Origin of the sequence: uncultured Tenacibaculum sp., from assembly GCF_947504135.1 — a bacterium.
In the GTDB taxonomy this organism is placed as follows: domain Bacteria; phylum Bacteroidota; class Bacteroidia; order Flavobacteriales; family Flavobacteriaceae; genus Polaribacter.
The window spans coordinates 57672-115342 of record NZ_CANNGG010000005.1 but is presented as its reverse complement, the minus strand read 5'-3'; the positions used below and the strand labels follow the sequence as shown (position 1 = coordinate 115342).

Sequence of the window (57671 nt, the reverse complement as noted above, 5' to 3'; positions counted from 1 at the left end):
GGAACAAGGGATTTAAGAGGTAGGATTTTACTAATTTCTTTTAAAAACTGTACAGTAACTCATGGAGACACGTTGTTGTTTCACCCAGATTGGGGAGTATACGATATGGCTGTGGGTGTAGAGGTGGTGTCTGCTTTTGCTGGTCCTGCTGATGTAACATCGTTTGGAGATGTAGGAAAAGTATCAGAAACCAAAACGCACAAAATTCAATATTCTGATTCAGATAGAAAGTTATATAGTTTATATGATAGAGTAAGAGAACTGAGGGAAGGTGGCACGGTTTCTGAGGAAGACATTGAGGAAATTTTTACAGAAGTAAAATCAAATTATAAAAATGATTGGTTGTTGTCGTTAGAGCTGTTAGAATTGGCAACACTAAACAATTGTTCAATAAAAGGAGCGTTACGTGAATATCTTGGAGAAATGAAAAGTAACAAGAGTTACACTACGTTAATAGAAAACGGTTTACTTTTGTTGGAAAATTACCAAGAAGTATAAAATGGGATTATTTAATTTATTTAGAAAGAAAAATATGAGTAACGAAATACAGGAATATTTAGCTAAAGGAGCAGTTGTTTTAGATGTAAGGACTTTAGCGGAATGGAATGAAGGGCATAGTGAAGGAGCTAAGCATATTGTGTTAGCTACGATTCCTACAAATGTAGAGGAAATTAAATCGTGGGATAAGCCAGTAATTGCAGTATGTAGAAGTGGTGGTAGAAGCGGACAAGCAACTCAGTTTTTACAAAACCATGGGATTGATGTAATTAACGGAGGACCTTGGCAAAATGTTGATCAATATTTAGTGAAATAAAATAAGAAGATTAAAAATTCATAAAAGGAAATGCTTGTAAAAGTGTTTCCTTTTTTTGTTGTAGTTTTTTCAAAAATAACTGATGAGCTTCAGATTCTGAGTTAAAAGGTTTGTGGTTTATTCCTCTTTGAATGGTTTCGACTTGCTTCATCGTTTTGCATGAATCTTCTGTAATCCAAACCTGTTTAAATTTTTCCCATATGTAATTCACAGCAGTTTTATTTGGGTGAATCATATCCTCATTATAAAAGCGATAATCACGTAATTCATCCATCATAATTTCATATGAAGGAAAATAGTAAATAGCATTTCTCGGTTCCACTACTTCATGGATAGCTGAAAGTAAGTGTGCTTTACTATGTTGGTTTTCTGTAAAACCATCTTTTAAATGTCGTACAGGAGATAACGTATAAATAACTGAAATGTTTTTATTTACTGACTTAACAAGAGAGTTAATAGCTTCTAAGCTTTCAGAAATTTCATGAACGCTTAATAATTCCTTTAAAAAAAATTTCTGAGGAACTTTGTGGCAATTGGCTACAAGACTATCCGAAGTAATTTCTCTATATACCCATGCTGTACCTAGTGTAATGATAAGATGTGTGGTGTTTTGTAGTTGCTCAAAAGTTTGTTGTATGGATAAATTTAAGCTGCTTAATAACTCATTTTTATTTATGGCGCTTAAACTTGAATGTGCTTCAAAAGAGTGCCATCGCTCATTGTAAAAAAAAACATTTTTGTCGGTATATTCTTCTTTGTTTAATGCTTTTGTAATTAAGTTTTCAATAGCCTTAGGGTGGAATAAAATACCAAAAGGGTTTTGTTTTGATTGAAACTTGTAGTAGTTCAGTTTGTCGCCAATATTTTCAGAAAAACAAGAACCAAGTAAAAGTAGTTTTGACTGATAATTAATTTGATTATGTTTTTGCTTCGTAAGTGGTATTCGCGTTTGAAGATTCATAAGTTTAAAGAAAAATAACAATCAAAAATAAGTATAAAATCTTCATAAGAAGTGGTGTAGGTTTGTAATTCGTTAAAATTTGTATCTTTGTTCAAAAGAATTAAGAATACATTGAACAATATAAAGTCTACATTCACGATTAAAGACCTCGAAAATATTTCAGGAATAAAAGCTCATACAATTAGAATTTGGGAAAAACGCTACAATCTGTTATCGCCAGAGAGAACGGATACCAATATTCGTTATTATTCTTCTGAGAATTTACAAAAGTTGCTGAATGTTGTTCTATTGAACAAAAACAATATCAAGATTTCTAAAATAGCAGAAATGTCTGATGATACTATTGTTTTAAAAGCAAGAGAGTTAGCTTTTAAAATGGCAGCAAACGATGAAGCTGTTAATTCTTTTAAGTTAGCAATGTTTCAATTCGATAAAATATTATTTAACAATGCTTACAACAGATTGTTGAAAACAAAGACTTTTAGAGAGGTTTTTAAAGATGTTTTTATTCCTTTTTTAAATCATGTAGGGTTATTATGGCAAACAGATACCTTATTGCCAGCACATGAACACTTCATATCTAATTTAATCATACAAAAAATTCAGATTAACATAGAGAAGTTTGAGTACGTTAGTAATAACTCAGATACAAGTTATGTGTTGTTTCTTCCAGAAAATGAAATTCATGAATTAGGGCTTATGTATTTAAATTATGAGCTCATATTAAGGGGGTATAATACTATTTATCTAGGGCAAAGTTTGCCCTTAGATAACTTAAACTACTTTTTTAAAAATGAAACAAAAATTTGTTTTATTACTTCCATGACTGTTCAGCCATATGAAGATAAAGTAGAAGAATATTTTTTTGAAATAGACAAAATGTTAGAAAATACTAATCATGAACTAATAGCAATAGGAAATAAAGCGATGACGGTTAGTCATATTGATTTTAAAGCGAAAATAACCATGTATCCTTCTTTGGTGGCGTTATTAGAGCAGTTTTAATATTATGTTTAACTTTTTTTTGTTTTTGTTAAACAAAATAAGTAACTTTGAAGTGTGTTTTAAATTAAAGCACATTTTTTTGGCAAAAACTATTTTTGTTTAATGTTTTTTGTTTTAAGATAAACAAAGTCTATCGAGGCTGAAAAATAGACTATAAAAATAAAAAGAGTAAGCATTAATTTTAAAGTGTAGAATTATGAAAGTAAAGAATTTAACCTCTGTGTTTTTTTTGGGGCTGTTTTTAAGTTTTGGTTTGTTAACATCGTGTAGCGATGATAATGATCCAGTGATAGAAAAGCCCAAAACTATAGTTGATGTAGCAGTTGCAGATTCTAATCTAAGTACTCTAGTATCTGCTTTACAAAAAGCTGATTTAGTATCGGCGTTACAAGCCGAAGGATCTTTTACGGTTTTTGCGCCTACAAACGCGGCATTTCAAGCGTTGTTAGATAGTAATGACTCATGGAACTCATTAGATGATATTCCGCTAGAAACATTAAAATCAGTATTATTGTTTCATGTAATAAGTGGAGAAGTAAAGGCAGCTGATTTATCCAATACCTACGTAAAAACATTGTCAACAGGTCCAAACGATGAAATGTTGTCATTGCAAGTGGAAGTTGATGGAGCAGTAGAGTTTAATGGAGATTCAAAGCCAATTGCTACAGATATTATGGCTTCAAATGGAGTTATACACACAATTGATAAGGTAATGTTGCCAGCTAATGTAGTAACCTTAGCGTTGAATAATAGTAGTTTTACCTCTTTGGTTGCAGCTTTAACAGATAGCCGTCATACTACTGATTTTGTTTCTTTGTTAAGTAAAGAAGGGCCTTATACAATATTCGCTCCAACAAATGATGCATTTCAAGCATTGTTAGATAGTAATGATTCTTGGAACTCGTTAGCAGATATTCCAATCGCAACATTAGAGGCGGTGTTAAAGTATCATGTATTTGCTGGAGGAAATGTGCAATCAGATGAATTAACCGATAATCAGGAAATCACAATGTTTGATGGAAACATAGTGACTGTTGATTTGACTAACGGAGCTAAGCTAGAAACAACTTCGGGGCAATCAGTAACAATATCTTTAACCGATGTGCAAGGAACAAATGGGGTGGTTCACGTAGTGAGCAGTGTTCTTTTACCATAATATTTAGGTTAAACAGTTGATCGTGAGCGAGATTAATTTCTCGCTTATGATTGTTTTAATTATCTTTATAAGGAATAATTTGAAAAAAAAAGTATACATAATAGGTTCAGGTTTCTCTTCTTTATCAGCTTCTTGCTATTTAGCAAAAGCTGGATATAAAGTGGTAATCTTGGAAAAAAATGCCACAATTGGTGGTAGAGCAAGGCAGTTATTAAGAGAAGGTTTTACTTTTGATATAGGGCCTACATGGTATTGGATGCCAGATGTTTTTGAAAAGTTTTTTGCAGACTTTGAAAAGAAACCTTCAGATTACTATGAGTTAGAAAGATTAAACCCTGCTTATGAAGTATACTTTGGAGAAAAAGATTCGATTATAATTCCAGGAACATTAGAGGAGATTTATGAGGTTTTTGAAAATGAAGAAAAAGGAAGTTCAAAACACCTGAAGTCTTTTTTAAAATCAGCAAAATATAATTACGATGTTTCTATAAACGACTTAGTTTATAAACCTGGTGTTTCTCCTTTAGAGCTGGTTACTCCCGTTACTATGGGAAAGATATTTCAGTTTTTCTCTACAATTAGACATGAAGTAAGAAAGAAAATTAAAAGTAAAAAACTAATTCAAATTTTAGAATTTCCAGTGTTGTTTCTGGGGGCAAAACCAAGTAACACCCCAGCGTTTTATAATTTTATGAATTATGCTGATTTTGGCTTGGGTACATGGCACCCAAAAGGAGGGATGTATAAAGTTATTGAGGCCATGACTACTTTAGCAACTAGCCTAGGTGTAGAGTTTCAAACTAATGCAAATGTTGAAGAAATTGTAGTAAATGACAAGGGAGAAACAATTGGTGTTTCGGTAGATGGAAAACTAATGGAATCTGATGTAGTGTTAAGTGGAGCAGACTATCATCATACTGAAACTTTACTGCCTAAATATCTAAGGCAATATTCAGAAAGTTATTGGGGTAAAAAAACATTTGCACCTTCATCATTACTCTTTTATGTAGGTTTTGATAAGAAATTAAAAAATGTATGTCATCACACATTATTTTTTGATACAGACTTCGATGTACATGCAAAAACAATATATGATGCTCCTAGTTGGCCTAAAGAACCTCTGTTTTATGCGAGCTTTCCCTCAATTACAGATGGTTCTTTTGCGCCTAATGGAAAAGAAGCTGCTACTTTTTTAATTCCATTGGCGCCTGGTATAGAAGATACTCCGGAGCTAAGAGAACGTTATTTTAATATTATAATAGAGAGGTTAGAAAGACTAACAAACCAATCAGTGAAAAAACATGTGTTGTTTAAAGAAAGCTTTTGTGTAAATGATTTTGTGAAAGAGTATAATTCGTACAAAGGAAATGCTTATGGTTTAGCTAATATTTTAACACAAACAGCATTTTTAAGACCCAAGATAAAAAGTAAAAAAGTAAAGAATTTATTTTTTACAGGACAATTAACGGTGCCAGGACCAGGAGTTCCTCCGTCTTTAATTTCAGGAAAAATAGCTTCAGATTTAATTTTAAAAACGTACAAAGATGAAACAATTGTTTGATGAGGTTTCTTACGCGTGTAGTAAGTTGGTAACTCAAAAATATAGTACCTCATTTTCGTTAGCTACGAAGATGTTATCACCAAAAATACGTACAGATATTTATAATATTTACGGTTTTGTACGCTTTGCAGATGAAATAGTAGATTCTTTCCATCAGTACGATAAGGAACAATTATTACTAAAATTTGAAAGAGATTATTACGAGTCTAAGAATAGAGGAATTAGCTTGAACCCTATTTTAAACTCTTTTATACACACTGTAAACAAGTATAAAATTTCTGATGATTTAGTACAGTCGTTTTTGAAAAGTATGAAAGCTGATTTGTACAAAACAGCATATACAACTACAGAAGAGTATAATGAATATATATATGGCTCTGCCGATGTTGTTGGGTTAATGTGTTTAAAGGTTTTTGTAAATGGAGATGAACAAAAATATGAGGAGCTAAAAGAGCCCGCAATGCGTTTAGGGTCTGCATTTCAAAAAGTAAACTTTTTAAGAGACTTAAAAGAAGATTTTAACGAATTGAATAGATCTTATTTTCCAAACATCAATTTTGGGGATTTAAGTGCGGAAGGAAAAAATACAATTATTAAAGAAATAGAAGACGATTTTGACTTTGCTTATAAAAACGGAATTTTAAAGTTACCAGTTGAAGCAAAATTTGGAGTGTATATGGCATACAGGTATTACAAAAAACTATTAAAAAAGCTAAAAAACACACCTTCAACAAAAATTATGGATACTAGAGTTCGAATTTCAAACCCTATGAAAATTAATCTTCTAGCAAGAAGTTATGTAAGGTATAAATTGAACTTAATATGATAAAAAGTGGTATCTTAGGAGTACTGTTCTTTATGTCGATTATAAGCTTCAATAATGCACCTAATTTTGTTATAGAATACCATGAATTAGCTACTAAAGAAGCTGAATTAGCTTACATAGCCAACTATAAAAACAGTAAAGAAGTAAGTATACAAGCCTATGTAGTTTCTTTACAAATGAAACAGGCAAAATATAAAACAATGCCTTGGAGTAAACTAAAAGTTTTTAACACGAACAAAAACAAATTAGAAGAGTTGATTTTAAAGAATCCTAACAATATCCATCTAAGGTATGTTAGGTTGGTAATACAAGAAAATACACCAAGTATTTTAGGATATACATCTTCTATTAAAAAAGACAAGCAGTTTTTAAAAGAGGTGCTTCAAAAAAAAGACAGTGTAAGTTATTTACATACATATATAATTAACAATACATCATTATGAATATAGCAATTTACATAGCAGTAACTACACTAACGTTTATTGTTATGGAAGGTGTTACTTGGTGCACACACAAGTATGTGATGCATGGGTTTGGCTGGTATTTACATGAAGATCACCATCAACCAGGATATCCACATGTTTTTGAAAAAAACGATGCTTTTTTCGTGGTTTTTGCAATTCCAAGCATTCTATTATTCTACTTCGGAATTCGACCAGAGTTAAATGTTTTGTTCTTCATAGGTCTAGGAATATTATTTTATGGTATTGCCTATTTCTTGGTACATGATGTGTTAATTCACAGAAGGTTTAAGTGGTTTGACAAAACAAATAATCAATACTTAAAAGGATTACGAAAAGCACATAAAATTCATCATAAGCATTTGGGAAAACACGACGGAGAATGTTTCGGAATGTTGTTTGTGCCCTTTAAATATTTTAATAAAAGACAATGAGTCAGTATTTATATTTAATATTAAATCTAGGAAGTTTAAGTATTCCATTACTGTATAGTATTTTTGAAAAAAAACTACACTTTATACAATATTTCAAACAAGCAGCTATTAGTATTTTATCAGTTGCTTTATTTTTTTTGATTTGGGACAGTTGGTTTACACAAATGGGAGTTTGGGGGTTTAATTCAGACTATCATTTATCGCTAAAACTGCTGAATATGCCAATAGAAGAATGGATGTTTTTCTTTTGTATTCCTTATGCATGTTTATTTACACATGAAGCATTAAAATTTTTATATCCAAAGTTTAAAATGTCAAAATCCGCGACAGTAATTGTAAGCTTTTTCCTCATTTTTTTAGTGAGTTTGTTGTTGATTTTTAACTTCGGAAAGTGGTATACCACAGTAAATTTTGTGCTGTTTTTACTATTGTTAGGCTATGCGTTAAAGAATCATTTAAACACATTGCAAGAATACTACCCTAGTTTCTTGGTAATATTAATTCCTTTTTTACTTGTCAACGGAATTTTAACAGGAAGCTTTATAGAAGAACCAGTTGTTTGGTATAACAATTCAGAAAACTTAGGATTTAGAATTTTTACCATACCTATTGAAGATGCTTTTTATGCATTTACAATGTTGTTTTCGGCACAGTTAATCTTCAACTATTTAAAAGGGAAAAAACTTGAAAGAAAATAAATACATACGTTTTTTAATATTCTTGATAGCTAACCTTTCAGCTTTAGCTATTGGTGCTTGGTTAATGAACGAAGGACCAAGAACAGATTGGTACTTGTCTTTAAACAAAGCTCCATGGACACCGGCAGGATGGGTTTTTGGAGTAGCTTGGACAATCATTATGGTATTGTTTTCTGTATATATGACAAAAGTGAGTTTTCAGCATGAATTTTTAAACAAAAAGGTACTCATTTTATATGTAGATCAGTGGATTTTAAACGTAAGCTGGAACTATATTTTCTTTAATCAACATTTAACAAAATTAGGCTTAGTTGTAATCGCTTTATTATGGCTACTTATTGGTTATTTCACTTTTGAGTATGTAAAAAAAGTAAGGTGGTATACGCTATTTATACTTCCATATTTAATATGGATGACGATTGCAACTAGTCTCAACGCATATATTGTATTAAATAATTAAACTATGGCAAAAAAAAAGAATATAACACAAGAGAAAATAATAGAATGGTATATGAATACGGTACTATCATCAGGTCAACCGAATTCAATATTTTCTTTTGCGAAAGAAAATAACTTTGAAGAAGCGGAATTTTATAAACACTTTTCAAGCTTTGAAAGCTTAGAAAAAGCTGTTTTTGGAATTTTCGCTAAAGAAACCATTCATTTACTACACAAAACAGAAGCTTATAAAGACTATTTGCCAAAAGATAAACTATTAAGTTTCTATTTTACCTTTTTTGAATTATTAACAATAAATAGGTCGTATGTATTGGCGCAGTTAAAAAGGATAAAAACAGATTTTTCGAAATTAAAAGTATTGCAAGAACTGCGTACTGAGTTTATTCATTTTGTAGATGAAATAAGCCTTGAAAAAATTGATTTTAAAAATGATAAAATCAACAAAATTCAAGATAAAACTATTGCAGAGGGGTATTGGATGCAGCTATTGCTTATTTTAAAGTTTTGGATAGAAGATGAGTCATCAAACTTTGAAAAAACAGATCTTTTTATAGAAAAATCAGTCAAAGCAAGTTTTGATATTCAACAAATAGCACCTGTAAAAAGTGTGATTGATTTAGCGAAATTTTTGTGGAAAGAAAAATCACCAATGAGATGAAAACCTTAAACAAAATACCTACGTCAAAAATAGAACGAGCTACTAAGTTAGTTTCAACAGGAGTGAAAGTTGGTGTAAATTATGCTAAATACTACGGAAATAAAATCACCAAATCAGAAGAAGAAGCAAGAAAACAGCTCAACGAAGATAATGCTACTGATATTTACGATGGATTAAAACAATTAAAAGGGTCAGCATTAAAAGTAGCACAAATGCTAAGCATGGAAAAAAATATTTTACCTAATGCTTATGTAGAAAAGTTTTCATTATCACAGTTTTCAGTTCCGCCATTGTCAGGACCTTTAGTGACAAAAACGTTTAAAAAATACTTCAACAAAACACCGAACGAAGTTTTTGATACGTTTACAGCAGAATCAGTAAATGCAGCAAGTATAGGACAAGTTCATAAAGCCACTAAAGATGGAAAAAAGTTAGCTGTAAAAATTCAATATCCTGGTGTAGCGGATAGTATTTCAACCGATTTAGCAATGGTGAAACCTATTGCGATGAAAATGTTTAACATTAAGGGAGAAGGCTCAGATGAATATTTTAAAGAAGTTGAAGAAAAGCTTCTGGAAGAAACTAATTACGAATTAGAACTTGCACAGAGTAATGAAATAGCTGATGCTTGTAAACATATTCCAAACTTAAAATTTCCAAAATACTATCCAGACTTGTCATCAGATAGAATTTTAACGATGGATTGGATGGATGGAGTTCACCTGTCAGAATTTACTAAAAATGAGCAGCCTGAAGATATTGCAAATAAACTAGGACAAGCTTTGTGGGACTTTTATATGTATCAAATGCACAAGCTAAAAAAAGTACATGCAGATCCGCATCCAGGGAATTTTTTAGTGTCCAAATCAAATGAATTGATTGTTATCGATTTTGGATGTATGAAAGAAGTTCCTGAAAGTTTTTATGTGCCTTATTTCGAACTAGCAAAAAGAGAAAATATAGATAACCCAGCTTTTTTTGAAAGTAAACTCTATGAGTTAGAAATCTTGAGAAAAGATGATACACCAGAAGAAATAACCTTTTTTAAAGCATTGTTTTATGAAATGTTATCACTCTTTACACAGCCTTTTCAGCAAGAAGAATTTGATTTTTCAGATGAGGAGTTCTTCGGGAAAATAGCAGATTTAGGTCAGAAATATGCCAAGAGTACCGAGCTTAAAAAGATGAACGGAAATAGAGGGTCAAAACACTTCATTTACATTAATCGAACATTTTTTGGTTTATATAACCTAATGCACGATTTAAAAGCAAACAAGGTAAAAATCAATAATTTTAATACGATATAATGCACATTACACGTCAACAAATAGACGAGTTTCCTCATCTGTATAAAATAAATTTGATGAATAGCATTTCTGGTTATAAACCAGCAAACCTTATTGCAACAAAATCAACTGATAACATAACCAATGTTGCAGTTTTCAGTTCGGTGGTGCATTATGGTTCAAGCCCAGCAATTTTAGGGTTTGTGTTACGTCCTACAACCGTTGTTAGAAATACGTATAACAATATAAAAGAAACAGGATATTATACAATCAATGCTATTAATGAAGCAATAATTGAGGAAGCGCATCATACCTCGGCTAAATATCCTTCGGAAATTTCAGAATTTGATAAAACAGCATTGTCAGAAGAATTTAAGAATGATTTTTATGCTCCTTTTGTAGCGGAATCACCTTTACAAATAGGAATGAAGTTTTTAGAAGAGCATCATATAAAAGCTAACGGAACTATTTTAGTGTTAGGTGAAGTTACTGATTTGTATTTTAAGGACTCTATGCTTTCAGAAGATGGTTTGTTAAACCTATCTACTGAAAAAATAGCAGCCATTAATGGTTTAGACACTTATATGGTTGCAGAAAATTATACAAGATTATCATATCAAAGACCAAAGGAATGAAAATCTTAGTTACAGGCACAACAGGTTATATAGGAAAACGATTAATTGTTAGGTTACTAGAAAGTAATCACAAGTTAGTTTGTTGTGTTCGTGATTTAGATAGAATACCAGATGAGTTTGAAAACAATCCGAATGTTACTTTTATAAAAGTTGATTTTTTAAATATAGAAAATACAAGTTTTCCTAAAGATATCGATGCTGCGTATTATTTAATACATTCGATGGCTACGACATCAGAAAACTTTGAAAACTTAGAGTTAACCTGTGCAGAAAACTTTAAAAGTTTGATAGAGCCTACCAACTGTAAACAAGTTGTATACTTAAGCGGAATTGTAAATGATAATTCATTATCTAAACATTTGCAGTCAAGATACGAAGTAGAAAAAAAGCTACAATCAAACAGTTATGCATTAACAACCTTTAGAGCAGGAATTATTGTAGGAAGTGGAAGTGCTTCTTTTGAAATTATAAGAGATATAGTAGAAAAGCTTCCAGTAATGGTAACACCAAAATGGTTAAAAACGAAAACACAGCCTATTGCGGTTAGAGACGTATTAGCTTTTTTAGAAAACAGTTTACAGGTTAAAGAAACCCACAATAAATCTTTTGATATCTGCGGTCCTGAAATATTAACCTATAAAGAAATGTTATTGCAGTTTGCTGAGGTAAGAGGTTTTAAAAGATATATTTACACACTCCCAGTTTTAACACCAAAGCTGTCTTCCTATTGGTTATATTTTGTAACATCAACCTCTTTTAATCTGGCGCAAGCTCTAGTGGATAGTATGAAGGTTGAAGTAATAGCAAAACCAAGTGCTATTAATATGTTACTTAATGTAGCGCCAATAACCTATAAAGAAGCGGTAGCATTAGCTTTTCAAAAAATAGAACAAAACGAAGTAATTTCTAGTTGGAAAGATGCTATGAGTAGTGGTGTTTTTCATGACCAACTAGCAAAACATATTCAAATACCTCAATACGGATGTTTTAAAGATATTAGAGTTAGAGAAGTGCAAAATGAAACAGAAACATTACATAAAATTTGGAGTATAGGAGGAGAAACAGGATGGTATAAGTTCAATTTTCTTTGGAAGATAAGAGGTTTTATAGATCAAGTTTTTGGAGGTGTTGGGCTGCGTAGAGGTAGAAGAGATCCGACTAAGTTAGAGCCAGGAGATGCGCTTGACTTTTGGCGTGTGTTATTAGCGGATAAAGATAATAAACGTTTATTGCTCTTTGCAGAAATGAAACTACCAGGAGAGGCATGGTTAGAGTATGTTATTAAAGACGGCTTACTTTATCAAAAAGCAGTATTCAGACCTAAAGGAATATGGGGTAGAGTTTATTGGTTTGCTGTTTTACCGTTTCATGGACTTATATTTAAGCAACTCATTAATTTTTTGTCAAAATAATTTGTTTAAAATTGAAAAAACAGCACTTACCAACCAAAATTTGTAAAGTTTGTGGGCTTTCTTTTTCATGGAGGAAGAAATGGGAAGCTAGTTGGAGTGAAGTAAAATACTGTAGTAAAAAATGCAGGAAAAACAAAAACAAGAATGCACCTTAATTTGGTTTAGAAACGATTTAAGAGTTCGTGATAACAAACTGTTAAAAGAAGCAATAGCGACTAAACGTTATTTGGTGGCTTTTTATGCGTTTGATCCTGTGTTTTTTAAACGTCAATATTCTTTTGAGAGAACAGGAAAATTCCGTCTTCATTTTTTAATTGAAACATTAAAAGAATTAAAGGAGAGTTTAGCTAAATATAATATACCTTTTTATGTAGGGGTAAAAAAAACAGAAACCGTTGTTAGAGAGATTCAAAACGATTTCTTAATTACTACGCTAGTTTATCAAGAAGATGAAACTAGTGATGAAAAAGATATAGAAAAGAGAGTAAGAAAAGTAGTTGGTAGTAAGGTAAAAAAGATAAGGGTAACAAATCAATATTTGTATGAGCCACATCAAATAGATACGTTATTTAACAAAAAATACCCGTTGTCTTTTTCATCTTTTAGAAATAAAGTTGAAAAAAAATTAGATATAGACACAGAGTTAAATTATCATTTACCCTATCAGGATATATATTCTCAGGCATTTTTTGAAATACCAAACTGTTCTCGTGCAGAAAAAGCTTTAGGAAATTCTTTTCCTTTTAAAGGAGGAGAAAAGCAAGCGTTAATGAGGTTGAAAAGTTATTTTTTTGAAACAAAAAAAGTGATTGACTACAAGAAAACAAGAAATAATTTATTAGGAATAAATTGTAGTACAAAATTTTCACCTTGGTTATCTAATGGGTCTATTAGTGTAAAAACAATTTATAAAGAACTAAAGAGATTTGAAGACGAATATGAGGCAAATTCATCAACATATTGGGTGTATTTTGAGTTGTTGTGGAGAGAGTTCTTTAAACATGCAGTTCGTTATCACAAAAATAACTTCTTCAAATTAGGGGGGATTCAGAAAAAAATGATACTAAGTATTCATGATAATAAGGTGATAAAAAATTGGGTTTTAGGTAATACTACATCCGATTTTGTAAACGCTAATATGATAGAGTTAAGAAAAACAGGTTGGATGAGTAATAGAGGGAGGCAAAACGTAGCATCTTATTTTGTACATAACTTACAGCAAGATTGGAGGATTGGGGCAGCCTACTTTGAATCTTTGTTAGTAGATTATGATCCGCACAGTAATTATGGTAACTGGATGTATATAGCAGGAGTAGGAAATAGTTCTGAGAGTAAAAAGTTTGATATAGAATGGCAAGCTAATACATATGATAAGTATGGGGAATTTAGAGCTAAATGGATTGATAAGTAATGGATGTAATACTTAGAGTGCTTTTAGGTGATCAGTTAAACGAATCTCATAGCTGGTTTAAGCAAAAAAACAAAAAAGTAGTGTATGCTATGTTTGAAATGAAGCAAGAAACGGAGTATGTAAAACATCATATACAAAAAGTTGTAGGGTTTTTCTTAGCAATGAGGAGTTTTGCTAAAAAACTAGAAGAGAAAGGTCACGCAGTAGAGTATTTTAAAATATCAGATTCGCATAACACGCACAATCTTATAAAAAATATTAAAGTATTACAAAAAAAATACTCAATTACAAAAATTGAATATCAGTTGCCTGACGAGTTTCGTTTAGATGTGCAATTTAAAAATGAACTCAAGAGCTTACAGATACCAGTTAAATCGTATGATACTGAACATTTTTACACTACAAGGAATGAGTTAAAAGAGTTTTCTGAAGGTAGAAAGAAAACAGTTATGGAAGATTTTTATCGCTATATGAGGAAAAAGCATAAGATACTTGTAGAAAATAATGAACCGGTTGGCGGTAAATGGAATTATGATGCATCTAACAGAAAAAAATGGAATCAAGATGAATTAGTTCCTTTGCCTTATGAGACTAATATTGACTGTAAAGCATTATTAAAAGAGCTTAATGAAGCAGAAGTGGTTACATTTGGAGAAGAAACATTAACTTTTACTTATCCAATAAATAGAGAACAAGCAATAAAGCAATTAGATTTTTTTTGTGACAATTTGTTAGAGTTTTTTGGAGATTATCAAGATGCAATGCATTCATCACAAGATTTTCTGTTTCATTCTCGATTATCATTTGCTCTTAATTTAAAATTAGTAGCCCCGAGAGAAGTTGTAGAGAAGGTTGTTGATGTGTTTTATAAGAAACCTTCAATAGCCGTTTCTCAGGCAGAGGGCTTTATTCGTCAAGTATTAGGATGGAGAGAGTATATGAGAGGTGTTTATTGGCAATTAGGAGAAGATTTTAAAAAAAAGAATTTTTTTAATAATAAAGTTTCATTGCCAGATTTTTTTTGGACAGGAAAAACAAAAATGAATTGTGTGAAGCAATCGCTAAAAAACTCGTTAAATAACGCATACGCGCATCATATACAGCGTCTTATGATTTTAGGTAACCTAGCGTTATTGTTAGAGGTTCATCCAGATGAGGTAGATGCTTGGTATTTAGGAGTATATATAGATGCTGTAGAGTGGGTGCAATTACCAAATACAAGAGGGATGAGTCAGTACGCGGATGGAGGGATAGTGGCCACAAAACCTTATGTATCTAGCGCAAGTTATATTAATAAAATGAGTAATTATTGCAAAGAATGCTCTTATAATTACAAAACAAAAACAGAAGAAGATTCGTGTCCGTATAATACTTTGTATTGGGAGTTTCTTTATAAAAATAAAGAGAAGTTGAAAAATAACCACCGAATGCGTATGATGTATACTTTATTGCAAAAAATGGAAATATCAAAAGACTTCTCAGAAATTCTAGAAAAAGCAAAAACAATTAAGCAAAAAATTAATAGCTATTAACTTTTTGTTTAATTATTTCTTTTATTAGTTAAACAAAAATTGTATTTTTGATTCAAAGCGCACATTGGATTGAAAATAACAGGAGAAATAGCAGTAGTTTGGTTTAAAAGAGATCTTCGGTTGCAGGATAACGAGGCTGTTTTTAATGCAATAACTTCAGGTAAGAAAATATTATTTGTTTATATTTTTGAAGAAAGTATTATACAAGACGAACATTATTCTAAAAGACATTGGGATTTTGTTAAAGAATCTATACGAGATATAAACCAAGAGTTGTTACTGTATAATACACAGGTTTTAACAATAAACTCAGAGGTACTTTCTTTTTTTAGGTATTTAACGTCGGTGTCAAATGTTACTAATGTCTACTCTCATATAGAAACAGGTATTCTTGCAACTTATAATAGAGATAAAACCTTTAAAAGGTTTTGTAAGAATAATGTAATAGAATGGAAAGAAAATATTCATAATGGAGTATTTAGGGGGCGAGAAAACAGAGAAGGTTGGAAAGAGGATTGGGAAAACTACATGAAATCAAGTCAGATAATATTTGATTCAACAAATGTTCCTTTTGTAACAATAACAGAAATAAAAGAAATAGCAAAAAACTTGACAATTGTAAATTTAGATACAGAAGAAGAAAAGCTATTTCAAAAAGGAGGACGAGCTACGGCTCTTAAGTATTTACATAGTTTTTTTAACAAAAGGTATGAGGGGTATGCAAAAAATATTTCAAAACCAACAGAAGCAAGAGAGAGCTGTAGCAGGCTGTCACCTTATATTGCTTGGGGGAATATCTCAGTAAGAGAGGTGTATCAGTTAGCAATAAGTATTCGTTCTAGTTCAAGAAATAAAAGAGCAATAGATGCTTTCATTTCAAGACTTAAATGGCAGGCACATTTCATCCAGAAATTCGAAATGGAATGTATAATGGAACAAGAAAGTATCAATAAAGGGTTTCATAAGTTAAAGAAAAATATTATTAAAAAATACATATATGCATGGAGAAACGGAAAAACAGGTATTCCATTTATTGATGCGTGTATGCGTTGTTTAATTCATACAGGATATTTGAATTTTAGAATGCGAGCTATGTTAGTGTCTTTTTTTACACATAATCTTTGGCAACCATGGCAAGAAGCATCAAAATATTTATCAAAATTGTTTTTAGATTTTGAACCAGGAATTCACTTTCCTCAGTTGCAAATGCAGGCAGGAGAAACTGGAATTAATACGATTAGAATTTATAACCCAGTAAAAAATGGTTTAGAGCACGATCCTGAAGCAGTTTTTATTTCAAAATGGATACCAGAACTTAAAGGATTACCATTAGCGTTTAAGCACGAACCATACAAAATGACAGCTTTAGAACAAAAAATGTATGGATTTACTCTTGGTAATGATTACCCAAAACCAATAGTAGATATAGGTGTAACTAGAAAAAATGCCTCAGATACTATTTGGAAAATGCGTAAAGATCCAGAGGTGATAAAAGAAAGCTATAGAATTTTAAACAAACATGTAGTTAAATAAAAAAATGTTGTTTGATATAACATACAATAATAAAGAAAGTGTATTAAAAATCAATGAATTAATAGGTGAGCCTATGTCTTTTTTACAATCTATAAAAATTAAAGGAGTTGGTTCGAGTAGAATGATTGTTGAAGGAGTAAGTGAAAGCTTTAAAAGTATTTTAACAACAATTAGCGATTTAAATTATGGAAGTATAGAAATACGTCCTAAAGGAATTATAGTTTACATAGCTAATAAATTACAACGCTTTTGCTGGGTAATACCTTTTTATAAAATAGTGGTTTTTAATCATGAATTCTTTAGTATTCATTCCGATAACCACTTTATTAGGTTTAGAAAAGATAATAAATATAATCAGAATAAAAAATTTATAAAAAAAATGATGGATTTGAAAATGACATCAACACAAAGTTATTTTTTATGACATTAAGAGAGATAGATAGAGTTATTGAGATGGCTTGGGAAGATCGAACAACTTTTGACGCTATAAAACTTCAATTTGACTTAAAAGAACAAGAAGTAATTAATTTAATGCGAAGAGAATTAAAACCATCAAGTTTTAAATTATGGAGGAAAAGAGTACAGGGTAGAAGAACAAAACATCAAGCAAAAAGAATATTTAATAAAGGAAGGTTTAAATGTACCAGGCAAAGAAGTATAAGTAATAATAAAATAGCAAAACGATAAATGAAGCAAGCAAAAGTGGCTATTACGAGAAAAGAACATTTTAATGCAGCCCACAGGTTGCATAATACGAAATGGTCTGAAGCAAAAAACAAAGAAGTTTTTGGCAAATGTAATAATCCAAATTTTCATGGCCATAATTATGAGTTAGAAGTAACTATTGTAGGAGAAGTAAATGAAAACACAGGATATGTAATTGATACAAAAGTTTTATCTAACCATATACAAAAAGAAATAATAGATTGTTTAGATCATAAAAACTTAAATAAAGAAGTAGAAGAATTTAAAACACTCAATCCAACAGTAGAAAATATAGCAATTGTAATTTATAACAAACTAAGGTTAGTGATAAATAATCATTTAGAAATTAAAATAAAACTTTATGAAACACCTAGAAACTTTGTTGAATACCCCTGTTAGTGATAATATAAAGAACTTATCGGTTGAAGAAATTGGAGATGATCATATTTATACAGGAATTGAAACGCCTATGGTAGAAGATGCTTTTTTAATTTCTGATGAGGAAAAAAAAGAAAAAATAGCACAATTATTTTCAGAAATAATGCAAACTATTGGGCTTGATTTAAATAATGACTCTCTTAAAGGTACTCCACAAAGAGTAGCTAAAATGTATATAGATGAAATTTTTTCAGGTTTAAATCCAGCCAATAAGCCTAAAATAGCATTGTTTGAAAATAGGTACCAATATAACCAAATGTTGGTAGAAAAAGACATACAGTTTTATTCTAATTGCGAACATCATTTTGTACCAATAATAGGAAAAGCACATGTGGCTTATGTTTCATCAGGAAAAGTTATAGGCTTATCAAAATTAAACAGAATTGTTCAGTTTTATGCTAAAAGACCCCAAGTACAAGAACGCTTAACTAATCAAATAGCCAGAGATTTACAAGAGATATTACAAACAGAAGACGTAGCTGTAATTATAGATGCAAAGCATTTATGTGTTTCTTCTAGAGGAGTTAAAGATGATTCGTCATCAACAGTTACCTGTTTTTATGGAGGCATTTTTAATACCTCAGAAAAAATTGTTGAACTTCAAAATTATTTAAAATGAGTACAATAAACTTACTTGAAGAAGCTTTAGAATTTGAGAAAAATTACAAATCTTTTAAAACAAGAAATGAAAAAATTTTAGCATCAAGGAAAGCGAAAGAAATTATTTTATCAATTAATGAAGTGTATAAAAAGAGTAAAGATAAAAAGTTGATGGATGTTATGAAACTCATAACAACTATTAAACAAAAAGTAGAAAAACGATTAAAAGGACGATTATGAAAACAATTGTTGTAGTTGGTGGTAGTAGTGGTATTGGTAAGGCGATAATAACCAAATTAAAACACACACATAAAATAATTAACATTAGTAGAACAGCACCGTCTAATATTGAAAATATAAAACATTACGCATGCGATGTTACCAAAGACGAACTTCCAGAATTAGAAGAAATTCACGGATTAGTTTATTGTCCCGGAAGCATTAATCTAAAATCCTTTTCAAGATTAAAATTAGAAGACTTTCAATCTGATTTAGATATTAACGTTCTTGGAGCAATTAAAACGCTAAAATCTTATGAAAGTTTGCTAATTCAAAATAACGGAAGCGTTGTGCTATTTAGTACGGTAGCTTCGTTTTTAGGAATGCCTTTTCATGCAAGCATAGCAACTAGTAAATCAGCAGTAGAAGGGTTAATCAAATCGTTGGCAGCAGAATACGCTACGAAAGTTAGATTCAATGCAATTGCTCCTACGGTTACTGATACACCTTTAGCAGCTCGCTTATTACGAAATGAAAAACAACAAGAGAGTATGCAGAACAGACACCCATTAAAAAAATACCTAAAAGCAGAAGAAGTAGCTAGTTTAGCTACCTATTTACTGTCTGACGAAGCATCAGCAATTACTGGACAAGTAATTCCTGTAGATGCAGGAATTGTAAGTGTAAAAATTTAAATAGTAAATAATGAAATGGCTTTTAATTTTAAGTTTTCTTATGTGTTTAAATGATGAAATTATAATTTTTGATAAAGATAATAACACCCAAAATTGGTATGTTGTTAATGATACTGTGATGGGAGGAATTTCTACATCAGCTGTAAAAATTAATGATAAGGGAAACTTAATCTTTTCGGGGAAAGTATCTACTGAAAATAATGGTGGATTTTCGATGACGAGAATGCCAATAGCCATAGGTTTAAACACACAACATTCAAAAATTGTATTAAAAGTAAAAGGAGATGGTAAACAATATCAACTACGATTAAAATCAAATGAGTCTCAACGTTACTCATACGTACAAGTATTTAGAACAAATACACAAGAACAAGAAATTACATTACCATTAACAGGATTTTATCCTACCTTTAGGGGTAGAAAGTTAAATTTTGGTAAATTCTCTGATAACCAAATAGAAGAGGTAGCAATTTTAATAGGAAATAAAAAAGACGAAGATTTTTCGTTAGAAATCATAAAAATAGCAATTCAATAAAATGAACACAGTAAAAATATTCTTAATCATGGCACTATTTAGTTTATCAGGTAAAGCGCAAACAGTAACTCCTAAAGAATCGTTATACGGCATAAATATTGAAGGTATTAATGGAGAAAACTTAGACCTTAACAAGTTTAAAGGGAAAAAAATATTATTTGTAAATGTAGCATCAAAATGTGGTTTTACCAATCAGTATGAAGGTTTACAAGAACTGTACTCAAAACATAAGGATAAATTAGTAGTTGTAGGTTTACCATGTAATCAATTTGGAGGTCAAGAACCAGGAACAATAAAAGAAATTCAATCGTTTTGTAGTGTAAACTATGGAGTAGATTTTCCTATGACAGAAAAAATTGAAGTTAAAGGAGAAAATCAACACCCGTTATATCAATGGTTAACACAAAAAGATAAAAATGGAAAAATGAGTTCTTCAGTAAAATGGAATTTTCAAAAATACTTGGTAGATGAAGAAGGAAAGTTAATTGATGTTTTTTACTCAATAACCAAACCAATGAGTAAGAAAATTACCAAATTAATATAAAAATGAAGAAAAAACCAGATAATGTAGTTTTTAATGAGGAAACAAATGAATATGATGCGTATTTAAAACCATATGCAACTAATTTTACAGCACCAGTTATTAAAGAAAGTAATTCAATAAGCTGGAAAAAACAAAACATTTACCAGGCAAATGCTCAATTTTTAGCATCTTTTGAAGAAATAAAACAACAATACAACAATCTTGTAAAAGAGTATCAATATAATGAGCTTATTTATAGTGCTAAATTTAACTTTGAGCCAATTGTAGGTAAGGTCTATCATTTGTATAGAAAAGAAAAAAACACGTTATTTTTATCAATATTAAGCCCTAATGAATGTGGTTTCAATTTTGTTGGTAGTTTTCAACTTAACTCAGACAAAGTCTGGAAAAAAGTAAAATAAACAATGGTACTATTTAAAAAGCATTCGGGTATTTATACCTTATCTACTGAACAAATATTAAACGTTCGGTTAGAAAAAGCATGGGAATTTTTCAGTTCTCCAGGAAATTTGCAAAAAATAACCCCTTCACATATGGGGTTTCAAATTACTTCAGAGGTTGATAAAAAAGCCTATGCAGGACAAATAATTACCTACAAAGTAGGGATTTTACCAGGCATTAAGTCTAGTTGGGTTACCGAAATTACACAAGTAAAAGAACAACAATTTTTTATAGATGAACAGCGATTTGGTCCTTATAGCATGTGGCATCACGAACACTGGTTTGAAGAGTTGCCAAATGGAAAAACGTTAATGAAAGACAAAATTTCATACAAGATACCTTTTGGTTTTTTAGGACATATTGCCCAATCAATCTTTATAAAAAGGCAGTTAAAAGAAATTTTTGAACATCGTTATCGTACGTTAGAAAAACTATTTAATGGAAAATAAAGTATCTATTTTTTGGTTTCGTCGTGACATACGTTTAGAAGATAATAAAGGTTTACATGAAGCACTGCAATCAGGAAACAAGGTAGTTCCGTTATTTATTTTTGATGAAGATATTTTAGAAAGCCTTCCTAAAAATGATGCTCGAGTAACTTTTATTTACGAAACCTTGCAAAACTTAGACGAAGAGCTGAAAAAGCATCAATCTTCTCTGGTAGTTAAAAAAGGAAAACCATTAGCAATTTGGAAAAAACTAACTGAAGAATTTATAATTGAAGCAGTTTACACAAATAAAGATTACGAACCTTACGCGACTAAAAGAGATAAGGAAGTAGAAGACTTTTTAGTGTCAAAAGGAATAATATTTAATGCTTTTAAAGATCAAGTAATTTTTGAAGAAAACGAAGTTGTAAAGAACGATGGAACTCCGTATACGGTTTTCACACCTTATAAAAACAAGTGGTTACAAAACTTTTCAGAAAAGAGAGATACACAAGAGTTTACCATAAATTTTACTAACTTCTATCAATTCTCTTTTGAGTTTCCGTCCTTAGCTTCCTTAGGTTTTAAAGAAAGTACGATTAAAGTAAAACCATACAACCTATCTAATTTAGAGGAATATGATGAGGTGAGAGACTTTCCCTCGCAAGATAAAACCTCGTATTTATCACCTTATTTACGTTTTGGATTGGTTAGTACACGAAAAATGATTCGTTTTGCGTTAAAAACCAATCAAACTTTTTTAAGTGAGCTAATTTGGCGTGAGTTTTTTATGCAAATTTTATATCATTTCCCGAAAGTAGTTACTGAGAATTTTCGAGAAAAATATAATGCTGTTCCTTGGAGAAATAACGAAGAAGAATTTAAAAAATGGTGTGAAGGTAAAACTGGGTACCCTATGGTTGATGCGGGCATGCGAGAGTTGAATGAAACTGGATACATGCATAACAGAGTACGTATGATAACCGCAGGCTTTTTATGTAAGCATTTATTGATTGATTGGCGCTGGGGAGAAGCGTACTTTGCAGAAAAGCTGTTGGATTATGACCTGTCAGCAAATAACGGAAATTGGCAATGGGCTGCAGGTACGGGTTGCGATGCAGCTCCGTATTTTAGAGTATTCAATCCAGAATCTCAGTTAAAAAAGTTTGATAAAGATTTAAAGTATGTTAGAAAATGGGTAAAAGACTTTGATGAATTAACTTACCCACAACCTATGGTAGAGCATAAGTTTGCAAGAGAGCGAGCAATTGACACCTATAAAAAAGCACTACAATAAAAAAAGGTTCAGAAAATTCTGAACCTTTTTTAGTATGTATTAAGCAATATAGTCTTTTGCTCTCTCTAATGCTTTTGGAATTCCTCCAGGGTTTTTACCACCAGCGGTTGCGAAGAAATTTTGTCCACCACCACCACCGTGGATTAGTTTTCCTAATTCTCTAACAACTTTACCAGCATCGTACCCTTTTTCGTTAGCCAAATCTTTAGAAATATAACACGTTAACATTGCTTTTTCAGCAGAAGGAGCGGTAGCAAATACCACAAATAAATTGTTAACTTCGCCTCCTAACTCAAATAATAAGTTTTTAATGCTGTTAGGATCTAAATCTACTTTTGTTGCTAAAAACTGAACTCCATTCACCTCTTGTAATTGGTTTTTAAGTTCGCCTTTCATGTTTTTAGCTTTATCTTTTAATAGTTGCTCAACTTGCTTTTTTAAAGCTGTATTTTCATCTTGTAAACTACTTACTGATTTAGCAACGTCTTTAGGGTTTTTCAATAATTGTTTTACAGCATCGTAGTTACGCTCAACATCTTCAAAATAATCACCAACAGCAACATTGGTAATTGCTTCAATCCTTCTAATTCCTGCAGCAACAGCACCTTCCGATTTTATTTTGAAATACCAAATATCACCTGTTTGTTGTACGTGCGTACCTCCACATAATTCCATAGATTGTCCAAAACGGATGGTACGAACACTATCTCCATACTTTTCTCCAAATAAAGCAACAGCACCTTCATCAATAGCTTGTTGCATTGGTATATTTCTTTGCTCTTGTAATGGAAGATTTTCACGAATACGAGCGTTTACAAACTCTTCAACAGCTTCTAGTTGATCATTGTCTACTTTAGAAAAGTGAGAAAAGTCAAAACGTAAATAATCAGGACTCACCAACGAACCTTTTTGTTCTACATGGTCTCCTAAAATAGTACGTAACGCTTGGTGTAATAAGTGGGTAGCTGAGTGATTACTAGCAGCTAAACTCCTATGTTCTTTATTTACAACAGCCTTAAAAGTTTCGTGTAAGTTTTTAGGTAAATTCTTAGCAAAATGAATGATAACATTGTTCTCTTTTTTGGTGTCAAGCACATAAATAATATCACCATTAGGAGATTCAATATATCCTTTGTCACCAACCTGTCCACCACCTTCTGGATAAAAAGGAGTCATGTTGAATACCAGTTGATATTGGTCTCCGCCTTTTTTAGTACTAACTTTTCTGTAGCGAGTTAGTTTTACATTAGTGGTTAATATGTCGTACCCGATAAACTCTTCAACATCATCATCTAATAAAGTAACCCAATCACCCGTTTCACTAGCAGAAGCTGCACGAGAACGCTCTTTTTGAGCTTTCATACCAGCATTAAATTCCTCTTCATTAATTTCATACCCCTTTTCACGAGCAATTAACTGCGTTAAATCAAGAGGGAATCCGTAAGTGTCATATAATTCAAAAGCACGTTTACCAGATACAGTTTTACCATTAGTAGTTGCAATAACTTGATCTAATAATAATAATCCTTGGTCTAGTGTACGTAAGAAAGAAGTTTCTTCTTCCTTAATAACATTGTGTACTAAAGTATTTTGTTTTCTAATTTCAGGGAATGCGCTTCCCATTTGATGTGCTAAGGTTTCTGCTAACTTATAAATAAAAGGCTCTTTTTGGTTTAAGAAAGTAAATCCGTAACGAATAGCACGACGTAAAATTCTACGTATTACATAACCTGCACCATTATTACTAGGTAACTGACCATCTGCAATCGCAAAAGCAACAGCACGAACGTGATCAGCAACTACACGAATAGCAATGTCTACTTTTTCGTCCTTACCATAATCAGCACCTGTAATTGTTTCAATTTCTCTGATTAATGGAGTGAAAACATCTGTATCGTAGTTAGATTGAACCCCTTGTAATACCATACATAAACGCTCAAATCCCATTCCTGTATCGATATGTTTTGCAGGAAGTTCAACTAACGAACCATCAGCTTTACGATTGTATTGCATGAATACCAAGTTCCAGATTTCAACAACCTGAGGGTGGTCTTCGTTTACTAACGATTTTCCATCAACCTTTGCTTTTTCTTCTGCAGAGCGAATATCAACATGAATCTCAGAACACGGACCACAAGGACCTTGTTCTCCCATCTCCCAGAAGTTATCTTTTTTGTTACCCATTAAGATACGATCTTCAGCAATGTATAGTTTCCAAATATCGTAAGCCTCTTGATCCATTTTTGTACCGTCCTTTTCATCACCTTCAAAAACGGTTACGTATAAAATGTCTTTATCTACTTTATAAACTTCAGTTAATAATTCCCAAGCCCAAGCAATAGCTTCTTTCTTAAAGTAATCACCAAAACTCCAGTTACCTAACATTTCAAACATGGTGTGGTGGTAAGTATCGTAACCAACCTCTTCCAAATCGTTGTGTTTACCAGAAACACGTAAACATTTTTGGCTATCAGAAATTCTACCATTTTTAGGAGTTGAGTTTCCTAAGAAAAACTCTTTAAATGGCACCATACCAGCGTTGGTAAACATCAAGGTAGGATCGTTCTTTAAGACCATGGGTGCTGAAGGAACAATGTCGTGTTGTTTTGATTTAAAAAAATCTAAAAATTTAGCTCTAATATCTTGAGATTTCATACAACTCTGGGTATCTGGGTTTTGTTAAATTATAATTAAAAAACTACTCAAAAAAAGAAGTTTTAAAAGATTTTGTAAATTTGTGAGTTTCCAAATTGTACATCCCCTTAAGGATGCTTAATTTAAAAAGCACAAAAATAGTACATTTAGCATTATGGCAAAAGTAAAATATTATTACGATCCAGAGACTTTATCTTACCGAAAGATAGAAGTTAAAAGAAGCGAAAAGTATAAAAAAACGTTTTTAGGGTTATTAAGTGTTTTGTTAATTGCTTTTTTTGGTTTTATAGGGTTTAGTCAATTTTTGATGTCTCCTAAAGAACGTACCCAAAAAAGAGAATTAGAAAATTTAAAGCTTCACTATGAGTTACTTTCTAAAAAGATGGAAGAAAGCTCAGAAATTTTATCAGAATTACAAAATAGGGATAATAATATTTATAGAACTTATTTTGAAGCAAGTCCAATTCCAGAAGAACAACGAAAAGCAGGTTTTGGTGGTGTAAATAGGTACAAACACTTAGAGGGGTTTGATAATAGTTCTATGGTCAAAAAAGTAACTAAGGAGCTTGATATTTTATCTAAACAAATGGTTGTACAATCTAAATCGTTAGATGAAATTGTTGCGCTAGCAAAAGAAAAAGAAAAAATGTTAGCTTCAATACCTGCTATTCAGCCAGTAAAGAATGAAGATTTAAAAAGAATGGCATCAGGTTATGGTATGCGTTTGCACCCTATATTAAAGTCGTGGCGTATGCATAATGGAATGGATTTTACAGCACCTACGGGTACACCAATTTTTGCATCAGGAAACGGTATTGTTAAAAAAGCGCATAGAAGTTCTACCTTTGGTAATGTAGTTTATATCAATCATGGTTATGGTTATGAAACTATTTATGCACACATGAACAAGATTATAGCCAGAAAAGGACAAAAAGTAAAACGTGGTGATTTAATAGGTTATGTAGGTAACACTGGTCGTTCTGCAGCGCCTCACTTGCATTATGAAGTACATAAAAACGGTAGACCAGTTAATCCGATTTATTACTACTACGGAGACTTAACACCTGAAGAGTTTGTAGCTATGCAAAAAGCTTCGCAACAAAAAGGTCAATCGTACGACTAATTTTATAGAAGCTGTGAGAAATGCACATAGACTTACCAGACAAACGATACTATAAAATAGGAGAAGTAGCCAATGCTTTTGGAGTAAACAGTTCCTTAATTCGATTTTGGGATAAAGAGTTTGAAATTATCAATCCTAAAAAAAATGCCAAAGGCGATCGGTTGTTTACACAAGAAGACGTAAAAAACTTTAAAATTATTTATAACCTCGTAAAAGAAAGAGGTTTTACTTTAGATGGCGCAAAACAAAAGCTAAAGAAAAACCCAGAAGGAGTCTTAAATAATCAGGAAATTATTAGTAGATTAGAAACTGTAAAAGCAGAGTTAATAAAAATTAAAAATCAATTATAATTACAAAAAATCAAAAATTATGAAAAAATGGTTAGTGCCTTTAATTATTATAGGAGTTCTAGTATTTGGAATTTATTCATGGGCAAAAGGGTTTTATAATACAGCTGTAACATACCAAGAAGATGCTAAAACTACATGGTCTAATGTAGAGAGTTCTTACCAACGAAGAAACGACTTAATTGGTAACTTAGTAAAGACTGTACAAGGAGCAGCCGATTTTGAAAAAAGTACGTTAACAGAGGTAATTAATGCAAGAGCAAAAGCAACCTCAGTAAATGTTAATGCTGGAGACTTAACGCCAGAAAATATGGCGCAATTTCAACAAGCACAAACAGGGTTAAGCGGAGCTTTATCTAAGTTATTAGTGTCTGTAGAGCGTTATCCAGATATCAAAGCAAACAAAAACTTCTTAGAATTACAAAGTCAGTTAGAAGGAACAGAAAACAGAATCAATGTAGCACGTGATCGTTACAACGAAGCTGTAAACGTTTACAATAAGCACATTAAAATGTTCCCTGGAAACATGCTAGCAGGTATGTTCAATTTAACAGAAATGACACGTTATAAATCAGATGCAGGTTCAGAGAATGCTCCTGATGTAGATTTTAAATTCTAAAAACATATGTCTAAAGTAGAAGATTTTCTTACTTCAAAAGAAGAAGAGGAAATCGTTCAGGCTATTAGAGAAGCAGAACGAAATACTTCTGGTGAAATTCGTGTACACATAGAGAAAACTACAGATGTTTCTCATTATGACCGAGCACTAGAAGTATTTCAAATGCTTAAAATGTTTAACACCCAACAGCGAAACGGTGTATTATTATACATTGCTGTTGACGATCATAAATTTGTAATTTATGGTGATGAAGGTATAAACAACGTAGTTCCAGAAAACTTTTGGGAAACAACCAAAGAAGCCATCCAAAATCAGTTTAAACAAGGGAATTTTAAACAAGGAATTATAGATGGTGTGCTAAAAGCAGGAAAAGAATTACACGCTCACTTTCCATGGACTACAGATGATGAAGATGAGCTAAGCAACGAAATATCAAAAGGCTAAAACCTTCATAGAAGGAAGAAATATGATAAAAAATATAACGTCATTATATAAAAGAACAAACAAGTTACAGAACGTAAAAGTTGTTCTTTTTTTTATTGCATTTTTATGTGGACACACTCTTTTCTCACAAGGATTTGAAATTCCTGAGACACCTAAAGAGCAAACAAGTGTTTACGATTATATCAACCTTTTATCACCCAATCAAAAGGAAAGCTTAGAAAATAAGCTAATTAAGTATGCTGATACTACTTCAACACAAGTAGTAGTGGCAATTATAAGCTCAACCGAAGGTGAAGAAATAGGGTATTTAGCTACCAATTGGGCGCACAAATGGGGTATAGGAGGAAGCAAAGAGCAGGATAACGGAGTATTCATGTTACTGGCAAAAGATGATCGTAAAGTAACCATCCGAACAGGTTATGGAACCGAGCACTTATTAACCGATTATGTTTCTCGACAAATTATAGAATACGATATTATTCCTTACTTTAAACAAGGTGACTATTACGCTGGGTTAAACAGTGGAGTAGATGCTGTTTTTAAAGTAATGAGTGGCGAATACAAAGGATCTAGAAAGCAATCTAAAAAAACAGACTTTAGCTTTATTATCTTTATCATCATTCTGGTAGTATTTTTTATCATTATTTCAAGCGGAAATAGAGGAAATCGTGGTGGAGGAAGAAATTATAGAAAAACAGATTCTGTTAGAGATTTACTAGATATCATTATTTTAAGCAACGCAGGTAGAGGCGGTTTTGGCGGAGGAAGCTTCGGTGGAGGATCGTCAGGAGGCTTTGGAGGCGGAGGCGGCTTCGGCGGAGGTTTCGGAGGCGGAGGATTTGGTGGTGGTGGAGCTACAGGAGGCTGGTAATTTGTATATGAAAAAACTCAGTATATTTTTCTTTTTTTTAATTTTTGTGAGCTGTCAAAACTATGGAGAGCTCAAGGTTGTCACGGTTTTACCTAAGTTACTTGATGAGGTTTCTGGAATTCAGAAGGAAGCAAACTCTGATAAGGTTTGGATGGTAAATGATAGTGGTAATAAATCTGAATTATACAAAGTAACCTCTGAAGGTAAAATTGAAAAAACTACATCAATAAACGCTAAAAATTACGATTGGGAAGATTTAACTTCTGATGATAATGGGAACTTATATGTTGCAGATTTCGGAAATAATGATAATAAAAGAAAGAATTTAGTAATTCTAAAAATCAAGAAAGAAGACTTGTTAAATGGAGACAATATAGAGGTAGAAAAAATACAATTTTCATACCCTAATCAAACTAAGTTTCCGCCCAAAAAGAAAGACCGTTTTTTTGATGCAGAATCGTTAATTTATAAAGATGGGTTTCTGTACATTTTTACCAAAAGTAGGGTTAAAAATAAGCAAGGTAAAACAATGTTGTATAAAGTTCCGGCAACAAAAGGAGAGTATACAGCTAAGTATATAGCAGAGTATTCAAACTGTAATGATCTACATTGTGCAGTTACAGCAGCAACGACATCGCCAGATAAACAAAAAGTGGTTTTATTGACACACAAATCGGTATTAGTATTTACTAATTTTAACGGAGACGACTTTTTTAGTGGAGATGTAAAAGAATACACATTCAATCATATCTCTCAAAAAGAAGGAATTACTTTTAAAGATGATACAACTCTATATATAACTGACGAAGCCGATAAAAAAGGAAGTAGTAAGTTGTATGAATTTAGATTAAAGGACTAAAAGAAAAATCAGTTACCAAAGCTTTAGACGATGATAACTGAAAGGGGAGGGGAATAATCAACTTTTAACTGTTTATAAATAATCTATTTGCCTAGAATAACCCGCATTTATAGCTAATAAAATGGAATCTTCTCGGCTAAAACTAAACGGAATAACAGAGCTTAAGGGTTCTTCAAGCTTCTCTTCTATTGTTTGTTTAGACAACATTAAAGCCTGCTCTACCAATTTATGATATTCGGTTATAAAGTATTTTTTAGGTAAGTTTTCAAACTTAGCAACATCAAAATCATAAAATTTAGTTCTTGTAATAGCTTTGTATTCCTGGTTGTTATGTATAAACAAATAAGTAAGGTCAACGTGAATAGTAGTATTAGCACCACTAGGATCATCTGGCCAATTATAAATTAATAGGTAGGCTCCATCAATACTAACTTTAGGTTTAGAAATCTCTTCAATCTTTTCAAAACTTGTTAAATCACAAGATCCTGTTTTAATAACTTCTTCTATAGTTTCAACTGTACTCATTATTAATTATTTAATTTTTAGTCAAATATCATAGAAAAATTGATTTTGTTTTTGGGTGTTTTATAAACGCTGGCTATTATTTTATAAACGTTTTGTTAAAGTGTCGTATTTGCAGAAAAAATAAAAATATATAACTACTTTAGTAGGCTAATTAATTATGAAAAATGCCCTTGTTTAAGAAAAAATACTTTTTATATATTGCCTTTATCTGCTTTGTTTTTACAGCATGTACGAGAAATGATGTAGACAAAAACTTACAAGAATATTTACTTTCTATCGATAGTATTTCTCAGCAAAAACCAAAAGAAGGGCTAAGAAAAATAGATAGTTTACTAGAAAAGAAACAAAATTCTAAAAACAGGGCTTTATTGTTGTTTAGCAAAGGAGAGCTTTTTTACCTGAACGATAAGTTAATAGAGGCAAAAAACATTCATTTAGAAACGTATAGGTTATTTACAAACCTTAAAGATGATTATAATAAAGGAAGGAGCTTAATAACATTAAGTGCCACCTGTATGAAGCTAAATGAGTTAGAAGATGCTCAAAAGTATGCGTTGGAAGCTTTAGAAATAGGTAAGAAAATAGAAAATATCAGATTGCAGGCTAAGGCAAATAATCAACTATTCAACCTTCACTTTATTTTAAAAGACTATGAAAAAGCATTGTTGTATATAAAAAGATGTGAAGAGTTGTTTACTGATCCAAACGATCCTAATTCAATTATAGCAATAAAAAGTAACATTGCAGGCGTGTATTTGAAGTTAAAACAATATAACAAAGCACTGAAACAGTTTTCGGAAGCATTGGCTTTGGGTGAGTCTGCAAAAGACCCTAAGACAATTGTAAGTGTTCTTAATAATATTGGATATACGTATTTGGAAGCAAAACGTTTTGAAGAATCGGAGAAGTTCTTACGAGGAGCAGTAAAACTTAACCAAAAAATTAAAACAATTAATGGAGCTCCATATAAAGGCTTAGGAACTCTTTTTTTGGTAACGAATAGGTTAGATTCGGCAGCAGTAAATTATAATAAGGCAATGTCAATCTATAAAAGTAAAAACAGCCTTTCAGAAGAGCTAGAAATACGAGATAAGCTAATATCAATAGCAATCCTTAAAAAGCAGTATCAAAAAGCATTAAACCATCAAATAATACGAGATAGTATTGAGGTGGTAAAAAATAAAAAACAAAATAAAAAACTACTTCATTTTGCCAATGTAAACTATAAAATAAAAGAAAAAGAAATAGCGTTAACACATCAAAAAGAAATAAATAAACAAAATTGGTGGTTAGGAATTAGTGTAATTGTATCGTTGGTACTTATTCTAATTATTGCCCTGTTTATAGGATATAATAATAAGCTGAGAGCAGCAAACAAAGCATCTAAATTAGAACAGCGATTGCTTAGAGCCCAAATGAATCCACACTTTATATTCAACACTTTAGCGGCGATACAAAACATAACGTTAGAAGGAAACCCAGTAAAATCTTCAAACTATATAGCTAAGTTTTCAAAACTCATTCGACAAAATTTTGATTATGTTCGAAAAGAAGAAATTAGTTTAGAAGAAGAACTAGCTATGATTTCTAACTATATAGATACACAACAATTACGCTTTAACAATAGTTTTAGTTATCACATACATATTTCTGAAAACTGTGATACAAAACAAGTAAAAGTACCTCCAATGCTATTACAACCTTTTGTAGAAAATGCTATTGAATATGGTTTGAAAGAAAAGAAATTAGGAGGAATATTGAGTCTCAATATTCGAAAAACAGCACAAGAACTGTTTTTTGAAATTGAAGATAATGGAGTAGGAAGAAAGCAAAAAAAGAGTCAAGAAAAAATAGCAAAAGATTTACACGCTACCGATATTTTTATTGAAAGACTACAGATAAGAAATAAAGGAGAAGAAAAATCTTTTACAATAGAAGATTTACATGATAATGATGGAAACCCATCAGGAACAAAAGTTGTATTTAAATTAAAGTTATAAAATGATAAAAGCGGCTATAATAGAAGATGAGTTTAATGCGTTAAACACCTTAACAAAGTTGTTGCAATACACGCAAAAAGATATAGAAATTGTAGCTAAAATTGATAATGTAGATGAAGCTATAGATTTTTTAAGTAACAACAATTTAGACTTGGTGTTTATAGACATTGAGTTGATTGGTGGAAATGCTTTTCAAATATTAGAAGCTTTAGAAACCATAAACTTTAAAATGATTTTTACCACAGCTTACGATGAGTTTGCTATAAAAGCAATTAAGTTTGATACGGTAGATTATTTATTAAAACCCATAGATTCTGATGAGTTAAATGCTTGTATAGGTCGTTTTAGAACTGAATTTGAAAAAGATAAAAAATATACACAAGCACTACATAAAATAAGTGAATTAGATAAAAAAGAAGCTCAAAAAACATTGCTTATTAAAACTACCGAAGAGCAACATTTTTTACATGTAGATGATATTGTACGCTGCCAATCAGACGGAAGTTATACGCTTTTTTATACTACAGATAAAAAAATAATGAGTGCTAGAAACTTAAAGTATTATGAAAATATTTTAAGCACACATGCCTTTGCTAGGGTACACCAATCTCACTTAATTAATATAAAATATTTAGCTTCAGTAAGTGCTAATACAGTTAAGTTGTCAAGTGGCGAAAATGTTCCTTTATCATCAAGAAAGAAAACGTATTTAAAACAGTTTTTAGAGAATTTTAATACGAATACAAAATAAGAAGTAACACATATAAAACTCATTAAAAGAGAAGAAAAGTTCCCTGTAATTTTGAGGTAAATAATAGAAAGTAACCTTAAAAAACAATCATATGGGACTTAAAGAAAAAAGATTCACCAAGACTTTTCAAGAAGAAAAATATCCTGCTTTAAAGCAACAAATAAACGATGCAGCAGGTTTCGATGTAACAATAGAAGTAGAGTGGGATACCATGTTTGAAGATAAGTTTTTACACTTATATGATGACAGTTACCCTAAAATTTACTTCCAACCACTTATTGATGCTTTTTCAGCCATAGCAACTGATGATATGGGGAAAGAAGCATTGTCAGAATCGTTAAAAAAAGTGGTAATTACCAATAAAGACGATCACCACAACCCAACGCATGCTTATACTTTTGAAGAAGGAGTTTTACAAGTAAACCATAGCCCAATTTTAAACGCAGATAAAGTTCAAGATAGAACAGATGTGCTTGTTGATTTATTAGAGAACAACTTATAGTCTAGTAATCTATAACAAAAAGTAAAAATTGCTATGGAAACAGATTATATCAATCAATTTAAAGCGCAATCACCATCTGTCATAATCCATAACATGTTTAGAGAAAAAAAGCAACTACCAATTGCTTTATCACTAAAAAATGGAGTTTATATAGAGGGTTTTGTGGTTGATGTTGCTAAGGAAGAATATCAAACATTTGTGTGTATGAAAACCGAAGAGCAAGAAGTGTTGTTTTTCGACCTCCAAGAAATTTCAGTTTTACGAATTAAACATCCTAAAAAGATGGCTGTTTCTTTATCAAAAGGAAGCATCAGTCGTCCAATAGGAGAAGAACCTATTAGTGCTTTACAATTAAAAAGATGGGTTTTAGAGCAAGAAGCGTTGCTAGAAGCAACTATTAACTTATCATTTGAAAGCTCTGAATTACAAGAGGCTAATGCTCGTTTAAATTGTAAAGATGTTATTACAAGTTTGTTAAAAGCAAAACAATTAATAATAGAGGATGAAATGGGATTAGCTGCATGGAAAGAAATAAAAACTGTAGCTATAACTAATACAGATAAATTGCAAGTAAGTAAAGAAGGAAGTGTATTGAAAATTGGTGTTGTAATTACTAAAGTATTGCCAAAAGAATTAGAGAATCTTTTTATTGAAAAGATAGAAAAAGTATTGTAGAATAATAAAACTATTAAAAAATGGGCCTTAAAGAAAAAAGAGCAGTTCAAATATTTAAAAACGAATCATTTCCAGCATTAGAAGCGGAAATAAACAATAAAGCAGGATTTAATGTATCATTAAACATAGCATGGGATACGTTGGTAGAAGATAAGTTTTCTCACCTTTACAATGATACGTTTCCAAAAATATATTTTCAACCGTTAATAGAAGCAATTAGTGCTATTAATATTGATGAAATTGGGGGAGAATTGTTAAGAAAAGGATTAAAAGAAGTAAAGATTGTTAATGAAAATAACGAGCATAACTTAGAAAGAGCAATCACTTTTGTAGATGGGGTGTTAACCATTAATCATAGTCCAATTATGAATGCTGATAAGGTGGAAGAGAAAACAGAAAGAATTGTAGATCTTTTAGAAATTCATTTAGAAGAATTTGCAGGAAGTGAAGCCAGTGTTGAGAGTACAGAAAACCCAAATAATATTGTAGGAGGGAAGGTAGATAACACTATAAAGTTGAGCTTACCTCAGTTGCACAACCAATATGTAGCTTTAGCTTTTGAAAAGCAAGATAACTTAGCAGATATTGTTGAGGATTTACCTTGGACTTGTGATATGCTTCAAGGAACGGTAACCTACGGTGATTTAACTTTTAAAATGCAGGTATTAGGAACCTACTCTCACAATGAAAAATCATGGTTATGGGCTTGGGCAAATAAACAAAGCGGTATTCCAGAACAATTTTTAGAAGCTTCATTACAAATGAAAGCTCTAGGAGAACGCCATGGAATAGAAGATTTACTATCCTCAAAAATAGAAACAGAACACGATCCGGGGCATTATTTCTCATTCGTAGCAACAGGAGTAAATCAGGCAAGTTGTTATGCACCATTACCTTTTAAAGGGCTTACTGTGTATGTATTATTATATACGGATATAGTTGATGAAAAAGAGATAAACATTCCTGCTTTAATTTGTTCACACTTCTCAAAAACAACTACTCGTATGGATTTTGAACACAAGCATGCATTGTTTTGCTATTTAGTTCAAAAAGGATATGAAGTTGAGGTATCAGGAAATAATATCGTTGCTAAAAAAGGAGAAGATCAAATTTTAGGAATTTTTGACCTAAAAGGAAGATTATTAAAGTTGTCTAACTCAACAGTTCCTGTAGGAGCTTAAAAAAAGAAAAAGTATGTATCAATCTACCACACTATCAGAATTAGAAAAAGAGCATCAAGACGCATTAACTCAGGCGCAAAATAAGATGATGGAAGATTTGAATCTTGCACAACAGAATGGTGACAACGATTTAATTCACCAAGCAAGTGTTCATTTTCAAAACGTAGCTAAAGAATTAGCAGAACAATACACTAAACGTATTGAAGAAATTAACGAGTTAAACCTTAAAAATGTAACAGAAAACATTCAAGAGGTGTATGATAATTCTAGAGCAGATATTGACTTAAACGCATTGGTATATGACGGTGATCGAGATTATGTTTTAGAGTTTCAAGAAGATGAGTTAATTCAAAAAACCTTAGAAAGAATAAAAGAAAATAATCCAGTCTTTAAATCGAGAAGACATTTGTTGAAATCAAGTTTACGATTAACAAAAATGTTAGCTCCAATGCTTCACGAAATTGGAGAACATTGTAAAGAGGTTTTAAAATTGAAAGCTGATATTGAGTTTTTTGTGTATCAAAACGATAAATTCAATGCGTCATGTTATCCGCCAGATGAAGATAAATTATACATTATTTTAACTTCTGGAATTTTAGAACGTTTTACAAAAGACGAGTTAGCTTTTGTCATTGGTCATGAAATAGGGCATGTATTGTTTGAACACTTTAATTATCCAGTAAAACATATTTTAGACGAAGGTGCAAACGATTTAGCGCCAATTCATGCGATGAAGTTATATGCATGGAATCGTAACGCTGAAATTAGTGCAGATAGAGCTGGCTTATTATGCTGTAAGAGCTTTGAGTCAGCAGCAAGGACATTCTTTAAGCTATCGTCTGGAGTAACTTCTGATTCTTTAGATTTTAAATTAAACGAGTATATCAATCAGTTTTCAGATTTAGAAGAAGTTTTAAATGATGACACACACGATCCATCAGATTGGTATAGCAGTCACCCGTTTAGCCCACTTCGTATTAAAGCGTTAGAGTTATTCAATAAGAGTAAAACGTATGAGTTATTCAACCCTGAAGTTAAAGGAGAAATAACAGAGGAAGCGATGGAGCTAGAAATACAACGAATTATGTCGTTGATGGAGCCAGAAGACTTAGGTAACGAAACTGAACATTCAGAAAAAATTCAACGTTTTATGTTCTTAGGTGGTTATATGATTTCAAAGGCAGATGGCGTTGTGGATGATTCTGAAATACAGGCGTTGAGTAGTGTGGTGTCTCCATCGGTTTTTGCTCAGTGTATGTTAACGATTAAAGGATTAACAGAGCAAGATATTATTGATGAGATTATAGCGCTAGCAAAAGAGTTGGATATTGTAATTTCTGTGATGCAAAAACTAAATATTCTAAGAGATTTGTCTATTATTTCTTATGCTGATGGAAGCATAGATGCTTCAGAAGTTGAGGTGTTGTACAACTTAGCAAGACAATTGTATATAAAGACTGAATTTATTGATAGAATTATCAGCGATGCCCAAGGCGTTGATTAACAAAATGATTTTTTGTTTACCATGCTAGCCAAACTATACATGCTAATAATGTATGGTTTGGCTTAGTTTGTATAATAAAAGTGCCCATCCAACAATTAGTAGCAAGCCACCTAAAGGAGTAATAGGACCTAAAAACTTCATTTTTTTACCTTTTGCGTCTGATAATACTAAACCATAAATACTGAAGGAAAACAGTATAATTCCAACTACAAAAGCGTAATATATTGCTGAACTAGGTGTTTCAAAATAACTTCCAACGAATAATAAAACGAGTGCATGATACATTTGATATTTTACACCCGTTTCAAATGATTTCAGTTGATCTACGTTTAAAGTTTTTTGTAAAGCATGAGCTCCAAAAGCTCCAAATATCACAGCAAACATTCCAAATAAAGCTGCTGTTATTAATACAATTTGTTGTGTCATGTTTATAATGAATTAAAAAGAGAAACCAATACTTAAAGCTACTCTGTCTTCTTGTGAGTTTCCTTTGAAATAAGAAATATTTGCAGTGAATAAGTCAATTCCGCTTAACCATATAGAACCCCCATAACTAGTATGCCATTTCTTTGAGTTTGGAGAATACGGAGACCATACACGACCGTAATCAAAACCACCAGTAACACCAATTTTTATAGGAATAATTCCTGTACGAATGCGTCCGAAACGTAAACGTAAATCGTTACTATGATAAAAACTTTTGGTTCCAGAAAAACGTTCTCTGTTAAAACCACGTAAATTACGGTCACCACCTAAATTAGCCGCTTGGTAAATTTCAAAACGGTTTCCTACATTAATTTGAGTTCCAACCTCAGAAGCAAAAACTAATGAGCGGTTGAATACTAGGTTTTGATACATAGCCAAAGAGCTTTTAATGTAACCAAAGCGTCTGTCGAAATCTTCAGCATTGGCTTTAGCTCCAATAACCAAATCGAAGTTCATACCTTTGGTAGGAAAACTACTATTGTCTACTCGGTTGTGATTAAAGTTTAATTCACCTCCCCAAAAATAATTAGTATCAAAAATAGCTGTAGGTTGATTGTCAAAATTATTAATAAATCTACCAGGTGTATCTTCAATCTCAATAGCCTCAAAAAGGCCTGAAATTTTAAAGATACTTCCACCTCGTAAGTGCTTTAATAAAGAAGGAGAAAAACTAATTTCTTCTTTTTTAACACGATAATGATCCAAATTGAAACTTTGGTCGTAAATACTTTCATTTCCCCATCCAAAGAAATTAAAGGAATAATTGTCGCTAGTAGCTTTGGCACGTAAGTGTAAGCTCCAATTGCCAATTAACTCTGTAAATTCACCATTGTATTCTAAATCGTAGCCACTAGTTGAAGAATAGTAGTTTGCCGCTAATGTGTGTTGGCTAGCGAAGGGTTGTTTTTTAAAGCCTTGTTGTGTATGTGTAACCGAAGCACCAAAAAAGAAACCGTCATCTGGATTGCTACCTAAGCTCGGATAAACAACAGTAGTGTTGTTGTTAATATCATGCGCATCATAGGTGTTTTTAAAGTAACTATTTGAACGTAAATCCGCAGTTTCTGAACTAGGGTTTATTGTATTTTTCTTTGATTTAAAATCGTAGATTTTAGTCTTCTTTCCCCAACCTACAACAGATGATTTATCAGTGTATACATCGTGATTCTGTCCCCCTATAATTCGCAGTAGAATTCCATTGTGCACATCACCAGAAATTAAAAACTCATCATCTCCATTTAAACCATAAAGTTGTATTTCTTTGGTTTCTTTTGTTTTGAAAACACGGTTATAAATTTCATTATCTTTTCTAAAAACAACAACGCTGGTTTCTTCATCATTTAAACGTTTAATAATGAATTTATCGTCTTTATCTGTACCAACTACATGCACAACTTTGTTTAGTTTGGTGTAATAACGTTTAGCAATTTCTTTTAATTTATCTCTTCGAGCTTTAATTTTAGCAATGGTTTCTTTTCCATCAATATCATAAATAACCTTTGGTAATTGCTGAATTGATTTTTCAATTACTTCATCAGTTAAATGTTGTTGAATGTACTCAGCTTGTTTATTCCATTCATCGAGTGTTAATTCATTTAAAAAAGCAGTATCAAAAAAGCGAGCATAATTGTTGTACCATTTCATGTTTTTGATATCGTTGTCAAAAGTTTGCATATTTCTTACTAAGGGTGCAAACTGTTGAAAAAGCGGAATCATAACTCCATCAAACTTAGAAAAAGGTTGGTCTCTATCTCTTGGAATTGGCCGATAATACTTTTTACCATCTTTGGTTTTAAAAGAAGCCCATCGCCATTGATCTTCATGTCTATCCCAGTCACCAATAACCATATCAAATAAGCGAGAGCGAATTACCCATTCTTGGTCGATAGAGTGCTTACCGTTTTTTCTAATTTTTTCTAACACATCAAATGTGCTAATAATATCGTCTGAATTTCCAAAGTTGTCTAATTCACTACGGTCATCAGCAGGTCGTTCTTCTAACAAGTATAACTGTCCGCCAAAGATGTCGTTATGCTTACCTAAAGCGGGTTGCTTAGGCATGTAGTATAATTTGGGGTTGGTATGGTAAATATTTACGGATTCTGCCATATCAGGAAGAACAAAAGCAGCATATGGGTGCGACATGGTAAAAATATCTTGAACTACATCAACTAAAAAAGTACCTTTTAAAATACCTCCCATAATACGACTTCCATCTTTAACCATTGAGCGTAACACGTATTGTTTACCATCAGGGTTTTCTAATCGTAACGAATTGGTTTGGTTACCACCACCTCTTCTAATAGGGGTTAAGCCTCCAAAAACATTCTCTAACTCCAAAACAGGAACTTTTACTGTTTTTCCGTACTTATCTCTGTTTAAATCTCCCCACATAAATTTATGAAAACCACTAACCTCTGTGGATTCTGGAGGATAAATTGAGGTTTCTACAAATTTCTTATGCTCTTCGTATTCAGGAAAGTTTGAATAGATTTTTGTTTGTTTTGGTTTTACAATTTCTTTACTGAATAAAAGTTTGTGACCATCTGTGGTATTGGCAGCATAGTATTCAATAACAGCTGAACCATCTTTGTAGTAATTTAATTTAGCATATCCATGATTACCATAGGTAAATTGAGCTCCATAACCAACCAAAGCAGCTGATTGCTTTGAACCAGAGCCACTAATTACTTGTTTAAACCCGTTTTGTTCTATGTATTGTAAGTTGTGATCGTGACCAGAAACAAATACAATATTGTCTGTGAAATCATTAGATACTGTTTGTATTTGAGCAACAAAGTCACTATAACTTTTATTAAAAATATCGGTTTGTATACCTACGTGTGAACGTAACGCATTTTTTAAAGTACCTAGAACAGGTAGTGGACTTATGTGATCTTTTACAGAAAAACTTCCTCCATGTGGACCGTTACTATATAATGGATGATGTACAGCAACCACAACATTTTTGTATCTGTTTTTTTTGAAAAGACTAGAAACTTCATGAATAAAACGTTCACGAGTTTTAATGTCGCAGTTATCGTTCATTTTTGGCTCTTTGTTCCAATTCATAATAAACCAACGACTATCAATAAGAATTAAAGTAAGGTCATCGTTAATTTTTACTTTGTCTAGTCCACAACCACCTTCAGGTAAAAAGGAGTTTTTACCTAAAGCTTTTTCAACCAATCGCTCCTGCTCTTTTAAGCCATCAACACCATTATACCAGTCGTGATTTCCAGGAATAAAAATTGTATTTCCTTTAAAGTCTTTCAGAGCATCAATTTGTGTTTGTAAACGATGCTCTGCCAAGGCTCTATCTTTGTGTTCTTTACTTGGTATTCCGTAAGGGTAAATATTGTCTCCTAAAAATAAGGTAGTCGAATTTTTAGAAGCTTTGGCTAACTCTTTTTGAAAATAAGTTAGGGTAGGAGTTGTTTGTCCCATTTCGGCATTACCAGCATCTCCAATTAAATAAAAGGAGTGTAACAATTCTTTATTTGTTTGAATTGTTTTTGGAGAAGTCTTATCTGCGTATTTAGCTTTATAGGATGCACAACCACTAACTACAACAATTATAGTTAGATACATGCAAAACTTGGTTAAGTTCATGTTTTGTTTTTTGGTTATGTAAAAATAAGGCTTTTTAGGGTAAAACTACTGTTTTAATAAATACTGATAATCTTCAGGAGTATCAATGTCTAGTAAGTTTAGAGAGGAGTTCACTTTAATAACATTGTTGTTATGTTGTAATAGAAAATTTTTAGCTCCTTTATCACCTTTTAAGTTTAGTAATTTATTAAAATATTCTTTTGGAAATACGGCAGGAACTCCAACACTTCCTTGATAATTGGAAGTAATTATTTTAGAAGGATTTTTTTTTGAAACTTTAATTAAGGAGTTTAAATACTCTGAAGTAACATGAGGCTGATCGGCTAGCATTATTAGAGCATTATCAAAGTTATGTTCTTGTAAAAACTCAATACCCTTTATAATGCTAGTACTTAAACCATCTTGGTGTTTTGGATTATATATTGTTATAATAGCATTTGTTGTAAGTTTCTTTTCAATGGCGTCTTTATTAGCCCCCAATACGCAAAATACATTTTTTATTACTGATTTTTGAGCTTGTTCAATAGTCCATTCAAGTAACGTAGTGTTTTTATAAGGAAGCAGTTGCTTTATCTTTCCCATTCGAGAAGCACTTCCAGCAGCTAATATGAGAATTGCTGTTTTTAGCATCTAATTATTCATGGATTCGTCCAGTAATCTTTTTTAGAGAGAAAACTTCTTTGTTACGAATTACGGATAGTATTTCTGCTAAGATTGATAAAGCAATTTCTTCTGGGGTTTCTGCTCCAATATTTAATCCAGCAGGAGTATGAATTTTATCTAAAAATTCATCAGTAATATCGGGTGAAAATTCAAACAGTTCGTTAAATAGTTTTTCTCGTCGTTTAGCAGCACCTAAAATACCTATATAAATAGGATTTTGTTCTTGTAACTTAATCAACCAACGTAAATCGTAAGTGAAATTATGATTCATAATAACAATAGCAGTATTGTTATTTACTTGAGAAAGTTGAATTAATTCTGGAGTTTGTGCAACTACCGATTTAGCTCCGGGAAAATCAGATAGTTCTTTTGGATCTTTAATAGAAGTAACAACATCAACTTCCCATCCTAATTGAGTCGCTTGCATACATAGTTTCACAGCATCATGCTCACCACCAATAATAAGTAAACGAAATAGTGGTTGTAATGTTTGTTTAAAATTAGCTAACTGACCTGTTTTTTCAGGATAAAACTCTTTATTGAAAGAGTAGGTTTGTTGATTGTTAAATTGAATTACAGAGCCAAAATTACCATAAGATTCATCTTCTTTTTGAAAATAAGATATGATGTTATACGGTTTTCTTTGAATGTTGTTTTCTGAGAAAGCATGAATAAATTCGGAAGAAAGATTAAAAGGTTCTAAAAGAACATATAATGTTCCCTCGCAACCTAAACGATAACGACCATCATAGGTTATTACATTAGGTTTGTTGTTTTCAAAAACCGATTGAGCTCTACGTTGTACTTCTTTTTCAACACAGCCTCCGCTAATGGCTCCAATTATTTTTCCGTCTGAAGATAGTAACATTCTAACTCCTGGTTTTCTGTAAGAAGAACCATCTAAATCTACAACCGTTGCTAATACATTTTGTATGCCTTGTTGTTGGTTAATAGTAGCCTGTTGTATTATTTCTTTAAGTTCGTGTGTCATTTCGTGTAAAAAAACTCTTTTAAAAGTACGCTTTTTTATCACTTTATTAAAAATTTATACTGGTTAATAATTTATTATTTTAGCAAAAACCTTTTTCATGAATAGTTTGATACAAGAAACAGAGCAGTTTGTAATTGATTTGCTGAGTGAGAAATTAGATAAAAACTTTGTATATCATAATATAGCTCACACTCAACGAGTGGTTGAAAAATCACTTGAGTTAATTGAAGGAGAAAATTTTTCAGAAGAACAAATACAAGTTTTAACACTAGCAGGGTGGTTTCATGATGTTGGATATACTGTTAATCCTGAAAACCATGAAGAAGAAAGTATAAAAATAGCAACAGGTTTTTTACAAAGTAAAGAAGCATCAGAAGGTGTTATAGACGAAGTTTCTAAGTTGATAACTTCAACGAAAATGGGAGCTAAACCTGTAACTGAGTTAGAAAAGGTTTTAAAAGACGCTGATTGCTCTCATGTAGGAAGTAAAAATTATAGTGATTTTAATGAGTTACTGCGAAAGGAAAGGGAGTTAGTATGTGGTAAAAAAATAAAAACGGTTGAATGGGATGATTCTAATCTTGAATTTTTAACAAAGCATCGTTTTTACACTAGTAAAGCTTCTAAACTTTGGGAGAAGCAAAAGAGTAAAAACATAGCGCAACTTTTAAAGAGAAAACAAAAAGAAGTACAAGAAGCAGCTAAACTAAAACAGAAAAAAGAAGAGTTAGCGTACAAGAAAAATAAAATAGAGCTACCAGAAAGGGGGATAGAAACGATGTTTCGCGTAGCGATGCGTAATCACATAACATTAAGTGATATTGCCGATACAAAAGCAAATATCTTACTCTCGGTAAATGCAATTATTATTTCAATGACCTTGTCTACTTTGCTTCCTAAGTTAGATAATCCGTCAAATTATTACCTAATTATTCCTACGATAATTTTTGTGGTTTTTACAGTGATTTCAATAGTCTTATCAGTTTTAGCAACCAGACCAAATGTTACGGAAGGAAAATTTACAAAAGAAGATGTAACCAATAAAAAAGTTAATTTATTATTCTTCGGAAATTTTCATCAAATGAAGTTGCCAGATTTTGATTGGGCTATGAGCGAAATGATGAAAGACCGTGATTATTTATACGGTTCTCTTACCAAAGATTTATATTTCTTAGGATTGGTTTTAAATAGAAAATATAAGTTATTACGAATTACGTATACCGTTTTTATGATTGGTATTTTAGTAAGTGTAATATCGTTTGCAATTGCATTTTATATGCAAGAACAAGCCTCGAAAGTAGGAGAGGTAGTTTCAGTGTTATTGTAATAATTACTATTTGAACTCCTGAATGAGCTCATCGATAGTCATTGTTTTTTGGGTATCAAAGTCTTTGTGGTAAATAACTTCTACACGTAAAGCTTTTAATCCAGAAACTCCTTGTAGGTCTTCAACTTCTAATTTTTCTACTTTACCTAATAATTTTTTAGATTGAAGGTATTTAATGTATTTATTGTACTCATCAGCATCTTTATCTTGAGAATATACAATTGCTATTTTACCAGGAACAGTTAGTCGCTCTTCTGTTCCTTTTATATGAGCTTTGTCAATACGTTTTTTTATGATTTCGTATCTAATATTATAAGCGCCATCAACGTCAAACTGCTTTTCATCCATTCTGAATTTTATGGCTAATGGATTACTGTGAACTAAAATTAAAGAAGCAACTCTAAGCTTGTGTTCCATTTTTTCAGCAGCTTTTAAGGCAATGTTTTCCATTTCACACATTACTTGTAATTGCCATAACCTAAGGTTGTACAAGTATAGATCGTCATATTTTTTCTCTTTTGTTAATGACTGTCCTATATACATGTTGTACTCAACACCATCAGTTTTATAACGTTCAAAATAATGAGGGAACATTTGTTGTGCTTCTTCTTGTCTGGCATCAATAAAAGAAGCCAACTTATCGTTTAGTAAAGTAACACTGTCTTCATAGGCTTTACGTTTTTCGTATACTACTTGTAAATTAGGGTCTAAACGATTGATATATGATTCTACCAAGGAACTTAAATCATTATTAACCATTTTTATATGATTAAAGACAGGGTAGATTTCGCGTTTCAAAAAGTCTAAAATGGCTATTTCATCACCAGCTTTCAATCCTTTTTTTACTTCAGATAAATATTCTTCAACTCTAAATCTTAATTCTTTATAAATTGGTAGGCTTTCAACTTTGCAGGCTTCTAACAAAACAGAAATAGCTAAAGAAAGTTGAGTATTTAAATCTTCTTTAATTGCATTATTCCTTGCAGTAGATGAATCTTTAATATCTGATTGACCATACAAAGGATGGACGTCAGGGAAAATAATATCTTCAATTTTAACATTTTCCTTGGCTTCATATGACTCTCTATGGAGTCTTTCGGCAGCCTCATAAAAACGCCATTTTACCGTTGGATGAATTGAGGTATAGTTTTCTTGAATTGTAGCTTCAAGTATGTTTTGATGTTCTTCTGAGAAACGATCAACCGCTATTTTAAACAACGGAATTAAGTTTTGTAGTTTATTTTGATTAATCGAGTTTAGCTCAAAAGGTCTTGGTGAAGCAAGCTCAATAATGGCTAAGCTGTTTTTAGCTGAAGCTAGTATGGGGACTAAAATAATACTACCAATATTTCTGTTTTTTAATCGCTGGTAAAAGTTTTTGTTTTCAGTTTTTTTACCATACTTTTCTACATCAGAAATAGCAAGAGACTCGTTGTTTATGAAGAGTTTTTCTAAAAGATAATTACAGAAAATACAATCGCAAGAAACATCTTTTTCATAGTTTAAAACTAGACTTTCTTCTTTGTTAATATGCGAAGAAGAAAAATTGTTAGAGTCTGTTTCAAAAATGGAAAACCCTAAAGACAAATCATTTATTCCAAAGAATCTACGAAATATTTCTTGTAGCGTATGAACTAAGTCATCATCTTTTTTTATGAGACTAGTTCTTATTTCTGAAATCATTTCATCGGTTGTAACATCGAATAAGTTCATGATTCCGAAGCCCTTAAAAATATAGGATTCAGGAGGGAATTTTTCTTTCCAAACGTCAATATCGTCAAAGTTGTCAAGTAAAAACTTAATGTCTTCTTCAGTTATTTTTGGAGCATTTTCGGTTGGATAAATCTCCATAAAGTCAGCATTAAATGCTGCACGATATTTTTTTATAGTGTTGGTCGTTTTATCTGGAATATCGAAATAAAAGGGACGTTTTATATCAATAGAGTAGTTGTATACGTCAGTTAAAATGATACTACAGGCATACTTGTACATTAAATCACTTTCAAAATGACGAACTTTTAATTCGTAGTCATCTCCAGCATTTTGTAAAATTTTTTCAAATCGACTAGTGAATTTAAAAGATGTAAAAGTAAACGGAATACTAACCGCTTTAATTTCATTTTCTAATAGTAATTCAGGAAATAATGGTTCTAGTAGTAACTCTATAGTATCCTTGTGTTTTTCTAATAAAGATTCATCAGAAAAACCATCAATCAACTCAGGAGCTTTTTCTGTTTCTCGAACTATATTTATTGAAGATTGATGGTATGGATGTTCTTTAAACTCTTCATCCGCATATTTTTGAAATAAAGCAACAATCTTTTCAAAACTTATTTTAAGTTTAAAAGGAAGTTCTATATTCTGAATGTCTCTAGTTCGTCTTATGTTCATAAAGCAAGAAAATGAATCAATACAAATTTACGAAATTACTAACTAAAGAGTCGTTTTTAGTTGTACTCCCTTTCAAAAAATCAAGAATAATCTTTACGTTATGTTTAAAAATTAAAATCTGAAATTAAAATCTCGAATTTTACCTTTTTTTCCAAGGCTATTAAATTTCCAGCTAAAACCTAACATAAAATATTGTTGTAGTACTGTACTTTCAGAATCTTCAATGTAGTTTGAGGTAGCTCTACGTCTTGCATTGGTATTTTGATTTAATAAATCATAAGCTTTCAAACTAATAGTACCTTGATCTTTTAATACAGAGTAGGCTAGGGTAGCGTTCCAAAACCAAGCAGCTTTGTTAAATCCAATTACATTTGGATTGTATGTATAGCGGATATCATTTCGCCATTCTAATTTCTTCGGAATGTTTGTTTTGGTTCTGATGTCAACAGAATGCCTAGTGAAATTTCTGTTTTGTGTAGTGTTTATATCATATTTTGTGTTTGAAAAATCGATATCGTAACTACCTTCAATTGAAGCAATTTTATCCCATTCTAAAGTAGCTCTAAATACAGGACTAAGTGAAGTTGTTTTAGCGCCTTCTTTTATTTCATTTAAAATATTGAAGTTTTTATCTGTTCTAATGTGTGCACCAGCTCTAAGTTGAAGACTTACAATAGAATCTAATTTTATTTTTTTGCTATAGCTACCACCCCCTACAAAATCATAACCACCGTTTGTGTTTTCGTAGGTAGTATTTCTTACTAAGTCATCATCAATAGATGTATTAGTGATTACTTGGTCATTGTATAGACTACCTCTCATATAAACCCAAAAACCAGTTCGTGCTTGCCAATTAAATTTATTAAAATTGATATAAGCCGTATGATTTTGAGTAGGTTTTAGGTTGGGATTACCTGTAATAATATTAGATGGATTAGTTACGTCAGAAAAAGGCTGTATTTGATTGATATTAGGTGCGTTATTACTTAAACGATAATCAAAATAAATAGATGCTTTAGAGTCAAATCGATATCTAAAACTAGAGTTAAGGTCTAAGTTGTTGTAGTCTTTTTGTAAACTTAATTTAGGACGTAATTGATCGTTGTTTTCTAAGGTTCTGTTTACAAAACCAGTTTCGAAATTAAAACGCCATTTTTTTGTCTTATAGACTAACTCTACTGAAGGGGTTTTAGTAATGTCGTTATAAGTAAAGTCAGAGCTTAAGTCAGTATTAAAGTTACTGTATTGTTGTGTTACGTCGTCAAAATCAAAGGTGTTTTCTTTGTTTTCTCGTTCATCACGTTGGTAGCGGTATTTTGCATCTAAAAAGAATTTATTCGCAACTAAAGGGAAACGATATACGAATCGTGTAGTAATTCCCGTTAGGTTGTTTTCAATAGAGCTTTTTTGATCTCTAACTTCTGTACTCGGAGAAGTACCAAAAACTTCAATAGTAGATTTGTTAATTTCTTCTGTATCTGCTTTATCAATTCGGTTGGTAATCGAGGCTTTTATAAAGGAACCTTTGTTTCCCATCTTTTTTGTAATGTCTAATCTGTTTTCAAAGTTATTAGCTTCAGATGTCGCATAAGCTGTACTTATGTAGTTATTTGTAAGTGTATTATTTTCATCTAAAGATTCTTCTTGCCTACGACTACTACCTTCACGTTTATTAAAAACGAAAGTAGGTCTAATGTTAATCAATAAAGTAGAGTCTATTTCAATGTCAAACTCAGTGTCAAAACTATGATTGTGGTTTTCATCATCAGAAGAAGTAGTAGAATTTGAAAAGTATTTTCTATCAGGTAGTGTGTATTCTCTATTGCTTTTTGATTCATTATTAGAAGTACTTCCAGAGTAAAAATAATTAGCATTTACATCTAATCCCTTACCAAATTCATCAGCATAGGTTGCTCCTGCAGTCTTCGATTTTATAATTCCGCTTCCACCACCAAATCGTCTTCCGTTAATACTAAAACCTCCGTTTCCTCCAATCCAAATATTACCACCGCCACCAAACATTTTTTGAATTTCTCCAAAACTGAATCCAGGTGAGTTAATATTATTAGTACTGGCTAATACGCTAAATCGTTGGTTGTTGTCAAAACGATTCACCATTGCGGCACCTTCAAAGCGTTTATCGGTTCCTACACCACCAGATACTCTACCAAACCAACCTTTGTTATTTTCTTTTTTTATAGTTAAGTTAATGGTTTTGTTATTGGCATCTCCATTTTCACCTGTAAAAGCTTCCGATTTAGATTTTGTATCAGTTATTTGAACTTTTTCAATAATATCTTTTGTTAAGTTTTTAGTGGTAATACTAGGATCATTACCAAAGAAAGGTTTTCCGTTAACCAAAATCTTATTAACTTCTTTTCCGTTTACGGTAATTTTACCATCTTCATCTACTTCAACACCAGGAAGTTTCTTTAAAAGATCTTCAACGTTAGCATCTTTTTTAGTTTTAAAAGATTTAACATTAAATTCTAAAGTGTCTTTTTTTACTGTAATGGGAGCTCTAGATTGAATAACAACTTCACTCAGGATATTACTTTCTTCTTTTAATGAAATAGTTCCTAAATTTAAAGAAGAAGACTTGTCAAGTTGAATTTGTTTTGAATAGCTGTCCATTCCCACATACGAAATAAACAGTTTTACATTCTTATCGTATGATTTTCCTTCTAAAGAAAATCTCCCTTTATCATTTGTGATAGTATAGGTAATAATAGTACTATCTTTAACTCTTTCAAGATGAACTGTGGCAGCGTCAATAGGTGTTTTTTCTTTTTCGGAGTTAATAGTACCAGTAATTTTAAACGGATAAGATTGAGCAAAAATTGAACTGGTAAGTGATAAGGAAAAAATAAAAAGTAGTTTTTTCATTGTTTGTAGCAAAATGATTTTCAAAGAGCTACAAATAAAAAGAAAAAACTACTTTCTGATAGTTAAATATTGTTAAATTTATTTCTGCCTGAAATAAATACTAATAGGCACTCCATTAAAGTTATAATGTTCGCGTAATTGATTTTCAATATAACGTTTGTAAGGATCTCTAATATACTGTGGTAAATTAGCAAAAAAGGCAAACTGTGGTGTATGCGTAGGTAACTGCATACAGTATTTAATTTTGATAAATTTACCTTTTGTAGCTGGAGGTGGATTATGCTCCATAATCTCCAACATCGTTTCGTTTAATTTACTAGTTTGAATACGGCGTTTTCTGTTATCAAAAACATCAACAGCAGTTTCAATAGCTTTAAAAATACGTTGTTTAGTTAACGCAGAAATAAAGATAATTGGTACATCGGTAAATGGAGCAATTGCTTGACGAACTTTAGCCTCAAAATCGCGCATGGTGTTGGTTTCTTTTTCAACCAAATCCCATTTATTAACTAAAATAACAATTCCCTTACGGTTTTTCTCTGCTAACCAGAATATTTTTTCATCTTGACCTTCAAATCCACGAGTAGCATCGATAACTAATACCGCAACATCACAATGTTCAACAGCACGAACAGCACGCATTACCGAATAGAATTCTAAATCTTCTTTTACTTTCGATTTTTTTCTGATCCCTGCTGTATCAACCAAGTTGAATTCAAATCCGAAACGATTATATTTAGTATCGATAGAATCGCGAGTGGTTCCCGCAATATTAGTTACGATATTTCTGTCTTCGCCAATTAAAGCATTGATAAATGATGATTTTCCTGCATTAGGACGTCCAACAACAGCAAAACGAGGTAATTCGTCTTGTTTTTCTTCATCTTCTTCAGGTTCAGGAATTTCTTCCGCAATAGCGTCTAATAACTCTCCTGTTCCGCTTCCATTAATAGAAGAAATAGTGTAGTAATCTCCTAAACCAAGGTTGTAAAACTCAACAGCATCAGCATCACGCATTGCATTGTCAACTTTATTAACCGCCATAAATAGTGGTTTTTCAACCTGACGTAAAATTTTAGCAACTTCAGCATCCATAGGGGTAATTCCTTGCTCAACATCAACTACAAAAACAATAATATCAGCTTCGTCAATAGCTAGCTGAACTTGTTTACGTATTTCTCCTTCAAAAATATCATCAGAACCAATTACATACCCACCAGTATCAATTACAGAAAACTCCTTTCCATTCCATTCAGATTTTCCATAATGTCTATCTCTAGTAACTCCACTAACAGAGTCAACAATAGCTTCACGACGTTTTACTAGTCGGTTAAATAAGGTAGATTTTCCTACGTTAGGTCTTCCTACAATCGCAATAATACTCATTTTGCAAAAAAATTTGTGCAAAGATACAATTTCGGAAATGATTTATAATGAATTTTAGATAGTATATAGTTTTTGCTATATTGTTGGCGTTTAATATTTTATTTTAATGGATGATAAATTATACAACCAGATTTTTTTAAAACCTAGATTTCAGTTAGAATATGAGATGAATTCTCAGGTTTTATTGGAAGAAATTAAGAAGCATTTAAACGATGTTTCTAAGTATAAAATGAAGGTTGTAGATAACCATGTAGTTATTGATGTACCCGAAAAAGAGTCGCATTTATGGTCGCCACAACTGCATATTGAAATAGAAGAAACTTCTGAAAGCACTTCGCACATTAAAGGATTGTTTGGTCCGAAACCTCAAGTGTGGACTTTCTTCATGTTTTTACACTTTTTGGTGGGTACTGCATTTGTAATTTTTGGAATCGTTGCTTATAGCAATTGGTCATTAAAACAAATTAGTATGTTGCCCATAGTAATGTTGGTTGTATTGCCTATTGTTTGGGTAGCACTTTATTTAGTGGGGAGCCTAGGAAAATCAACCGGAAAAAAACAAATGGATGAACTAAAAGAGTACACCAAAGAATTGTTACGAACAATTAAAGAGCGTTGATCTTTGATGCCTGATTCAATAGAAAATACTTAAGAAAAGTATTAAGAGAGTTTCATTAAGTTATAGGAAGCCAATCTAAATTTTCTTCAAAAACTTTTCTCCATTGAGTTTTTATTTGTGAAGGAGTTTTTCTTATATACTCTTCTGCTAAGGAGGATTTACTTTTATTAAGATCTTTTAAATACTCTAATCTATCAGTAGGTTTAATATTAACTTTAATATTATTTATTTCATACTTAAATTTAACTCCTAAATTAGTCCAAATAACAGCGTCAAATTCTTTTAGTATAATCCATTTTTTTATACTTTCTTTAAACTCAAAATTATTAGGGGTGAAAGTATTGTTCTTTTTATTATAGTACCCAATAGCGCTTTGTTTGCTACCTTCTCTTATCGCTAAGTTTAAAATGGCTTCATCCAATTTATCGTGATTAGACAAAGTGTAAAGGGTTTGCACAAGATTAGCTTCTTTATCAATAACAAGGGTAAGTCTTCCGTTTTTAGATATTCTAGAAAACTCGATTGGTAATTTAGGTCCATCTTCTTTCCAACCAAATTTTTTATCATAAAATAAGCTCTTGGGTTGCCAGATTAAAGAACCCCAGCCTAATATTGCTATTTTCATTTTTTTAAGATTGTTTGGCTAAATGATCAAACTTTTTTATAAAATTACTTCTTAAAGTTTTGCAATCTACGCCTCTAAATTCGGTATTGTTTATTAAGGCTTGTTGGTAATCCTTTAACAGTTGTTCTATTTTTTTTTGAAGATTGTTTCTGTAAATTATGTGTGATTTTCCTAGCTTTTGGTAACATAAATCGTAGGGGGTTTCAGACTTTATCAGCCAATTATTTTTGGTTTGAGTTTCATGCAATAAACCACAACGAATGTTTGTGTAAAAGTATTTTCCGTCGATGCCATTAAAATCGTTATTAAAGTTATCAAAAAAACTTTTAAAAATTCTTTGATTGTTTAGGTTGTCGTTTTTATATTTAGCTCTTTTTTGTTGAATGTTCTCCCATAAATAGCGGTTGTTATCATAAAAAAATAACCAACCATTAATAAAACATTCAAAAGTTTCTATTAATGAGCATTGTAGGCTCACAACGGCAAAGCCCTCTCCTTTATTTATATTTAATTTTTGTATAGCTTTAATAGGAAGTATGTATCGAGAGTTTACTCTTTTTTCAAAAAAGGATGTAGCACAACTCCATAAGTAATCTTTATCAATATCTAGCTTTTGTGATAATTCGTTCCAATCTAATATGGTCTTGTCTTCTGCTATTTTCATTTTATAAATTATCCCAAAATTCAGGATTTTGTTGATCTAAGTCTAAAGAATCATTATAGAAAGGATTGTCATAATAAGAAAAATCATTTTTTAAAGAATTGTGTTCAGCTAGCTTATTATCTGTGGTTGTCAGATTTGAATGATTATTAAAGGAATTAATATTTGTGAGTATAATTCTATTAAACTCATTAATTATAGGTAATGTTTCAATGACTTCAACAGGCGGTTTGTAATCAAATCTTTTATCCCATTTCTCATCTTCAAAAATATGTTTTCTTAAATTAAATTTCTCAATTCTTTCTTTACGAGTTAACTTTCTCTTTTTAAATGAAAGATATTTATATCTTTCAAGTCTTTTAATTTTATTGCTGTTAAACTTTGTTAAATCTAAGTTTTCTATAATATTTTTAAACTTTATTTCTTCATATTGTGTGTATTGAGTACTTTCCTTTTTGTCGATATTTACAAATTCATTATTAAGATAGTTGTTAAAAATCACAGCTAAGTCTTTTCTGCTTAAAAAAACATCTAAAAGTATGTTTTCTTGTTCGGGAAGAATAAGGTCTCTATTATGTTTAGAATGATATTGGCTTAGTGCATTTAAGCAACATGTGCTTGAAGGGTTGATTTTAAATGATTTAAATATTTTGTCTAATCCAAAAATATTAAATTCATCTTCTAATAATTTTCCTAAATAATAACTTACCTTAGAGCTTTTATATTTACTGTCTAATTCTTTAAGGATATGTATAGATTTATCAAAAAATTTTAATGTGATTAGTATTTTTGCTTTAAGGAGTTTTCCCCAAAAATCGTTACTTATCAAAATGTAGCTTTCAATACTAGAAATAGCTTCATCTAAATCGCTTTTTGTATCACTAAAACTGAGGAGAAAAGCTTTTACAAAAAAGAATTCTTTATTATAGAGGTTATGATTCTTAAAGAACTCTTTGTTGAGAATTTTATCGTCAAATTTATAGCATTCTTTACAATCACATGTTGTATAGAGGATGCCAAACTTTAAAAATTCAAATGCTTTTTCAAATTCTTTGTTTAAAGAAAACTCAAATGCTTTTGAAAAATAATATCTACCAAGTTTATCTAAATTATTTCGTTTAATTAATTCTATAGTATTAGTCCCTATATCCATTATTAATTTTTTATAAAATAAAAATCTTTCCTTATTAATTTTTGAATATGAGTAATATACAATTTTTTAATTTAAAATTATGAGCTAATCTTTATAACCAAATCGTTTTAATTGACGCTCGTTAGAACGCCAGTTTTTGTTGATTTTTACATGTAAATCTAAAAACACCTTCTTGTCAAAAAACTGTTGAAGGTCTTTTCTGGCTTCAGTTCCAACACGTTTAATGGCACTTCCTTTATGCCCAATAATAATTCCTTTTTGAGTTTCACGTTCTACCATGATAACAGAACGGATTTTGATGATATTATCTTCTTCAACAAAACTTTCAGTTTCTACTTCTACTGAGTAAGGAATTTCTTTTTTATAGTGTTGAAGAATTTTTTCACGAATCTTTTCATTTACAAAAAAGCGTTCAGGTTTATCGGTTAACTGATCTTTTGGATAAAAAGGAGGTGATTCTGGTAAAAGCTCAATGATTTTATAAAAAACGCTTTCTACATTAAAGTTTTCAAGAGCAGAAATTACATACACAAAAGAATTTGGGACTTTCTTTTTCCAATAATCAATTTTAGTTGCAACTTCCTCTTGAGTAGATTTATCAACTTTATTTAATAATAAAATTACAGGAATTTTACTATTGATGATTTTATTGAAAAAAGCCTCATTTTTTAATTCTGTTTCGCCTACTTCTACCATGTAGATAAGTACATCAGCATCTTCAAAAGCAGATTTTACAAAATCCATCATAGATTCTTGCAACTCATAAGCTGGTTTTATGATTCCAGGAGTATCAGAAAACACAATTTGATAATCTTCACCATTCACAATCCCCAAAATACGATGTCTTGTAGTTTGTGCCTTAGAGGTAATGATTGATAATTTTTCACCAACCAATGCGTTCATCAAGGTTGATTTCCCAACATTAGGGTTTCCGATAATATTTACAAATCCTGCTTTATGTGTCATAGGGCAAAGATAAGTTGTTTTGAGTAAGAATTGTTGAATTTTATAAGCTTGTTATTGAGTGGTTTAAAAATTATTTTAAAAATAAATGCTTTTTTATTTGGATAAAACAAACAAAAGGACGTATCTTTGCAACCGCAAATCGCGGGATAGAGCAGTAGGCAGCTCGTCGGGCTCATAACCCGAAGGTCGCAGGTTCGAGTCCTGCTCCCGCTACTAGATAAGAGCAATCAGAAATGGTTGCTCTTTTTTGTTTTGAACTATTTATAAATGAATGTTAAACTTTTTTTAATCTTTTGTGTTTTAGTAAATAAAGACATTACATTTACCGATTAAACATAATACAACTAATTAAAACCAATGAAAAAAATACTTTTTATCTTGTTGTTGGCCATCGGTAGTATTTCTTACGCACAGGTACATGATCCTGTAAAATGGAGTACTTCAGTAAAAAAGATTTCTGATAAAGAAGCAGAATTAATTGCTGTTGCTACAATTCAAAAAGATTGGCACTTGTACTCGCAAGAAATTCCTGAAGGCGGACCAATTCCGACGTTATTTACTTTTGAAGGTGATTCTCGTTACTTAAAAAAAGGAAATACAACAGAACCAGAAGGACATGTAGTTGACGACCCTATTTTTGAAATGAAAATTAAATACTTCGATACCAAAGCTGTTTTTACTCAAAAAATTCGTTTAAAAACTGCGGAAAAGTTCACGGTTAAAGGGGCTGTTGAATACATGGTTTGTACAGGAGAAAACTGCTTACCTCCAAAAGAAGTAGAATTAGTTTTCAACGTAAATTAATCCCCTTACCCCATTAACATGATGAAAAAAATACTAGCATTTTTGCTTTGTTTTACTGTTGGATTTTCAGCTCTTGGTCAAATTCACGATCCGATTCAATGGAAAACAAGTGTCGAAAAGGTTTCAGAAACAACGTATAATTTAGTAAGTACCGCAACGATTCAAGGCGAATGGCATTTGTATGCACAAGAAGTTCCGAAAGGCGGTCCAATTCCAACAACTTTTACCTATGATGATGACGGAGGTAAAATTAAAATTGTAGGAAATACATCAGAACCTGAAGGGAAAATTAAGTTTACAACACTTTTTGGAGAGGAAGGAATGAATATAAAATCCTTTGCCAAAAAAGCAGTTTTTAAACAAAAAATAGAACTGGTAGATACTAGCGTAAATCAAATCAACGCATTTGTTGAGTTTATTGCTTGCACTGATGAAATGTGTTTACCTCCTAAGGAAGTAGATTTAGCTTTCGATTTAACGAAAGCTACCGCAGTAAAATCTTCTGCTGATGCAACAAAAGAGGTAAAGACAACAGATAAAGTAGCTTCAAAAGAAACAAAAAAAGAAGAGAAGAAAGGTCTTTTAGGAATTTTCTTCATCGCCTTTTTATCAGGATTTGCAGCACTGTTAACGCCGTGTGTATTCCCAATGATACCGATGACGGTAAGCTTTTTCACCAAACAAAGTAAAAGCAAATCGCAAGGAATTAGAAATGCAATTATCTACGGATTATCAATTATCGGAATTTACGTGTTATTAGGATCGGTAGTAACTGCAGTATTTGGAGCAGATGCTTTAAACGCACTATCAACCAATGTATGGTTTAATGTTGTGTTTTTCTTAATCTTAGTAATTTTTGCAGTATCGTTCTTAGGAGCTTTTGAAATTACTTTACCAAGTTCATGGGCAACTAAAGTAGACTCACAAGCAGACAGAGGAGGTTTAATCGGAATCTTCTTTATGGCATTAGCCTTAGCCATTGTATCATTTTCATGTACAGGACCTATTGTAGGAACTTTACTAGTTGAAGCAGCTTCAAAAGGAGGAATTGCTCCTATTGTAGGAATGTTAGGGTTTTCATCAGCAATTGCATTACCATTTGCATTGTTTGCAGCCTTCCCAGGATGGTTAAACTCATTACCTAAATCAGGAGGGTGGTTAAACACCGTAAAAGTAGTTTTAGGATTCTTAGAATTAGCTTTAGCATTTAAATTTTTATCGAATGCAGATTTAGTATTACAATTACATTTATTAGAAAGAGAGGTGTTTATCGCTATCTGGATAGCTATTTTCGGAGCCTTAGCTTTTTATCTCTTCGGAAAAATACAATTACCACACGATAGCCCAATCAGTCATATTTCTGTAGGAAGATTAAGTTTAGGATTAATCGTTTTATCCTTTACTATTTATATGATCCCAGGACTTTGGGGAGCACCATTAAACTTAATTAGTGCTTTCCCTCCACCACAACACTACAGCGAATCTCCTTATGGGGTAGGATTCACAAAAAAGGGAACAGCGAGTGTTCAGCAAGACAATCACGAAGCTTTACCAGAAGGAGCCCATTTAATGCCTCCTCACGATATCATATCATTTCACGATTATGACAAAGGGTTAGCGTATGCAAAAAAAGTAGGCAAACCGGTTATGTTAGATTTTACAGGGCACGCTTGTGTAAACTGTAGAAAAATGGAACAAAACGTATGGGTAAAACCAAAGGTATTAGACGTTCTTAAAAACAAGGTGGTGTTAATTTCTTTGTATGTAGATGACAAGCGTCCTTTAAAAGATGATGAAGTGGTGGAATCAAAATTGAATCCAGGAAAGAAATTAAAGTATATCGGACAAAAGTGGAGTGAGCTACAAACCATTAAGTATAAAGCCAACTCACAGCCGTTTTATGTTTTGATGAATCACGATGAATCAAACATATCAGATCCTGTAGGTTACATGCCAGATGCAGATGAATATTTCAACTGGCTTGAAGAAGGAGTTGCCAACTTCAAAAAATAATACAACTCAAAAGCACCTTAAATTTAAGGTGCTTTTTTCTTTTAAAGAACCTTTTTGGTGTAAAAAGCTCTTTTCTAGGCTCATTTTGAAATTAGCCTTATAATTCTTACCTTTGTACGATATGGTAGATACTACACACGAGAAAAAAAATCAACGAGTTTTTACATTCAACTTCCTTGTGTTCCGAAACCAGTCGGACAAGTTTATTCCACCAGGATTCTAATTTATTGCTTTTCTAAAAGGAAAAGATTTCAAACGTATTTACATTATTTTATGCTCTACCTAAAT

Annotated in this window: 59 protein-coding genes and 1 tRNA gene (1 of these 60 only partly in view); 46 read left to right on the top strand and 14 right to left on the bottom strand. The window is 31.5% G+C overall.

The features are described from left to right. Both Q0663_RS11260 and Q0663_RS11255 read left to right on the top strand, forming a co-directional pair. A protein-coding gene (locus Q0663_RS11260; protein WP_299011049.1) for an aromatic amino acid hydroxylase crosses the window boundary here: on the top strand, positions 1 to 498 show its end. It extends 1260 nt beyond the left edge of the window; 498 of the gene's 1758 nt are visible here — the last part of the coding sequence; its start codon lies beyond the left edge, outside the window; the stop codon is at positions 496 to 498. A 34-nt stretch (positions 499 to 532) separates the two neighbouring features. Beyond that, positions 533 to 814 carry a rhodanese-like domain-containing protein gene (locus Q0663_RS11255; RefSeq protein ID WP_299011046.1) on the top strand — a complete coding sequence of 94 codons (282 nt, stop codon included), beginning with the start codon at positions 533 to 535 and terminating at the stop codon, positions 812 to 814. Between the two features lie 10 nt (positions 815 to 824). On the opposite strand, the gene Q0663_RS11250 is transcribed toward Q0663_RS11255, so the two are convergent. Continuing rightward, entirely contained in the window at positions 825 to 1775 is a 951-nt protein-coding gene (locus tag Q0663_RS11250) for a GSCFA domain-containing protein (protein WP_299011043.1), read from the bottom strand. Positions 1776 to 1862: 87 nt separating this feature from the next. Between Q0663_RS11250 and Q0663_RS11245 the strand changes: the two genes are divergently transcribed. The 27 genes from Q0663_RS11245 to Q0663_RS11115 all read left to right on the top strand — a co-directional run bounded on the left by Q0663_RS11245 (position 1863) and on the right by Q0663_RS11115 (position 22744). After that, on the top strand, positions 1863 to 2780 hold the full coding sequence (locus Q0663_RS11245; protein ID WP_299011040.1) for a MerR family transcriptional regulator: 918 nt from the start codon (positions 1863 to 1865) through the stop codon (positions 2778 to 2780). A gap of 196 nt (positions 2781 to 2976) precedes the next feature. Next, positions 2977 to 3936, top strand: coding sequence for a fasciclin domain-containing protein (locus tag Q0663_RS11240; protein ID WP_299011037.1), 960 nt, complete (start codon positions 2977 to 2979; stop codon positions 3934 to 3936). 79 nt (positions 3937 to 4015) lie between these two features. After that, positions 4016 to 5497: an NAD(P)/FAD-dependent oxidoreductase gene (locus Q0663_RS11235; protein ID WP_299011034.1), complete on the top strand. Its 1482-nt coding sequence runs from the start codon at positions 4016 to 4018 to the stop codon at positions 5495 to 5497. After that, positions 5481 to 6323, top strand: a complete 843-nt coding sequence (locus tag Q0663_RS11230; RefSeq protein ID WP_299011031.1) for a phytoene/squalene synthase family protein — start codon at positions 5481 to 5483, stop codon at positions 6321 to 6323. The genes Q0663_RS11235 and Q0663_RS11230 overlap by 17 nt, the downstream gene beginning before the upstream one ends. After that, entirely contained in the window at positions 6320 to 6766 is a 447-nt protein-coding gene (locus tag Q0663_RS11225) for a hypothetical protein (RefSeq protein ID WP_299011029.1), read from the top strand. Before Q0663_RS11230 ends, Q0663_RS11225 begins: the two co-directional genes overlap by 4 nt. Next, a complete protein-coding gene (locus Q0663_RS11220) occupies positions 6763 to 7218 on the top strand; it encodes a sterol desaturase family protein (protein WP_299001489.1) in 456 nt (151 codons plus the stop codon). The genes Q0663_RS11225 and Q0663_RS11220 overlap by 4 nt, the downstream gene beginning before the upstream one ends. Beyond that, on the top strand, positions 7215 to 7916 hold the full coding sequence (locus Q0663_RS11215) for a lycopene cyclase domain-containing protein (protein WP_299011025.1): 702 nt from the start codon (positions 7215 to 7217) through the stop codon (positions 7914 to 7916). Before Q0663_RS11220 ends, Q0663_RS11215 begins: the two co-directional genes overlap by 4 nt. Further along, positions 7903 to 8376 (top strand): TspO/MBR family protein, encoded by a 474-nt coding sequence (locus Q0663_RS11210; protein ID WP_299011023.1) that lies wholly within the window; start codon positions 7903 to 7905, stop codon positions 8374 to 8376. The genes Q0663_RS11215 and Q0663_RS11210 overlap by 14 nt, the downstream gene beginning before the upstream one ends. A 3-nt stretch (positions 8377 to 8379) precedes the next feature. After that, on the top strand, positions 8380 to 9033 hold the full coding sequence (locus Q0663_RS11205; RefSeq protein WP_299011020.1) for a TetR family transcriptional regulator C-terminal domain-containing protein: 654 nt from the start codon (positions 8380 to 8382) through the stop codon (positions 9031 to 9033). Then, positions 9030 to 10340, top strand: coding sequence for a lipopolysaccharide core heptose(II) kinase RfaY (locus tag Q0663_RS11200; RefSeq protein WP_299011017.1), 1311 nt, complete (start codon positions 9030 to 9032; stop codon positions 10338 to 10340). The genes Q0663_RS11205 and Q0663_RS11200 overlap by 4 nt, the downstream gene beginning before the upstream one ends. Beyond that, positions 10340 to 10954 (top strand): flavin reductase, encoded by a 615-nt coding sequence (locus Q0663_RS11195; RefSeq protein WP_299011013.1) that lies wholly within the window; start codon positions 10340 to 10342, stop codon positions 10952 to 10954. Before Q0663_RS11200 ends, Q0663_RS11195 begins: the two co-directional genes overlap by 1 nt. After that, complete coding sequence (locus tag Q0663_RS11190; RefSeq protein WP_299011010.1) at positions 10951 to 12366, top strand: SDR family oxidoreductase; 1416 nt, start codon at positions 10951 to 10953, stop codon at positions 12364 to 12366. Before Q0663_RS11195 ends, Q0663_RS11190 begins: the two co-directional genes overlap by 4 nt. An 11-nt stretch (positions 12367 to 12377) precedes the next feature. Continuing rightward, positions 12378 to 12521, top strand: a complete 144-nt coding sequence (locus Q0663_RS11185) for a DUF2256 domain-containing protein (protein WP_073182036.1) — start codon at positions 12378 to 12380, stop codon at positions 12519 to 12521. Further along, positions 12488 to 13777, top strand: a complete 1290-nt coding sequence (locus tag Q0663_RS11180; protein WP_299011007.1) for a DASH family cryptochrome — start codon at positions 12488 to 12490, stop codon at positions 13775 to 13777. Before Q0663_RS11185 ends, Q0663_RS11180 begins: the two co-directional genes overlap by 34 nt. Continuing rightward, the gene (locus Q0663_RS11175) at positions 13777 to 15309 is read left to right on the top strand and encodes a cryptochrome/photolyase family protein (protein WP_299011004.1); all 1533 of its coding nucleotides are present in this window, start codon (positions 13777 to 13779) and stop codon (positions 15307 to 15309) included. The genes Q0663_RS11180 and Q0663_RS11175 overlap by 1 nt, the downstream gene beginning before the upstream one ends. 69 nt (positions 15310 to 15378) lie before the next feature. After that, a complete protein-coding gene (locus Q0663_RS11170; RefSeq protein WP_299011001.1) occupies positions 15379 to 16842 on the top strand; it encodes a cryptochrome/deoxyribodipyrimidine photo-lyase family protein in 1464 nt (487 codons plus the stop codon). A gap of 4 nt (positions 16843 to 16846) precedes the next feature. After that, the gene (locus Q0663_RS11165; protein WP_299010998.1) at positions 16847 to 17266 is read left to right on the top strand and encodes a hypothetical protein; all 420 of its coding nucleotides are present in this window, start codon (positions 16847 to 16849) and stop codon (positions 17264 to 17266) included. Next, positions 17263 to 17529 carry a TIGR03643 family protein gene (locus Q0663_RS11160; RefSeq protein ID WP_047790028.1) on the top strand — a complete coding sequence of 89 codons (267 nt, stop codon included), beginning with the start codon at positions 17263 to 17265 and terminating at the stop codon, positions 17527 to 17529. Before Q0663_RS11165 ends, Q0663_RS11160 begins: the two co-directional genes overlap by 4 nt. Continuing rightward, positions 17530 to 17946, top strand: a complete 417-nt coding sequence (locus Q0663_RS11155) for a 6-carboxytetrahydropterin synthase (RefSeq protein ID WP_299010995.1) — start codon at positions 17530 to 17532, stop codon at positions 17944 to 17946. Then, on the top strand, positions 17909 to 18604 hold the full coding sequence (gene folE / locus Q0663_RS11150; RefSeq protein ID WP_047790030.1) for a GTP cyclohydrolase I FolE: 696 nt from the start codon (positions 17909 to 17911) through the stop codon (positions 18602 to 18604). The genes Q0663_RS11155 and folE overlap by 38 nt, the downstream gene beginning before the upstream one ends. Positions 18605 to 18609: 5 nt before the next feature. Beyond that, positions 18610 to 18825, top strand: coding sequence for a hypothetical protein (locus tag Q0663_RS11145; RefSeq protein ID WP_299011289.1), 216 nt, complete (start codon positions 18610 to 18612; stop codon positions 18823 to 18825). Further along, complete coding sequence (locus Q0663_RS11140) at positions 18822 to 19499, top strand: SDR family NAD(P)-dependent oxidoreductase (RefSeq protein WP_299010990.1); 678 nt, start codon at positions 18822 to 18824, stop codon at positions 19497 to 19499. The genes Q0663_RS11145 and Q0663_RS11140 overlap by 4 nt, the downstream gene beginning before the upstream one ends. Before the next feature lie 10 nt (positions 19500 to 19509). After that, positions 19510 to 20034, top strand: a complete 525-nt coding sequence (locus Q0663_RS11135) for a CIA30 family protein (protein WP_299010987.1) — start codon at positions 19510 to 19512, stop codon at positions 20032 to 20034. Position 20035: 1 nt separating this feature from the next. Next, positions 20036 to 20578, top strand: a complete 543-nt coding sequence (locus tag Q0663_RS11130) for a glutathione peroxidase (RefSeq protein WP_299010984.1) — start codon at positions 20036 to 20038, stop codon at positions 20576 to 20578. Between the two features lie 2 nt (positions 20579 to 20580). After that, positions 20581 to 20979 (top strand): DUF2452 domain-containing protein, encoded by a 399-nt coding sequence (locus Q0663_RS11125; protein ID WP_047790033.1) that lies wholly within the window; start codon positions 20581 to 20583, stop codon positions 20977 to 20979. Positions 20980 to 20982: 3 nt separating this feature from the next. Beyond that, the gene (locus Q0663_RS11120; protein ID WP_299010980.1) at positions 20983 to 21468 is read left to right on the top strand and encodes an SRPBCC family protein; all 486 of its coding nucleotides are present in this window, start codon (positions 20983 to 20985) and stop codon (positions 21466 to 21468) included. Then, positions 21458 to 22744 (top strand): deoxyribodipyrimidine photo-lyase, encoded by a 1287-nt coding sequence (locus tag Q0663_RS11115; RefSeq protein WP_299010977.1) that lies wholly within the window; start codon positions 21458 to 21460, stop codon positions 22742 to 22744. The genes Q0663_RS11120 and Q0663_RS11115 overlap by 11 nt, the downstream gene beginning before the upstream one ends. Before the next feature lie 39 nt (positions 22745 to 22783). Here the strand turns inward: Q0663_RS11115 and alaS are convergent, their stop codons facing one another. Next, positions 22784 to 25399, bottom strand: coding sequence for an alanine--tRNA ligase (gene alaS, locus Q0663_RS11110; RefSeq protein WP_299010975.1), 2616 nt, complete (start codon positions 25397 to 25399; stop codon positions 22784 to 22786). A 154-nt stretch (positions 25400 to 25553) separates the two neighbouring features. On the opposite strand from alaS, the gene Q0663_RS11105 reads away from it, so the two are divergent. The 6 genes from Q0663_RS11105 to Q0663_RS11080 are packed head-to-tail and all read left to right on the top strand — an operon-like array spanning position 25554 to position 29662. After that, complete coding sequence (locus tag Q0663_RS11105; protein WP_299010972.1) at positions 25554 to 26522, top strand: M23 family metallopeptidase; 969 nt, start codon at positions 25554 to 25556, stop codon at positions 26520 to 26522. A 20-nt stretch (positions 26523 to 26542) separates the two neighbouring features. Continuing rightward, positions 26543 to 26872 carry a MerR family transcriptional regulator gene (locus Q0663_RS11100; protein ID WP_299010969.1) on the top strand — a complete coding sequence of 110 codons (330 nt, stop codon included), beginning with the start codon at positions 26543 to 26545 and terminating at the stop codon, positions 26870 to 26872. A gap of 19 nt (positions 26873 to 26891) precedes the next feature. Continuing rightward, positions 26892 to 27488 (top strand): LemA family protein, encoded by a 597-nt coding sequence (locus tag Q0663_RS11095; RefSeq protein ID WP_299010965.1) that lies wholly within the window; start codon positions 26892 to 26894, stop codon positions 27486 to 27488. A gap of 6 nt (positions 27489 to 27494) precedes the next feature. Beyond that, on the top strand, positions 27495 to 27932 hold the full coding sequence (locus tag Q0663_RS11090; protein ID WP_299010962.1) for a TPM domain-containing protein: 438 nt from the start codon (positions 27495 to 27497) through the stop codon (positions 27930 to 27932). Between the two features lie 22 nt (positions 27933 to 27954). Beyond that, on the top strand, positions 27955 to 28803 hold the full coding sequence (locus Q0663_RS11085; protein ID WP_299010960.1) for a YgcG family protein: 849 nt from the start codon (positions 27955 to 27957) through the stop codon (positions 28801 to 28803). A 46-nt stretch (positions 28804 to 28849) separates the two neighbouring features. Beyond that, positions 28850 to 29662 carry a hypothetical protein gene (locus tag Q0663_RS11080; protein WP_299010957.1) on the top strand — a complete coding sequence of 271 codons (813 nt, stop codon included), beginning with the start codon at positions 28850 to 28852 and terminating at the stop codon, positions 29660 to 29662. 72 nt (positions 29663 to 29734) lie between these two features. Here Q0663_RS11080 and Q0663_RS11075 read toward each other — a convergent pair whose 3' ends face one another. After that, on the bottom strand, positions 29735 to 30187 hold the full coding sequence (locus tag Q0663_RS11075; RefSeq protein ID WP_299010954.1) for a hypothetical protein: 453 nt from the start codon (positions 30185 to 30187) through the stop codon (positions 29735 to 29737). A gap of 164 nt (positions 30188 to 30351) precedes the next feature. Here Q0663_RS11075 and Q0663_RS11070 point away from each other — a divergent pair, with 164 nt between their 5' ends. From Q0663_RS11070 to Q0663_RS11045, 6 genes are all read left to right on the top strand, one after another. Then, positions 30352 to 32187: a tetratricopeptide repeat protein gene (locus tag Q0663_RS11070; protein ID WP_299010951.1), complete on the top strand. Its 1836-nt coding sequence runs from the start codon at positions 30352 to 30354 to the stop codon at positions 32185 to 32187. 1 nt (position 32188) lies between these two features. Continuing rightward, positions 32189 to 32938 (top strand): LytTR family DNA-binding domain-containing protein, encoded by a 750-nt coding sequence (locus Q0663_RS11065; RefSeq protein ID WP_299010946.1) that lies wholly within the window; start codon positions 32189 to 32191, stop codon positions 32936 to 32938. 91 nt (positions 32939 to 33029) lie between these two features. Next, positions 33030 to 33440: a hypothetical protein gene (locus Q0663_RS11060; protein ID WP_299010944.1), complete on the top strand. Its 411-nt coding sequence runs from the start codon at positions 33030 to 33032 to the stop codon at positions 33438 to 33440. Between the two features lie 33 nt (positions 33441 to 33473). Continuing rightward, positions 33474 to 34115: a hypothetical protein gene (locus tag Q0663_RS11055; protein WP_299010942.1), complete on the top strand. Its 642-nt coding sequence runs from the start codon at positions 33474 to 33476 to the stop codon at positions 34113 to 34115. A 20-nt stretch (positions 34116 to 34135) separates the two neighbouring features. Beyond that, entirely contained in the window at positions 34136 to 35296 is a 1161-nt protein-coding gene (locus Q0663_RS11050) for a DUF6882 domain-containing protein (RefSeq protein WP_299010940.1), read from the top strand. Between the two features lie 13 nt (positions 35297 to 35309). Continuing rightward, positions 35310 to 36800, top strand: a complete 1491-nt coding sequence (locus tag Q0663_RS11045) for a M48 family metallopeptidase (RefSeq protein WP_299010938.1) — start codon at positions 35310 to 35312, stop codon at positions 36798 to 36800. Positions 36801 to 36842: 42 nt separating this feature from the next. Here Q0663_RS11045 and Q0663_RS11040 read toward each other — a convergent pair whose 3' ends face one another. The 4 genes from Q0663_RS11040 to Q0663_RS11025 form a co-directional block, all read right to left on the bottom strand. Next, on the bottom strand, positions 36843 to 37226 hold the full coding sequence (locus Q0663_RS11040) for a DUF423 domain-containing protein (protein ID WP_299010936.1): 384 nt from the start codon (positions 37224 to 37226) through the stop codon (positions 36843 to 36845). 12 nt (positions 37227 to 37238) lie between these two features. Continuing rightward, entirely contained in the window at positions 37239 to 40877 is a 3639-nt protein-coding gene (locus Q0663_RS11035) for a metallophosphoesterase (protein WP_299010934.1), read from the bottom strand. A gap of 66 nt (positions 40878 to 40943) precedes the next feature. Further along, positions 40944 to 41528, bottom strand: a complete 585-nt coding sequence (locus Q0663_RS11030) for a nucleotidyltransferase family protein (RefSeq protein ID WP_299010931.1) — start codon at positions 41526 to 41528, stop codon at positions 40944 to 40946. A gap of 4 nt (positions 41529 to 41532) precedes the next feature. Further along, complete coding sequence (locus Q0663_RS11025; protein ID WP_299010928.1) at positions 41533 to 42552, bottom strand: XdhC family protein; 1020 nt, start codon at positions 42550 to 42552, stop codon at positions 41533 to 41535. 97 nt (positions 42553 to 42649) lie between these two features. On the opposite strand from Q0663_RS11025, the gene Q0663_RS11020 reads away from it, so the two are divergent. Beyond that, entirely contained in the window at positions 42650 to 43879 is a 1230-nt protein-coding gene (locus tag Q0663_RS11020) for a Pycsar system effector family protein (RefSeq protein WP_299010925.1), read from the top strand. 6 nt (positions 43880 to 43885) lie between these two features. Here the strand turns inward: Q0663_RS11020 and Q0663_RS11015 are convergent, their stop codons facing one another. The 3 genes from Q0663_RS11015 to der form a co-directional block, all read right to left on the bottom strand. Continuing rightward, complete coding sequence (locus tag Q0663_RS11015) at positions 43886 to 46270, bottom strand: GAF domain-containing protein (protein WP_299010922.1); 2385 nt, start codon at positions 46268 to 46270, stop codon at positions 43886 to 43888. A 111-nt stretch (positions 46271 to 46381) separates the two neighbouring features. Continuing rightward, positions 46382 to 49156 (bottom strand): outer membrane beta-barrel protein, encoded by a 2775-nt coding sequence (locus tag Q0663_RS11010; protein ID WP_299010919.1) that lies wholly within the window; start codon positions 49154 to 49156, stop codon positions 46382 to 46384. A 78-nt stretch (positions 49157 to 49234) separates the two neighbouring features. Further along, positions 49235 to 50542, bottom strand: coding sequence for a ribosome biogenesis GTPase Der (der, locus tag Q0663_RS11005; RefSeq protein ID WP_299010916.1), 1308 nt, complete (start codon positions 50540 to 50542; stop codon positions 49235 to 49237). Positions 50543 to 50648: 106 nt separating this feature from the next. Here der and Q0663_RS11000 point away from each other — a divergent pair, with 106 nt between their 5' ends. After that, positions 50649 to 51161, top strand: coding sequence for a GTP-binding protein (locus Q0663_RS11000; RefSeq protein WP_299010913.1), 513 nt, complete (start codon positions 50649 to 50651; stop codon positions 51159 to 51161). Positions 51162 to 51216: 55 nt separating this feature from the next. On the opposite strand, the gene Q0663_RS10995 is transcribed toward Q0663_RS11000, so the two are convergent. The 4 genes from Q0663_RS10995 to era all read right to left on the bottom strand — a co-directional run bounded on the left by Q0663_RS10995 (position 51217) and on the right by era (position 54566). Further along, the gene (locus Q0663_RS10995) at positions 51217 to 51786 is read right to left on the bottom strand and encodes a hypothetical protein (protein ID WP_299010910.1); all 570 of its coding nucleotides are present in this window, start codon (positions 51784 to 51786) and stop codon (positions 51217 to 51219) included. A gap of 4 nt (positions 51787 to 51790) precedes the next feature. Then, positions 51791 to 52450 carry a hypothetical protein gene (locus tag Q0663_RS10990; RefSeq protein WP_299010908.1) on the bottom strand — a complete coding sequence of 220 codons (660 nt, stop codon included), beginning with the start codon at positions 52448 to 52450 and terminating at the stop codon, positions 51791 to 51793. A 1-nt stretch (position 52451) separates the two neighbouring features. Next, positions 52452 to 53600: a hypothetical protein gene (locus Q0663_RS10985; protein ID WP_299010905.1), complete on the bottom strand. Its 1149-nt coding sequence runs from the start codon at positions 53598 to 53600 to the stop codon at positions 52452 to 52454. Positions 53601 to 53684: 84 nt separating this feature from the next. After that, positions 53685 to 54566, bottom strand: coding sequence for a GTPase Era (era, locus tag Q0663_RS10980; RefSeq protein ID WP_299001427.1), 882 nt, complete (start codon positions 54564 to 54566; stop codon positions 53685 to 53687). 140 nt (positions 54567 to 54706) lie between these two features. Between era and Q0663_RS10975 the strand changes: the two genes are divergently transcribed. The 3 genes from Q0663_RS10975 (at position 54707) to Q0663_RS10965 (ending at position 57383) form a co-directional block, all read left to right on the top strand. Next, positions 54707 to 54779 (top strand) — tRNA-Met (locus Q0663_RS10975). A 144-nt stretch (positions 54780 to 54923) separates the two neighbouring features. Continuing rightward, a complete protein-coding gene (locus Q0663_RS10970) occupies positions 54924 to 55370 on the top strand; it encodes a protein-disulfide reductase DsbD domain-containing protein (protein WP_299010902.1) in 447 nt (148 codons plus the stop codon). A 21-nt stretch (positions 55371 to 55391) separates the two neighbouring features. Beyond that, entirely contained in the window at positions 55392 to 57383 is a 1992-nt protein-coding gene (locus Q0663_RS10965) for a cytochrome c biogenesis protein CcdA (protein WP_299010900.1), read from the top strand. Positions 57384 to 57671: the final 288 nt, after the last annotated feature.

Excerpts from the sequence above, each read along its gene's own strand:
- Q0663_RS11255 (WP_299011046.1), top strand. The coding sequence starts at position 533 with ATGAGTAACGAAATACAGGAATATTTAGCTAAAGGAGCAGTTGTTTTA.
- Q0663_RS11250 (WP_299011043.1), bottom strand. The coding sequence starts at position 1,775 with ATGAATCTTCAAACGCGAATACCACTTACGAAGCAAAAACATAATCAA.
- Q0663_RS11240 (WP_299011037.1), top strand. The coding sequence starts at position 2,977 with ATGAAAGTAAAGAATTTAACCTCTGTGTTTTTTTTGGGGCTGTTTTTA.
- Q0663_RS11230 (WP_299011031.1), top strand. The coding sequence starts at position 5,481 with ATGAAACAATTGTTTGATGAGGTTTCTTACGCGTGTAGTAAGTTGGTA.
- Q0663_RS11225 (WP_299011029.1), top strand. The coding sequence starts at position 6,320 with ATGATAAAAAGTGGTATCTTAGGAGTACTGTTCTTTATGTCGATTATA.
- Q0663_RS11220 (WP_299001489.1), top strand. The coding sequence starts at position 6,763 with ATGAATATAGCAATTTACATAGCAGTAACTACACTAACGTTTATTGTT.
- Q0663_RS11215 (WP_299011025.1), top strand. The coding sequence starts at position 7,215 with ATGAGTCAGTATTTATATTTAATATTAAATCTAGGAAGTTTAAGTATT.
- Q0663_RS11205 (WP_299011020.1), top strand. The coding sequence starts at position 8,380 with ATGGCAAAAAAAAAGAATATAACACAAGAGAAAATAATAGAATGGTAT.
- Q0663_RS11200 (WP_299011017.1), top strand. The coding sequence starts at position 9,030 with ATGAAAACCTTAAACAAAATACCTACGTCAAAAATAGAACGAGCTACT.
- Q0663_RS11195 (WP_299011013.1), top strand. The coding sequence starts at position 10,340 with ATGCACATTACACGTCAACAAATAGACGAGTTTCCTCATCTGTATAAA.
- Q0663_RS11190 (WP_299011010.1), top strand. The coding sequence starts at position 10,951 with ATGAAAATCTTAGTTACAGGCACAACAGGTTATATAGGAAAACGATTA.
- Q0663_RS11180 (WP_299011007.1), top strand. The coding sequence starts at position 12,488 with ATGCAGGAAAAACAAAAACAAGAATGCACCTTAATTTGGTTTAGAAAC.
- Q0663_RS11175 (WP_299011004.1), top strand. The coding sequence starts at position 13,777 with ATGGATGTAATACTTAGAGTGCTTTTAGGTGATCAGTTAAACGAATCT.
- Q0663_RS11165 (WP_299010998.1), top strand. The coding sequence starts at position 16,847 with ATGTTGTTTGATATAACATACAATAATAAAGAAAGTGTATTAAAAATC.
- Q0663_RS11160 (WP_047790028.1), top strand. The coding sequence starts at position 17,263 with ATGACATTAAGAGAGATAGATAGAGTTATTGAGATGGCTTGGGAAGAT.
- Q0663_RS11155 (WP_299010995.1), top strand. The coding sequence starts at position 17,530 with ATGAAGCAAGCAAAAGTGGCTATTACGAGAAAAGAACATTTTAATGCA.
- folE (WP_047790030.1), top strand. The coding sequence starts at position 17,909 with ATGAAACACCTAGAAACTTTGTTGAATACCCCTGTTAGTGATAATATA.
- Q0663_RS11140 (WP_299010990.1), top strand. The coding sequence starts at position 18,822 with ATGAAAACAATTGTTGTAGTTGGTGGTAGTAGTGGTATTGGTAAGGCG.
- Q0663_RS11135 (WP_299010987.1), top strand. The coding sequence starts at position 19,510 with ATGAAATGGCTTTTAATTTTAAGTTTTCTTATGTGTTTAAATGATGAA.
- Q0663_RS11130 (WP_299010984.1), top strand. The coding sequence starts at position 20,036 with ATGAACACAGTAAAAATATTCTTAATCATGGCACTATTTAGTTTATCA.
- Q0663_RS11125 (WP_047790033.1), top strand. The coding sequence starts at position 20,581 with ATGAAGAAAAAACCAGATAATGTAGTTTTTAATGAGGAAACAAATGAA.
- Q0663_RS11120 (WP_299010980.1), top strand. The coding sequence starts at position 20,983 with ATGGTACTATTTAAAAAGCATTCGGGTATTTATACCTTATCTACTGAA.
- Q0663_RS11115 (WP_299010977.1), top strand. The coding sequence starts at position 21,458 with ATGGAAAATAAAGTATCTATTTTTTGGTTTCGTCGTGACATACGTTTA.
- alaS (WP_299010975.1), bottom strand. The coding sequence starts at position 25,399 with ATGAAATCTCAAGATATTAGAGCTAAATTTTTAGATTTTTTTAAATCA.
- Q0663_RS11105 (WP_299010972.1), top strand. The coding sequence starts at position 25,554 with ATGGCAAAAGTAAAATATTATTACGATCCAGAGACTTTATCTTACCGA.
- Q0663_RS11100 (WP_299010969.1), top strand. The coding sequence starts at position 26,543 with ATGCACATAGACTTACCAGACAAACGATACTATAAAATAGGAGAAGTA.
- Q0663_RS11095 (WP_299010965.1), top strand. The coding sequence starts at position 26,892 with ATGAAAAAATGGTTAGTGCCTTTAATTATTATAGGAGTTCTAGTATTT.
- Q0663_RS11090 (WP_299010962.1), top strand. The coding sequence starts at position 27,495 with ATGTCTAAAGTAGAAGATTTTCTTACTTCAAAAGAAGAAGAGGAAATC.
- Q0663_RS11085 (WP_299010960.1), top strand. The coding sequence starts at position 27,955 with ATGATAAAAAATATAACGTCATTATATAAAAGAACAAACAAGTTACAG.
- Q0663_RS11075 (WP_299010954.1), bottom strand. The coding sequence starts at position 30,187 with ATGAGTACAGTTGAAACTATAGAAGAAGTTATTAAAACAGGATCTTGT.
- Q0663_RS11070 (WP_299010951.1), top strand. The coding sequence starts at position 30,352 with ATGCCCTTGTTTAAGAAAAAATACTTTTTATATATTGCCTTTATCTGC.
- Q0663_RS11065 (WP_299010946.1), top strand. The coding sequence starts at position 32,189 with ATGATAAAAGCGGCTATAATAGAAGATGAGTTTAATGCGTTAAACACC.
- Q0663_RS11060 (WP_299010944.1), top strand. The coding sequence starts at position 33,030 with ATGGGACTTAAAGAAAAAAGATTCACCAAGACTTTTCAAGAAGAAAAA.
- Q0663_RS11055 (WP_299010942.1), top strand. The coding sequence starts at position 33,474 with ATGGAAACAGATTATATCAATCAATTTAAAGCGCAATCACCATCTGTC.
- Q0663_RS11050 (WP_299010940.1), top strand. The coding sequence starts at position 34,136 with ATGGGCCTTAAAGAAAAAAGAGCAGTTCAAATATTTAAAAACGAATCA.
- Q0663_RS11045 (WP_299010938.1), top strand. The coding sequence starts at position 35,310 with ATGTATCAATCTACCACACTATCAGAATTAGAAAAAGAGCATCAAGAC.
- Q0663_RS11040 (WP_299010936.1), bottom strand. The coding sequence starts at position 37,226 with ATGACACAACAAATTGTATTAATAACAGCAGCTTTATTTGGAATGTTT.
- Q0663_RS11035 (WP_299010934.1), bottom strand. The coding sequence starts at position 40,877 with ATGTATCTAACTATAATTGTTGTAGTTAGTGGTTGTGCATCCTATAAA.
- Q0663_RS11030 (WP_299010931.1), bottom strand. The coding sequence starts at position 41,528 with ATGCTAAAAACAGCAATTCTCATATTAGCTGCTGGAAGTGCTTCTCGA.
- Q0663_RS11025 (WP_299010928.1), bottom strand. The coding sequence starts at position 42,552 with ATGACACACGAACTTAAAGAAATAATACAACAGGCTACTATTAACCAA.
- Q0663_RS11020 (WP_299010925.1), top strand. The coding sequence starts at position 42,650 with ATGAATAGTTTGATACAAGAAACAGAGCAGTTTGTAATTGATTTGCTG.
- Q0663_RS11015 (WP_299010922.1), bottom strand. The coding sequence starts at position 46,270 with ATGAACATAAGACGAACTAGAGACATTCAGAATATAGAACTTCCTTTT.
- Q0663_RS11010 (WP_299010919.1), bottom strand. The coding sequence starts at position 49,156 with ATGAAAAAACTACTTTTTATTTTTTCCTTATCACTTACCAGTTCAATT.
- der (WP_299010916.1), bottom strand. The coding sequence starts at position 50,542 with ATGAGTATTATTGCGATTGTAGGAAGACCTAACGTAGGAAAATCTACC.
- Q0663_RS11000 (WP_299010913.1), top strand. The coding sequence starts at position 50,649 with ATGGATGATAAATTATACAACCAGATTTTTTTAAAACCTAGATTTCAG.
- Q0663_RS10995 (WP_299010910.1), bottom strand. The coding sequence starts at position 51,786 with ATGAAAATAGCAATATTAGGCTGGGGTTCTTTAATCTGGCAACCCAAG.
- Q0663_RS10990 (WP_299010908.1), bottom strand. The coding sequence starts at position 52,450 with ATGAAAATAGCAGAAGACAAGACCATATTAGATTGGAACGAATTATCA.
- Q0663_RS10985 (WP_299010905.1), bottom strand. The coding sequence starts at position 53,600 with ATGGATATAGGGACTAATACTATAGAATTAATTAAACGAAATAATTTA.
- era (WP_299001427.1), bottom strand. The coding sequence starts at position 54,566 with ATGACACATAAAGCAGGATTTGTAAATATTATCGGAAACCCTAATGTT.
- Q0663_RS10970 (WP_299010902.1), top strand. The coding sequence starts at position 54,924 with ATGAAAAAAATACTTTTTATCTTGTTGTTGGCCATCGGTAGTATTTCT.
- Q0663_RS10965 (WP_299010900.1), top strand. The coding sequence starts at position 55,392 with ATGAAAAAAATACTAGCATTTTTGCTTTGTTTTACTGTTGGATTTTCA.